Source organism: Streptomyces sp. NPDC043952 (assembly GCF_056435325.1).
Window position 1 is genome coordinate 1 of record NZ_JBWKES010000042.1, and the last position, 56,353, is coordinate 56,353.

51 protein-coding genes, 1 tRNA gene and 4 pseudogenes are annotated in these 56,353 nt (G+C 68.8%); 29 read left to right on the plus strand and 27 right to left on the minus strand.

Going from position 1 to position 56,353, the window contains the following annotated elements; translation table 11 throughout:
* The first annotated feature begins 246 nt into the window (after positions 1-246).
* Both AC069R_RS30160 and AC069R_RS30165 read left to right on the plus strand, forming a co-directional pair.
* On the plus strand, positions 247-1,026 hold the full coding sequence (locus AC069R_RS30160) for a PaeR7I family type II restriction endonuclease (protein ID WP_478769910.1): 780 nt from the start codon (positions 247-249) through the stop codon (positions 1,024-1,026).
* A complete protein-coding gene (locus AC069R_RS30165; protein ID WP_478769911.1) occupies positions 989-2,149 on the plus strand; it encodes a protein kinase domain-containing protein in 1,161 nt (386 codons plus the stop codon). Before AC069R_RS30160 ends, AC069R_RS30165 begins: the two co-directional genes overlap by 38 nt.
* Before the next feature lie 443 nt (positions 2,150-2,592).
* Here the strand turns inward: AC069R_RS30165 and AC069R_RS30170 are convergent, their stop codons facing one another.
* On the minus strand, positions 2,593-3,096 hold the full coding sequence (locus AC069R_RS30170) for a hypothetical protein (RefSeq protein WP_478769912.1): 504 nt from the start codon (positions 3,094-3,096) through the stop codon (positions 2,593-2,595).
* Positions 3,093-4,247, minus strand: coding sequence for a glycosyltransferase (locus tag AC069R_RS30175; RefSeq protein WP_478769913.1), 1,155 nt, complete (start codon positions 4,245-4,247; stop codon positions 3,093-3,095). Before AC069R_RS30175 ends, AC069R_RS30170 begins: the two co-directional genes overlap by 4 nt.
* A gap of 256 nt (positions 4,248-4,503) precedes the next feature.
* Between AC069R_RS30175 and AC069R_RS30180 the strand changes: the two genes are divergently transcribed.
* The 3 genes from AC069R_RS30180 to AC069R_RS30190 are packed head-to-tail and all read left to right on the plus strand — an operon-like array spanning position 4,504 to position 5,926.
* Entirely contained in the window at positions 4,504-4,773 is a 270-nt protein-coding gene (locus tag AC069R_RS30180; protein WP_478769948.1) for a hypothetical protein, read from the plus strand.
* Positions 4,722-5,360, plus strand: a complete 639-nt coding sequence (locus AC069R_RS30185; RefSeq protein ID WP_478769914.1) for a hypothetical protein — start codon at positions 4,722-4,724, stop codon at positions 5,358-5,360. The genes AC069R_RS30180 and AC069R_RS30185 overlap by 52 nt, the downstream gene beginning before the upstream one ends.
* A complete protein-coding gene (locus tag AC069R_RS30190) occupies positions 5,357-5,926 on the plus strand; it encodes a peptide deformylase (RefSeq protein WP_478769915.1) in 570 nt (189 codons plus the stop codon). The genes AC069R_RS30185 and AC069R_RS30190 overlap by 4 nt, the downstream gene beginning before the upstream one ends.
* Positions 5,927-6,015: 89 nt before the next feature.
* Here the strand turns inward: AC069R_RS30190 and AC069R_RS30195 are convergent, their stop codons facing one another.
* The gene (locus tag AC069R_RS30195; RefSeq protein ID WP_478769916.1) at positions 6,016-7,530 is read right to left on the minus strand and encodes a hypothetical protein; all 1,515 of its coding nucleotides are present in this window, start codon (positions 7,528-7,530) and stop codon (positions 6,016-6,018) included.
* Between the two features lie 821 nt (positions 7,531-8,351).
* On the opposite strand from AC069R_RS30195, the gene AC069R_RS30200 reads away from it, so the two are divergent.
* From AC069R_RS30200 to AC069R_RS30210, 3 genes are all read left to right on the plus strand, one after another.
* On the plus strand, positions 8,352-9,023 hold the full coding sequence (locus AC069R_RS30200) for a DUF6009 family protein (RefSeq protein ID WP_478769917.1): 672 nt from the start codon (positions 8,352-8,354) through the stop codon (positions 9,021-9,023).
* Positions 9,024-9,365: 342 nt separating this feature from the next.
* Positions 9,366-9,884 carry a hypothetical protein gene (locus tag AC069R_RS30205; protein WP_478769918.1) on the plus strand — a complete coding sequence of 173 codons (519 nt, stop codon included), beginning with the start codon at positions 9,366-9,368 and terminating at the stop codon, positions 9,882-9,884.
* A gap of 172 nt (positions 9,885-10,056) precedes the next feature.
* The gene (locus AC069R_RS30210; protein ID WP_478769919.1) at positions 10,057-10,782 is read left to right on the plus strand and encodes an HNH endonuclease; all 726 of its coding nucleotides are present in this window, start codon (positions 10,057-10,059) and stop codon (positions 10,780-10,782) included.
* 1,049 nt (positions 10,783-11,831) lie between these two features.
* On the opposite strand, the gene AC069R_RS30215 is transcribed toward AC069R_RS30210, so the two are convergent.
* Positions 11,832-13,151 (minus strand): hypothetical protein, encoded by a 1,320-nt coding sequence (locus AC069R_RS30215; RefSeq protein ID WP_478769920.1) that lies wholly within the window; start codon positions 13,149-13,151, stop codon positions 11,832-11,834.
* A gap of 584 nt (positions 13,152-13,735) precedes the next feature.
* Here AC069R_RS30215 and AC069R_RS30220 point away from each other — a divergent pair.
* Positions 13,736-15,508 carry an SNIPE associated domain-containing protein gene (locus tag AC069R_RS30220; protein ID WP_478769921.1) on the plus strand — a complete coding sequence of 591 codons (1,773 nt, stop codon included), beginning with the start codon at positions 13,736-13,738 and terminating at the stop codon, positions 15,506-15,508.
* A gap of 20 nt (positions 15,509-15,528) precedes the next feature.
* Here the strand turns inward: AC069R_RS30220 and AC069R_RS30225 are convergent, their stop codons facing one another.
* The 5 genes from AC069R_RS30225 to AC069R_RS30245 form a co-directional block, all read right to left on the minus strand.
* Positions 15,529-15,990, minus strand: coding sequence for a GNAT family N-acetyltransferase (locus AC069R_RS30225; protein WP_478769922.1), 462 nt, complete (start codon positions 15,988-15,990; stop codon positions 15,529-15,531).
* 85 nt (positions 15,991-16,075) lie between these two features.
* Complete coding sequence (locus AC069R_RS30230) at positions 16,076-16,837, minus strand: SDR family NAD(P)-dependent oxidoreductase (protein WP_478769923.1); 762 nt, start codon at positions 16,835-16,837, stop codon at positions 16,076-16,078.
* Positions 16,834-17,310, minus strand: coding sequence for a cupin domain-containing protein (locus AC069R_RS30235; protein WP_478769924.1), 477 nt, complete (start codon positions 17,308-17,310; stop codon positions 16,834-16,836). Before AC069R_RS30235 ends, AC069R_RS30230 begins: the two co-directional genes overlap by 4 nt.
* A gap of 21 nt (positions 17,311-17,331) precedes the next feature.
* Complete coding sequence (locus tag AC069R_RS30240; RefSeq protein WP_478769925.1) at positions 17,332-17,937, minus strand: GNAT family N-acetyltransferase; 606 nt, start codon at positions 17,935-17,937, stop codon at positions 17,332-17,334.
* Positions 17,927-20,320 (minus strand): penicillin acylase family protein, encoded by a 2,394-nt coding sequence (locus AC069R_RS30245; RefSeq protein ID WP_478769926.1) that lies wholly within the window; start codon positions 20,318-20,320, stop codon positions 17,927-17,929. Before AC069R_RS30245 ends, AC069R_RS30240 begins: the two co-directional genes overlap by 11 nt.
* 43 nt (positions 20,321-20,363) lie before the next feature.
* On the opposite strand from AC069R_RS30245, the gene AC069R_RS30250 reads away from it, so the two are divergent.
* Both AC069R_RS30250 and AC069R_RS30255 read left to right on the plus strand, forming a co-directional pair.
* On the plus strand, positions 20,364-20,957 hold the full coding sequence (locus AC069R_RS30250) for an HhH-GPD-type base excision DNA repair protein (RefSeq protein ID WP_478769927.1): 594 nt from the start codon (positions 20,364-20,366) through the stop codon (positions 20,955-20,957).
* Positions 20,958-21,048: 91 nt separating this feature from the next.
* Positions 21,049-21,744, plus strand: a complete 696-nt coding sequence (locus tag AC069R_RS30255) for an HdeD family acid-resistance protein (RefSeq protein WP_478769928.1) — start codon at positions 21,049-21,051, stop codon at positions 21,742-21,744.
* A gap of 172 nt (positions 21,745-21,916) precedes the next feature.
* On the opposite strand, the gene AC069R_RS30260 is transcribed toward AC069R_RS30255, so the two are convergent.
* Positions 21,917-23,554, minus strand: a complete 1,638-nt coding sequence (locus AC069R_RS30260; protein WP_478769929.1) for a helicase HerA-like domain-containing protein — start codon at positions 23,552-23,554, stop codon at positions 21,917-21,919.
* 132 nt (positions 23,555-23,686) lie between these two features.
* On the opposite strand from AC069R_RS30260, the gene AC069R_RS30265 reads away from it, so the two are divergent.
* Both AC069R_RS30265 and AC069R_RS30270 read left to right on the plus strand, forming a co-directional pair.
* Entirely contained in the window at positions 23,687-23,983 is a 297-nt protein-coding gene (locus AC069R_RS30265; RefSeq protein ID WP_004943146.1) for a type II toxin-antitoxin system VapB family antitoxin, read from the plus strand.
* A gap of 157 nt (positions 23,984-24,140) precedes the next feature.
* Complete coding sequence (locus tag AC069R_RS30270; protein ID WP_478769930.1) at positions 24,141-24,788, plus strand: LytR C-terminal domain-containing protein; 648 nt, start codon at positions 24,141-24,143, stop codon at positions 24,786-24,788.
* A gap of 94 nt (positions 24,789-24,882) precedes the next feature.
* Here the strand turns inward: AC069R_RS30270 and upp are convergent, their stop codons facing one another.
* Positions 24,883-25,518 (minus strand): uracil phosphoribosyltransferase, encoded by a 636-nt coding sequence (upp, locus tag AC069R_RS30275; RefSeq protein WP_397985160.1) that lies wholly within the window; start codon positions 25,516-25,518, stop codon positions 24,883-24,885.
* A 104-nt stretch (positions 25,519-25,622) separates the two neighbouring features.
* Between upp and AC069R_RS30280 the strand changes: the two genes are divergently transcribed.
* From AC069R_RS30280 to AC069R_RS30315, 8 genes are all read left to right on the plus strand, one after another.
* Entirely contained in the window at positions 25,623-25,817 is a 195-nt protein-coding gene (locus AC069R_RS30280; protein WP_478769949.1) for a hypothetical protein, read from the plus strand.
* A 321-nt stretch (positions 25,818-26,138) separates the two neighbouring features.
* Positions 26,139-26,681, plus strand: a complete 543-nt coding sequence (locus AC069R_RS30285; RefSeq protein ID WP_397987249.1) for a tRNA adenosine deaminase-associated protein — start codon at positions 26,139-26,141, stop codon at positions 26,679-26,681.
* Between the two features lie 68 nt (positions 26,682-26,749).
* Positions 26,750-27,181: a tRNA adenosine(34) deaminase TadA gene (tadA, locus tag AC069R_RS30290; RefSeq protein ID WP_397987248.1), complete on the plus strand. Its 432-nt coding sequence runs from the start codon at positions 26,750-26,752 to the stop codon at positions 27,179-27,181.
* A 45-nt stretch (positions 27,182-27,226) separates the two neighbouring features.
* A tRNA-Ser gene (locus AC069R_RS30295) sits at positions 27,227-27,311 on the plus strand.
* Positions 27,312-27,466: 155 nt separating this feature from the next.
* Entirely contained in the window at positions 27,467-27,646 is a 180-nt protein-coding gene (locus AC069R_RS30300) for a hypothetical protein (RefSeq protein ID WP_397985159.1), read from the plus strand.
* 10 nt (positions 27,647-27,656) lie between these two features.
* On the plus strand, positions 27,657-27,950 hold the full coding sequence (locus AC069R_RS30305) for a Dabb family protein (protein ID WP_478769931.1): 294 nt from the start codon (positions 27,657-27,659) through the stop codon (positions 27,948-27,950).
* A 164-nt stretch (positions 27,951-28,114) separates the two neighbouring features.
* The gene (locus tag AC069R_RS30310) at positions 28,115-28,969 is read left to right on the plus strand and encodes an RNA polymerase sigma factor SigF (protein ID WP_397985157.1); all 855 of its coding nucleotides are present in this window, start codon (positions 28,115-28,117) and stop codon (positions 28,967-28,969) included.
* A 385-nt stretch (positions 28,970-29,354) separates the two neighbouring features.
* On the plus strand, positions 29,355-30,269 hold the full coding sequence (locus tag AC069R_RS30315) for an RNA polymerase sigma factor SigF (RefSeq protein WP_478769932.1): 915 nt from the start codon (positions 29,355-29,357) through the stop codon (positions 30,267-30,269).
* A gap of 370 nt (positions 30,270-30,639) precedes the next feature.
* Here the strand turns inward: AC069R_RS30315 and AC069R_RS30320 are convergent, their stop codons facing one another.
* Positions 30,640-30,840 (minus strand): hypothetical protein, encoded by a 201-nt coding sequence (locus AC069R_RS30320; protein WP_397985155.1) that lies wholly within the window; start codon positions 30,838-30,840, stop codon positions 30,640-30,642.
* A gap of 207 nt (positions 30,841-31,047) precedes the next feature.
* Here AC069R_RS30320 and AC069R_RS30325 point away from each other — a divergent pair, with 207 nt between their 5' ends.
* The 3 genes from AC069R_RS30325 (at position 31,048) to AC069R_RS30335 (ending at position 35,045) form a co-directional block, all read left to right on the plus strand.
* On the plus strand, positions 31,048-31,542 hold the full coding sequence (locus AC069R_RS30325) for a MarR family winged helix-turn-helix transcriptional regulator (RefSeq protein ID WP_478769933.1): 495 nt from the start codon (positions 31,048-31,050) through the stop codon (positions 31,540-31,542).
* Positions 31,543-31,630: 88 nt separating this feature from the next.
* Positions 31,631-34,120, plus strand: a complete 2,490-nt coding sequence (locus AC069R_RS30330) for an MFS transporter (protein ID WP_478769950.1) — start codon at positions 31,631-31,633, stop codon at positions 34,118-34,120.
* A gap of 103 nt (positions 34,121-34,223) precedes the next feature.
* A complete protein-coding gene (locus tag AC069R_RS30335) occupies positions 34,224-35,045 on the plus strand; it encodes a YceI family protein (protein ID WP_478769934.1) in 822 nt (273 codons plus the stop codon).
* Positions 35,046-35,098: 53 nt separating this feature from the next.
* Here AC069R_RS30335 and AC069R_RS30340 read toward each other — a convergent pair whose 3' ends face one another.
* Positions 35,099-35,836, minus strand: a complete 738-nt coding sequence (locus tag AC069R_RS30340; protein ID WP_478769935.1) for a GAF and ANTAR domain-containing protein — start codon at positions 35,834-35,836, stop codon at positions 35,099-35,101.
* Between the two features lie 195 nt (positions 35,837-36,031).
* On the opposite strand from AC069R_RS30340, the pseudogene AC069R_RS30345 reads away from it, so the two are divergent.
* A pseudogene (locus AC069R_RS30345) lies at positions 36,032-36,534 on the plus strand (PPOX class F420-dependent oxidoreductase).
* Positions 36,535-36,664: 130 nt separating this feature from the next.
* Here the strand turns inward: AC069R_RS30345 and AC069R_RS30350 are convergent.
* From AC069R_RS30350 to AC069R_RS30375, 6 genes are all read right to left on the minus strand, one after another.
* Positions 36,665-38,902, minus strand: a complete 2,238-nt coding sequence (locus AC069R_RS30350) for a glycosyltransferase family 39 protein (protein WP_478769936.1) — start codon at positions 38,900-38,902, stop codon at positions 36,665-36,667.
* Positions 38,899-40,188, minus strand: coding sequence for a bifunctional glycosyltransferase family 2/GtrA family protein (locus AC069R_RS30355; RefSeq protein ID WP_478769937.1), 1,290 nt, complete (start codon positions 40,186-40,188; stop codon positions 38,899-38,901). The genes AC069R_RS30350 and AC069R_RS30355 overlap by 4 nt, the downstream gene beginning before the upstream one ends.
* Positions 40,189-40,202: 14 nt before the next feature.
* Positions 40,203-41,858, minus strand: coding sequence for an ATP-binding protein (locus AC069R_RS30360; protein ID WP_478769938.1), 1,656 nt, complete (start codon positions 41,856-41,858; stop codon positions 40,203-40,205).
* Complete coding sequence (locus AC069R_RS30365) at positions 41,858-42,595, minus strand: response regulator transcription factor (protein ID WP_397985146.1); 738 nt, start codon at positions 42,593-42,595, stop codon at positions 41,858-41,860. The genes AC069R_RS30360 and AC069R_RS30365 overlap by 1 nt, the downstream gene beginning before the upstream one ends.
* 101 nt (positions 42,596-42,696) lie before the next feature.
* Complete coding sequence (locus tag AC069R_RS30370) at positions 42,697-43,590, minus strand: DUF2797 domain-containing protein (RefSeq protein WP_478769939.1); 894 nt, start codon at positions 43,588-43,590, stop codon at positions 42,697-42,699.
* 140 nt (positions 43,591-43,730) lie between these two features.
* Positions 43,731-44,642: a BRO-N domain-containing protein gene (locus AC069R_RS30375; RefSeq protein ID WP_478769940.1), complete on the minus strand. Its 912-nt coding sequence runs from the start codon at positions 44,640-44,642 to the stop codon at positions 43,731-43,733.
* 130 nt (positions 44,643-44,772) lie between these two features.
* Between AC069R_RS30375 and AC069R_RS30380 the strand changes: the two genes are divergently transcribed.
* Complete coding sequence (locus AC069R_RS30380) at positions 44,773-45,951, plus strand: MFS transporter (RefSeq protein ID WP_478769941.1); 1,179 nt, start codon at positions 44,773-44,775, stop codon at positions 45,949-45,951.
* A 471-nt stretch (positions 45,952-46,422) separates the two neighbouring features.
* Positions 46,423-46,602, plus strand: coding sequence for a hypothetical protein (locus AC069R_RS30385; protein WP_478769942.1), 180 nt, complete (start codon positions 46,423-46,425; stop codon positions 46,600-46,602).
* 33 nt (positions 46,603-46,635) lie between these two features.
* On the opposite strand, the gene AC069R_RS30390 is transcribed toward AC069R_RS30385, so the two are convergent.
* Positions 46,636-47,052 carry a DUF6234 family protein gene (locus AC069R_RS30390; protein ID WP_478769943.1) on the minus strand — a complete coding sequence of 139 codons (417 nt, stop codon included), beginning with the start codon at positions 47,050-47,052 and terminating at the stop codon, positions 46,636-46,638.
* Positions 47,053-47,977: 925 nt separating this feature from the next.
* On the opposite strand from AC069R_RS30390, the gene AC069R_RS30395 reads away from it, so the two are divergent.
* Together AC069R_RS30395 and AC069R_RS30400 are read left to right on the plus strand one after the other, a co-directional pair.
* The gene (locus AC069R_RS30395; protein ID WP_478769944.1) at positions 47,978-49,762 is read left to right on the plus strand and encodes a GmrSD restriction endonuclease domain-containing protein; all 1,785 of its coding nucleotides are present in this window, start codon (positions 47,978-47,980) and stop codon (positions 49,760-49,762) included.
* A gap of 331 nt (positions 49,763-50,093) precedes the next feature.
* Positions 50,094-50,537 (plus strand): annotated as a pseudogene (locus tag AC069R_RS30400) (protein kinase family protein); the annotation flags it as partial.
* Positions 50,538-52,547: 2,010 nt separating this feature from the next.
* On the opposite strand, the gene AC069R_RS30405 reads toward AC069R_RS30400, so the two are convergent.
* From AC069R_RS30405 to AC069R_RS30435, 7 genes and pseudogenes are all read right to left on the minus strand, one after another.
* On the minus strand, positions 52,548-52,682 hold the full coding sequence (locus tag AC069R_RS30405; RefSeq protein ID WP_267881537.1) for a hypothetical protein: 135 nt from the start codon (positions 52,680-52,682) through the stop codon (positions 52,548-52,550).
* A 330-nt stretch (positions 52,683-53,012) separates the two neighbouring features.
* Positions 53,013-53,864 (minus strand): ImmA/IrrE family metallo-endopeptidase, encoded by an 852-nt coding sequence (locus AC069R_RS30410; protein ID WP_240967745.1) that lies wholly within the window; start codon positions 53,862-53,864, stop codon positions 53,013-53,015.
* A gap of 75 nt (positions 53,865-53,939) precedes the next feature.
* Positions 53,940-54,188 (minus strand): annotated as a pseudogene (locus AC069R_RS30415) (helix-turn-helix domain-containing protein); the annotation flags it as partial.
* Positions 54,145-54,894 carry a hypothetical protein gene (locus AC069R_RS30420; RefSeq protein WP_478769945.1) on the minus strand — a complete coding sequence of 250 codons (750 nt, stop codon included), beginning with the start codon at positions 54,892-54,894 and terminating at the stop codon, positions 54,145-54,147. The gene AC069R_RS30420 and the pseudogene AC069R_RS30415, both read right to left, overlap by 44 nt.
* Before the next feature lie 433 nt (positions 54,895-55,327).
* Complete coding sequence (locus AC069R_RS30425; protein ID WP_478769946.1) at positions 55,328-55,708, minus strand: hypothetical protein; 381 nt, start codon at positions 55,706-55,708, stop codon at positions 55,328-55,330.
* Positions 55,702-56,130: an ATP-binding protein gene (locus tag AC069R_RS30430; RefSeq protein WP_478769947.1), complete on the minus strand. Its 429-nt coding sequence runs from the start codon at positions 56,128-56,130 to the stop codon at positions 55,702-55,704. Before AC069R_RS30430 ends, AC069R_RS30425 begins: the two co-directional genes overlap by 7 nt.
* 46 nt (positions 56,131-56,176) lie before the next feature.
* Positions 56,177-56,353: pseudogene (locus AC069R_RS30435) on the minus strand (NUDIX hydrolase); the annotation flags it as partial.

Here is a 56,353-nt window from a genome sequence, read left to right on the forward strand (position 1 = left end):
CCACCCGCTACGACAAGACCACCCAGTCCTACCAAGCAGCCGTCACCCTCGCAGCACTCCTGATGTGGGCGTGACATTTGACGACAGATCCTAGGGCGACGGCCGTGATCAACACTCAGCGGGGGTAGCCAGGTGGCCGAGGCGCTAAGGGAAGCAGCTCGAACCTTCTGGGCAGATGCGAGTAGGCATCGTGAAGTACGCCACAGCACTACCGGCCCGGATGACGCCCCAGCCAGTGCCGCGACAGTGCGGCACCCCTGGGCCCGTCTTACTGAGTATGTGATCGAAGCCCTCGTCGAGCGTGGCGTCGATCGTTCTTGGATCCAGGTCGGCCGCGACGCCACGCTGCCGGGAGCGTACGGCCTGGGTGGTTCGGCATGGGACCTGGTGGTTCGTAGGGACGGCATTCCACTCGCAGCCGCTACTTTTACGCAACTCGGCGGGCAGCCAGGATCTACGAATAATGTCAATAATCGAATCCAAGATCTGACCTCGATCGCCTTTTCCGTCAGGCAGTACGACGATGATGATTTTCGACCTTACCTCGGACTCTTCTTCATCCTTGAAGAAAGCGACCGCGTAAACGCCCCAACGCGAAGGCCGGGAGAAAGCGGCGCAGCACGCGGCGGACCGTCACACAAGCAGCGGCTAGCCGAGACCTTTGAGCAGTTTTACAGCGACGGACTCTACGACAAAATCGCCTACGTCTCCTCCACCAACGGAGAGATTCCATCGCTCTCCGAACCTCGCGCTGATATGTCCATCGAGGGATTCATTGAGGGTTTCGCAAAGAGAATACTATCGCACTCGTTCAGCCCTCTCCTGAAGTTGTGGGGCGATCTGACACAAGTTCCACCACACCTTGACCGTTACCGAGAGGTGATTCGAGAAGGGCGGGGCATAAAGAAGGACTACAGCCTTGACCGCGTCCCCATCGAGGAAGGCGGCCAAGCGGCGACTGTCCCAACGGGAAAACCCCAGCGCTCGAATGCGCAGAGAAATCGATATAGCCGAGCTACTGAATGACCACCCGAACTATATGCCGATCCTTGATTTTGAGCAGGATCACAGATGGTTCATTATGCCACTGGCTGAAGCGACGGCCGAGGAGAAGCACGAACAACTGCGAGAATCTGATAATCTGCGTGAACTGATCGGCTCCATGGGTTCCATTCTAGATATGGCGCACCAACAAGGCTGGATGCACCGCGACATCAAGCCCTCGAATATGCTTCTCCTCGACGGCCGGTGGACCCTCGCAGACTGGGGAGTGGTGCGGCGGCCACGGGGGCAAACGACCAAAGTCGGCCGGACGGGCCACTTTATCGGCACCGAAAGATTCGCAGCCCCCGAGCTCTTCATAAAGCCTCACGAAGACGCCACGGCTGCCAGCGACATCTACAGCCTCGGGCGAGTGATCGCATGGGCTGCCACCGGCGAGATGCCCCAAACGAATGTTGAACTGCTTCCTCCGCCCGGGCCCTGGAGGAACATCGTCAGAGCCGCGACACAGCAGGAAGCCGAGCGTAGGCCACAAAGCATCGAAGAGCTGCTAGATCTCATCGATCGCGAATTCAGCGAGCCTCATGAGCCAGCCGTAGCACGTGCCGAAACACTGCTTGATGTCGCCAATTCCGGAGAGTCCCATACCACCGACGCGTTCCTTGAACTCATCGCTAGCCACCCGGACGACTACGGTCTGCACCTAGATGTTCTGCCTCGGCTGCAGCCAGAGCTCGCAGTACCATCGATGTCTCGCAACTCCAGGCAAGCCGTCACCCTATTGAGAGCATTGGCCAAACACGTGGATGGCAACGGAACTAATCCGGTGCAATTTGGTGAAGCGGCGCGCGCTGTCACGTGGCTTCACGGAGTAGCCATCAGTGCGGCCAGCAGCAATGAATGGGACCTCCTCGATGAATCCATCCGTGCCATGTGCGAATGGGACGGAAACTGGGATCAGTGGCGCCCACAAGACGCCATCAGGTCTTGGCTGCGCACGTTGAGAGGAGACGTCGCGAGGATCGTGGCCCCTGCACTTCGCGACCATCCGGAATCCGCGCGTCATTTCGCCGAGCTGGCGGACGATCGCGTTGTGGATCTAGGAATACGCCAAGCCATCCGTGTAGCCGCTGAACGGCACAATTAGTTGCAGTCCGACAAGAAAGAGGCGTCGCCGATCCGACCGTGCAAACTCACGGCCGGATCGGCGACGAAAGTTAGCGACCTACCGCATCGCCGTATCTGGCAGGGTTCCTCGACCGATCCACAGCCTGTGCGCACGCCTCGGCATAGGCCGTATAAACGGCACCCTTGTCCGTACCACGAACCTGAGCCTCTACTTCCTGGCCTGCGCGCCGTGTGGTGTGCCACCTGACCGGCAGGTCCGTGTACAGCTCGGTCTCGAACTCCCAGGACAGCACGGACCATTGCTCATCGCGGCCAATGTTGAGACGTTCGCCACCGGGCAGAAACACAGCGTGGGCATGATGAACGAGCCGGCGGTCAGGAATCCGGTCACGGATAGCCCGCACGCCACCAGGGCCCTCGTGCTCCCACTGTGGCCGGTCCCACTCCTCCACGTGCGCAGGCTTACCGGGGTGATCGGCGCCCCACTGGGAGACCACGGCCTGGGCGTGCTCTTGGTGGAGGAACGGAACATACCGTTCGCCGAGACAGGCCACGTACACCACCGGCTTCGCTGGTTCGGGGCTCTGGCGCAAGCCAGGCACGGAACCTCCCGGTGTCGACGGGAATTGGTGAGGTGTTGAGCCCCAGATCAGGGCGCCGACCTTCGCGGCGGTCTGCTGGAGAACGGAACTCGTGAGGTGCTGGTTTGACGGCCCGCCAGACCCGCATCGACACGCCCGCTGCCAGCGGCTCCACTGCGCTGGTGGGGAAGGCGGGGTCGATGGCGAAGTCGCCGTCAGCGAGGAAGAACTGTTCGGTGTCGACGAGTTCGGCCGTGAGCCGGTAAGCGCGGCGCACCCCGTGCAGGCGCTTGACGGTTCCGCCCAGGACGCGGGCCAGGCGGGTGTGCAGGGAGTCGGCCAGCGGTTCGTCGTAGGAGAGCAGGACCGCGTCGAAGCCGGTCACTTGATCGCCTCCAGGTAGCGTGCGGCCACCGCAGCGGGCGTCAGGTCCGTGGTGGAGGCGAGCGCGCGCTTGGCGTGCACGAGGTAGAACTCGGGGTCGGTGGCGAGGCGTTCGGCGATCCGGACGGCCTGGTCGTCGGTGTCGAACACCAGCTCTGGGTCGAGGTGCTCGGCCAGCCAGCCGATGCGAGGGCCGATCACCGGCAGGCCCATCGCCTGGCAGTCGATAACCGACATGGACCAGGGGCAGCCGGGCCGGAACGGCGCGATGCCGAAGTGGGCGCCGGCCAGCAGGTTGCGGTAGCGGACCCGGTCGCCGCGGTCGGAGGCGACGGCGACGCCGGCCACGGCCGCCAGCTCCTCCAGGTTCCGCTCGGGGCTGGGATCCAGGCGGATCCGCTCGGCGCTGCGGGTGCCGAACAGGTCCATCACGGTCAGCCGCACCGGGGCCTCGGTGACGAGGTGGCGGGCGAGCTGGGTGAAGCGGGCGGTGCCGTAGTGGGCGTACAGGCGGTGGTTGTAGATGCCGACCGCCCGGCCCTGCGGCGGGGTGATCTCGGCAGGGTCGCGGACCAGGCGCACGTCCCTGGGGGCGGGGACCACGTGCAACTTGTCGGTGAGCTCGACGCCGGTGCGGGCGGCGGCAGCGGCGGTCCACGAGGCGGCGGTGCCGGAGTGGACCAGGACGCGGTCGCAGGCCGCGAGACCGGCGGCGAAGGCCAGCAGCACGCTGCGGCCCAGCCCGCCGTCGTCCATCGCGGGGTCCAGCTCCAGCTGGCCGGTGTCAGTGAAGGAGAACGGCAGGTAGTGGCAGTAGCCGGCGATCCGCGCGTCCACTCCGGCTTCCAGGAGGGCGGCGCGGATCGCGGGGGCGGCCTCGATCTGGTTGGCCACGACCACTTCGGGCTGCTGGCGGCGGAACAGCCGCACCAGGTCGCCGACACCCGGGTTGAAGCGAGCCCGGTACTTGGTCGAGGGCGACGTGGTCCGCACGAACTGCACGCGGTCGTCGCCGGCCGGGACGGGAGCTGCCACGGTGACCTCGACCCCGGCGTCGGCCAGGGCCGGGGTGAGCATGTCGGCGAAGGTGTATCCGGGGTCGGCAGTCAGCTGGCTGGAGTTGGAGACGTTGAGCAGGTACAGCAGGCGCATCGCTTGGGCCCTCCCTCTCTCGGCCCGGGTGTCGACCCGGGCTGGCAAAAGAAGGAAACCGGCGACCAGGAGCGTGACAGAATGATGAATCGAGATCACTCACGGTTCATTCATCTCATCCAGCAGCCAGGCGGGGGCCTTGATGGACGAGCGCGACGACAGCCCGACCGTTGAGCAAGCCGCCGAGGCGTTCGCAGCGGAGGTCTCGTACTGGCGCGAGGTGCGCGGCCTGTCCAAGCGGGGACTCGCCCTCAAGATGGGCTTCGACCCGTCGTACGTGAGCCACGTGGAATCCGGTCGGCACAAGCCGACCGAGGCTTCGCGCGTCGCTCGGAGGAGACCCTCAACGCGGGCAAGGCCATCTGGAAGCGCTGGCTGGACTATGAGGCCGCCAAGAACCGAGCAGCCCCGGCTGCGGCTCCGCCAGCCCCGCGCCGCCCCGAGCAGCCGTACGCGACGGGCTCGGCGATCATCGTGGCGCACGACGGCGCGCGCCTGGACTTCGACGGCTCCCAGTACCGGCTGACGATGCGCCGGCTGTTGCGGAACACCGGCAGCGAGCCGATCACCCGTTACTTGATCCGCATCAGCGTCGACCGCTACCCCGGTGAGCCCGAGCGCTCCAACGCCCACTACCGCGAACACCCGCTGACCTGGGACGAACTCGCGCTGACCGCGACATGCCGCGGGGAGGCGATGAACTGGCAGACCAAGCACGACCGCGACGCGTTCAAGGAGGTGTGGCTGCTGTTCGAGAACGAGCAAGGCCGCTTCCCGCTCTACCCCGGCGAGGAGGTCTGGATCGAGTACGCCTACTCGGTCGGCGAGGAGAAGTGGGGCCGCTGGTTCCAGCGCGCGGTCCGCCTGCCCACCGAACACCTCGAAGTCGAACTCGTCTTTCCCGCCGCCCTCGACCCCGCCGTGTGGGGCATGGAGACGTCCATGACCGCCGAAGCAGCACCGCTTCGGACCGCCCCAATCCGGCGCGAGGAAGGCGGCATGCGCGTCTTCTCCTGGAGCACGTCCACGCCGGACCTCCACGCCCGGTACCGTCTCGAATGGCGGTTCCGGGCCCGACCCGAACGCAACACGATCCAAGGGGAGTTCAGGTGATCCAGGTGCGGCCCAGCGAGCAGATGCGTGACCTCGGCGTCGTGCAGGAGGGCGAGCCCGTACTCGCCGAGCCCACCCGAGCGTTCGACCTGCCCACCGAGCGCGAGGCCGCCGAGCAGGTCATCGAGAAGCTGTTCACCGCGATGGAGCGCATCGGCCAGGTCCACCCCTTCGCCAAGGGCATGGGCATCGCGGCACCGCAGATCGGCATCGGCCGGGCCGCCGCCATCGTCCAGCCGGCTTCCCCGGACGCTCCGGCGATCGTCCTGCTGAACCCGCGGATCACCGACCGCTCCGACGAGACGGACGAGCAATTCGAGGGCTGCCTGTCGTTCTTCGACGTTCGCGGCTTGGTCCCCCGGCCGCTGCAGATCACCGTGGAGACCACCACCCTGGACGGCCAGGTGACCACCACCACCTACGAACGCGGCCTCGCCCGCCTGATCCACCACGAGATCGACCACCTCGACGGCCTGCTCTACACCGCACGCATGGCCACCGGTGTTGAGCCCATCCCTGTCGAGCAGTACCGGCAGACCGGCCAGACGTGGTCCTATGACAAGTGAGCGCCAGCACAGCTCGTTGGGGCGCATCGTCAACACCGACGCACCAAAGCCCGCGCCGGTGCAGCGCCCGCAAGGGCGATGTGTGGGTGCTACCAACAACAGGCACCGAACTCGTAGTGCGACACCCCGGCATAAACGGTTACCGTGCCGTCATCGCGCACTTCGCCCCATAGGCGATTTGGTAGCGCGATGTCGAAAGCGCTCGCACCGCAACCCTCACAGCAGTCAAAGTGGTCCTGCCAGGCCGTCACGTCCACGTCAGTGCGGGGGTTCCGCATCACGTGGATATCGTGACCGCTGCACTCATCATTCGGACAGGGCTCGCCATGACCGCAGTCTGAGGTGCCGCACGGACAAGGGCCTTCGCAATCCGCCGGCTCCCAATCCTGGGTAGCCATCGCGCGCTCTCGGAGCATCTCCTGATCTGCTGTCAGGACTGTTAGGGACGCCACGACGTCACGTCGGGATTGTCCAGTTGCTGCTTGGACAGCATCGGTCAGCGCAACCACATCCGTCAGATCAGGATCAGCGCCCACTAGCCATACGGTCGGCGAGTCCGAGATATTGTCTCCGTTGCGGTAAAGCCGAGCGAAGAACGAACGAGTACCTGTATCATATCCCCAATCACTGCCCTTGTCCCATCCCGGGAGCGGGAGGGCGAGACTGAAATCGCCGACAATCCGTTGCCCTGGCAGGACATAAAGTGCCGTCCTGCGATGCCAGTCGCAATGCGCAAGGCCACCGCGGACGACAGTCGCGCACTTGTCATCCAGAGCCGGGTTCCCTCGACAACGCCGCTTGGCCCGATGTTCCCGGCAATACGTCTCTGTGGCCGGGATCAGTTGATCACACTGCCTTTCCCTCAGGTCTCCCGGCGCCATACAGCGTTGCCGATGCGCAGCTACTGGATGGCGATTGACTGCGGCACCTTCGGCCCTCTGCTGCTCGATCTCCCGGTGAATACGGGCGACGCTCTCATTGCGGGCCATTCCGTCCAGCCTGTAGACCGTTCCTCTCGTCGTCAGCAGATTCGTGAAGGCAGCTGGCGTGAGCTGCGGCTCCAGCAGCAGCCGCAGCTCCTCCCCACCAAGCACGTATTCGACCGATTCACGCGACTCCCGAACACGGCGAAGACGCTGGCTGGTGACTAGTTTAAGCCATAGCTCCAGCATCAGTTCACAGTCATCAGAAGCGGGCTGGAAAAACCAATTTTCTTCCGCCTCATAGAACGCCTTGATTCCGCGATGAGCCTCTGTTCGGGACTCCTTCTTTTCCCGGTCGCGCAACCCCTGGGCATGCGCCAAGTCGGTGAGCCCAAGATTGGCGGCGCGAGGAATTCCCCCGGTCACCACCTGCCTAGCGGCATACAGCGTGTCAACTGTCTTCGCGACCAGCCGTCCCACGTCCACCCGGTCGGCATAGGTCCGCAGGCATCGATAGTCTCCGTCGAAGAGGTTATGCCCGATGATCAGATCTACTTCATCGGCCGCAGCATTGAGACCTGACAAATTCCGATCCCGAAACGTGTGAAACGCCACTTGTCGCCAGATCTCACGCCCGGGCATGTCAGCGACTCCCTGTCGCTCGACCACCAGAAGTCCCACGACGTCAATATCCCAGCGTTCAGGAAGTCGCTGACCCGCTACCCGCGCATAGTCCACGTCAAGTACGCCAACCTTGCGAGGCCCTCCTGGAGGCAGCTGCTTTACCGGGGGCGTGCTATAACTGGGCGCGCAACCTCCGTAACGGTTTGCGTCCACGATGCTCGGATCTGGTGCCACAATGGGAGTCCAAGTCTCCATGACTTCCGCGCTCGCGTACTCGGTGTCCGCCCTGCCATGTGTACACACCGAGTGCGCCACGCAAAAAGCAAATCCCCTGCGGCGCAGATCCAAACCTCCCTCATCGCCGGCCAGTTGACTCTCAGAGAACACCCAGATGTAGATCGGAACTGCCAGATCAGATCGCAAGTACCACCCTGCTTGGAGCGGCGCACGGGGAGAATCGACCTGCGGACGGAAATCAGACGAATATCCGTCGGGAGCTTGCGCCGTGAACTTCAGAAGCGGCTCACCGGCTTCCAGTGCAGCATCGATCAGCGCTTGGAAGCCCCAACCGCGCGAGGGCACACGCGGGCCCCCGAGCGTGATCGCCGAGGGTCGCTGCTCGTACGGGGGAACCGCGCCTGTGCGCCGAGCGCGCGATTGAGGCGTCTTCTTCCGCTTCTTCGGCATACAGCGGACGCTAGCTGACCACTCTGACAGCGTGGGGCGCATGGCCGAAGAGTCGCCTGGCCCTGCCTCGTTGACTCTCTCGCCGAACCCGTTCCGAGCACAGTGAGTTGGAAACAAGACAGGCAGTCCGGACGGTTCACGCCCGCAGACTGAGGGCAGGCTCTGCCACGATCCACTCGGGAGGAGAGTGCGTGAATAGGGACCCAGATCTCATCCGTCACGAGGACGGCATTGTCTGGACTGAGAGCATCGGCAACTTCGACTACGTGCGCGAATATCTGGAGGTGGCGGCTGGCACCCGTCGCGGCCCTGTCCGTTGGAACGGGCATGGCCGGCGGGTGGGGTACTCGGTGCTCAAGCCGGACACGCCGGCAGGCGAAGCGCCTTTTCGGTTCGCCCGTCGCGTCTTCTGGATCAAGGAGCATGACCGCTCAGAGCAGCCAGTCGGCGTGTACAAGGACTGCGCCCCATCCGAAGGCGTAGATCCCCGCACCGTCGCCGCCGGAGTGTGGGGTGAACTCACCGAGCGCGCTTGGGGAGGACCGCTGCCAACCGCCAGCACGCGATCGGCCGCCACCTCCAAGTCCGGGCCTCAACAGAACTTGATCAAGGTCGGCGAGTCACTGACAAGCGGCACTGCGTTCATCGGGGTGGCACCCACCAAACGAGGTCTCGTCGACATCTACATCGACTGCGCAAGCGGGAGCCAGCTCGGCGACGGCAGCCATGTGATCTCGGAGCTGCTCCCACCCGACCAGGCGCGCGAGCTCCTCACCACGATCATCAAAACGACCCCCTGGCTCCAGGAATCCCTTGCACTCTCAGTGGTGGACGGGTGGCTCGCGGGCGACTTTCCGAAGTAGGCCCCTCGGCCGCCATGGGCTGCCCCAGCCGGTCGCCTGGTCTCAGTTTTGGTCTCATTCACCCCCGTCCGGCCGGGTTCACCCACCGTCCAGCGGTTCTTTCCGCCGCAGGTCAGGACGGGTATGAACCCCGACGGACGGCGTTCGGGAGAATTGGAAAGCGTGTTGGGGGCAACCCCTCACGAGTTCGAATCTCGTATCCTCCGCACCTGCCCACCAGGGCAGACGTCGGCCCGGACAGCACTGCTGTCCGGGCCGACGTCGTTGCAGTTTGGGTTGCAGTCGCCCTTTGGAGAAGGGGAAGCCGCTGCTTCCAGGCGTGAACGCAGCCATGGTCCAGCCATGGAAATCCGCTCAGAGGTACAGCTGGCTCCTGTTGCCGACGAAGTGTCGGCGATCACTGCCGTGGTCCGGCCGATCCTGGAGGGCATCCTCTACTCCCACGCTCTCGTCGAATGCGAGGAGTTGACCGGCGCGGTGTGCGGCGAACACGGTCTCGCCGACAGCGAAGGGCTGCTTGCCGAATGCGCCAGGGCTGCGGTGGGTCCACAGGACCTTTTCGGCTCGGTAGTCGCAGGAGGTGAGTCGATGACGATCCCCGGGGGAACAATGACGGTCCGGCTCGTCGCCAGAGGAGCAGCGCTTATTCTCGCGCCGACCTCGCTACCCGGCCGAGTGGTCTCCTTCATAGCGTCCACGGCGAAGATCCTGCTTTCCCTGCCCAGGAGGGATACCACGGAGCCCGCCTCCTGCTGTGCCACCGCCGCCTGCGCCGTGGCGTGCACCCATCGAGCGGTGCCGTCGGCGAGACTGAGGGCCATTGTCCTGTCGCGGGAGCTGCCGGCGCTCAAGACCATGTAGGCGGAAGTCTGTCCAATCGTCCAGTGCTGGACCGACGGCATATCGCCTGATCGCCAGCGTGCCAACGGTTGCGTCCACTGCCACAAGGCGCGACACCCCCGGCTGGGAAGAGGCGGAGCTGTGCGCAGGTAGTGGGTATGGATCGTCAGTGGTCCGTCCTAACATGAAGGCCATGCCCGCCAACCGTCCCGCCATCCCCAGCGAACTGGTCCGACGAGTCCGCGTCGAAGCTGGCCATCGCTGTGCCATTCCGACCTGCCGAGTTCCCATTATCGAGATTGCACACATCCAGCCTTGGGCAAAGGTGAAGCGGCATGAATTTGAGAACTTGATCGCCCTATGTCCGACCTGTCATACACTTTTCGACAGGGGTAACATCGATCGCGAGTCGATGCTCCGGTACAAGGCAAGACTGAGTCCTTTGTCTCCATACTCCCTTGCCACACACCCTGATCACATTGACTTCCTGACCGCCTACCAAAAATTTCACGTGTTCATCGAGATGCTGATCGACAATTCCCACGCGTTTCGAGAAGCGCAGCAACGAGGCGCCTCGACCGGGGAACTACGCCAGAGATTTCAAGCGGTCGGTCATGCAGCCAAAGAGGCCAGCTATGCAGAGTTCTGCTTTATGGAGATATCACCAACCGCGGTGAGGGGGATTTCTAATCAGATCCTCAGGATGGCGGTGAGGGGTTCTTTCACGGCAGTAGGCAGACCCATACCCTTCGAATTTCTGGACGAGGAGGTGGACGTCGCCGATCTTTCCGTAATGTGGGCAGATCTGCATCACGAAATCCACAAGGCCATCAGCAAACCCGGACGAACGACCGTCAAACTGAGGCCGACGCGCCCGCACTACGTGGACGAACTCGCAGATGGAAACGGGTATACTTGAGTTTTAAATGTAAATCCTGTAGATATTCAGCCCGGCAGGCCCATTTTCGGTGCCTGCGACGAGCGTGAGCGCTTAACAATGACCAACGCATTGCGGTGGGTCACTCCTGTGGCATTGTCTAGTCGGTCGGCGAGTTGAGCGTTGGTCCGGTCGTGGAAGCCTCATTGTGGATCGTGCCGGACGAACTGTTGGACTTGTTTGGACCGTTGTTGCCGGGAGTGAGCGGTCGTTCCGGTATCCGGGCCGCAGGCCGGTTCCGGCACGTGAGGCGCTGTGCAGGATTCATGTTGTCGGCATCTAGTGGAGCACCTGTCGCAGGAGTCCGGGTTCGGCTCAGGAATGACGTGCTGGTGCCGACTGCGGGACCGGAATGAGGCAGGTGTGTGGCAGCGTCTCCGCGGAGTCCTATTTGCTGAGTTCAACGCGGCGGCACGGCAGAGCTCGCCGAGAGCTGGGGTCGAGTCCTCACACGTCAGGGTATTAGAAGGGAGCTGTAAACCGGCCCCTCGCCGGTCGACCTAGGTAGCCAGGATCGAAACGCCGCCTGATCACCACTGGCTACGACACACCGCTTGCCGCTATGCACAACCGTTTACCTCCCGGACCCTGCACACTTCGACGTCCCCAGGGCTCCCTGCGCGTCCGCGCATCGCGCACCAACTCTGCGCACGCCGGCACCGCGACGGAGGGTTGCAGTTCGGGTTGTGTTCCGCCCCGTTCAGGTGTGTCCAAGAACTCCTGGATCAGTCGCGCTGCCGCAGCTCAGGTCGTCGGCAGACCCCCTGAACCCCAAGACGATCAGTTGGAAGGCGTGTCGAGGGCAATCCCACACGAGTTCAAATGCCGTACTCTCCGCACCTGCCCACCAGGACAGACTCAGCCCTGGCGTATCCGCGCCGGGGCTGAAGTCGGCATAGGTGACAGTTGGTTGCCCAGGGCTCGCCGACCAAGGCGCTGACGGCACCCCGGACATCAGCTCTGCCGACCAATAGGACAGCAGGCGAGCGCCGCCCTATCCTCCGGCTGGCCCTCATGCCGCCCGTCGGTGGTCAGGTGCCCTGGCGATCGGCCGACTTGCTCTCGCCGCCCCGCTGCCCGAGGTGGTTCGCAGCCACAGCATGGAGATCTGCTTCGTCGAAACAGATCTGCTCGCCTCGCTTCGCGAGGCGCTCGTGGCTGGGGTCGAGGTCGGCACTCCGAGCTTGTTCTCCGAGGCTGTCCAGTACGTCGGGCAGTTGGCGCACCTTGTGAATTATTTTGGTGCCTATACGCTGCTCGACTTTGGATCTGGACACCAAGTCGGCCATCTCGCCGTCTGGCACGACGACATGACAGTAGGGCACCGCCTCGCTCAGAGCATCAATGTCATGAATGGCGTTGGGAGTCCACGGCCTGCGCGCCCGGAACAGCTCGACCTTCAGGTCCACCGCGATGCGCATCGTCGGAATCCGATCAGAGAATTTGACGATTCCAGCGCGCCCAGAGCCCGGTCGGGTCGGGTCGTAGCCGACCGCTCGAAATAGATCGAAACGGTACTCCCTACACAAGTCGGAGACCAGGGCGAGATACTCATGGCTCATCTCCCGAGCCTGAATCCGCACGCGCAGCTCATTCCGATCGATCGGACCACCGGCCAAGATGTGGTTGTACTCCGCCTCCCAGTCGACCCGACTGGCGATTACCTCGGCCAGCTTCTCGGGCTTGTAGCCGTACCTCCGCAGGTCGGATACCTCAGCGTCCTGAGGACCGGCCAACATCTTGAACTCTGAGAATTGGTTGGCCATGTGCACGAACTGAGCCCCGCCCGGAAGGACATCTGGGTCAACCCGGTGGCCCTCGCCGTTCCGCAACTCAAGCGGGGCCTCCTCGCCCAGGGAGGCCCACAAGGCCCCGGTGCCGAGGACCCGCGGAGCGGTGGGTCGGAAAGTGGGCCTACCGAAGCACTCATGCATCGCATGGAGGAACTGGTGCCGCACTAGTACGCTCCGCGAGCGAAGGGCGGAGAACCGGGACACGGAAAGCATGATCCGCGCCACGTTCTCACGCTGGCGTGGATCAGTAATCTTGCCAACCTCCACGTAATGCGTATGCGAGAGAGGAAATGCAACGCCAGCCCTGCTGGCTTCTTCCACGGCGGCAAGAAGCCGAAGATCGAACGGATCGCGAGGTCTACCAGCGACGGCGCTCGCGAGGCGAATCCACACCCACAGATCCAGGTAGACAGTGGGTCTCGCGTCACGGAGGTTTATCAGTCCGCTGGGCGTATTCATCAGCACTCCGGTCATCGGGTCTGCCAACACGAGCGAGTTGGCCTCTGCCGACCATCCCACCCGCCCCTCGATGGTCCCAACCCCCAGCGCCAGCGACACCCTATTTTCCAAAGGATCGAGGACCGCGCCCAGGGAGCTTGCCGTCTGATTCGCCGCCGGGCGCATGTCTGCCGCATGCCCTCCAAGTACCCATGTACCGCCAGCTGATCGCCCTGGAGGAGTGAGAGGGGCACGGCGGATGAGCACTCCACGACCACGGGGAATTGGTCGGACCGGGCGGGCGACCTGGCCTGCCGGTGGGTGATCCAGCTCGCGCATGGGTGCCGGGTGCCCGGCGCCGACCTTCTCGAGTTGTTGAAGCTGGTGGTCGAGCCCGAAGTCCTGGCCTCGCGCGGAGCTGCGCACGCGGGACTTGCCGAACTCGCCGCGTTCTATGGTGTTTCCCGGCCAAGCCGGGGTCGTCGCAGCCGAGGACCTGCCCGAACGGTCTGCAACTGGGCTGATGACCATCTTCGTCACCGGGCACGACGTCGAAGGGCTCCCTGGAAACAGGGGGCCCTTCGGCGTTGTGCGGTCGCCGGTGCCGTGCGATCACAAGAAGGTCACAAGGCGGGACAGGCGGACGCGCTCGTCGCCGATCGCCCGGAGAATCGCGCTCTGCGCATGTCACTGGGGGGGTGGGAATGAGCGCGTACCGCTTCAAGCCGCCGCCGGGCTGGCCCGTGCCGCCCGCGGGATGGACGCCGCCGCCGGACTGGCGGCCCGATCCGTCGTGGCCGGCCGCTCCGGAGGGCTGGCAGTTGTGGATCCCGGAGACCGGCACCCACACAGCCACCGCCACGACCAACACCGCCACAGCCGGCACCGCCGCGACCGGCACCCTCGCAGCCACCGCCACGCCCGGCGCTCTCCCAGCCGGCGCCACGACCGGCACCGCCATAGCCAGCGCCGCGCCCGGCACCGCCGCGCCCGGCATCCCCACAGCCAGCGCCGCGCCCGGCACCGCCCCGACCCTCGCCGCGCCCGGCGCCCTCCCACCTCCCACCGCCCCCCTCACCCCCGCCATCCCCTCCCCCCGCATAAGCCGGTTGTTCGGGCGGCGGCGGGCGGGGGCCCTGGCCGAGGTGGAGGAGCTGCGGGACTGGATCGCGCGGACGCAGGGGCTGGATGCCGCGCGCGTCGCCGAACTCGTGCGGCAGGTCGAGGCGGAGGCAGCCGCGCTGCGGGAGAGGGCGGTGGCCGAAGCCGCCGAGGAGGCGCGGGGGATCGTCGCGGACGCGCGGGCGACGGCGAAGGAGATCCTCGCCGACGCGCGCGAGGCGGCCAGAGTGACCGAACGGCTGCGCGAGGAGGCCGACCGGCACCGCGCGGACGTGTCCGGCGCCGAACGCCGGCTCGCCGAACTGCGGGCGCTGATCGTCAACGCCGACGAGACCGCCCTGTTGCAGGAGGCCGGGATCTACGCCTACCGGCATGTCCTCCAGGACGCGATCGCCTACCGCAGCCGCCTCGACACACTCCGCGACCAGATCAAGTCACTCGCCCGCACGGGCGGTGCCGTGCACGCCGCCACGGACTGGACGGTCAACGGCTCCAAGCGCCAGGGCCAGAAGATGGTCCGCGACTTCTCCAAGCTCATGCTGCGCGCCTACAACGCCGAGGCCGACTACGCGGTGCGGTCCATGCGGCCGTACCGGCTCGGTTCGCTGGTCGACCGGCTCTGCAAGAGCCGCGAGACGATCGCCAGGCTGGGCGCCACCATGCACATCCGGATCACCGACGAGTACCACGACGCGCGGGTGCGGGAGCTGGAACTCACCGCCGACTACCTCCAGAAGAAGGACGAGGAGAAGGAGGCCCAGCGCGAGGCGCGCGCCCGTGAGCGCGAGGAGGCGGCCGTCCAGCGGGAGCTCGACCGGCAGCGCGAGAAGCTGAACAAGGAATTCGGCCACTACCAGGCGGCGTTGGAGCGTCTGCGCGAGCGCGGGGATGCGGGGGGTGCCGCGGAGCTGGAAGCGAAGCTGGCCGAGATCGAGAGCTCGCTCCAGGACGTCGAGTCCCGTGCGGCCAACGTCCGCACGGGCTATGTGTACGTCATCTCGAACATCGGCGCCTTCGGCGACCGCATCGTGAAGATCGGCATGACCCGCCGGCTCGAACCCCTTGAGCGGGTCTACGAGTTGAGCGGTGCGTCCGTTCCCTTCCGCTTCGATGTGCACGCGCTGATCTTCAGCAAGGACGCGGTCGGCCTGGAGGCGGAACTGCACCGGCACTTCGCGTCCCGGCGGGTCAACCAGGTCAACAGCCGCAAGGAGTTCTTCTACGCGACCCCGGTGGAGGTGCGCGACGCGCTGCACCGGTTCGCCGGACAGCATCTGATCGAGTTCACCGAGGAGCCCCAGGCCCTGGAGTGGCGGGCGAGCAGGGGCGACAAGGCCGCCGCTCCCGTCACCTGATCTCCGTCACCTGATCTCCGTCACCTCATCTCGTCGAGCACCAGCATGATGTGCTCGTCCGTGCCGTGCCGGACCGTCCCGGTGCGCCGGAAGCCGTGCTTCTCCAGCAGCCGTACGGAACCGGTGTTCCCGCCGAACGGATCGGCGTACAGGGGGCGGGTGTTCTCGCGCTCCAGGAACAGCGTCAGTGCCCGCGTGCCGACGCCCCGCCCCCAGTACTGGCTGCCGAGCCAGTACCCGATGAAGCGCCGGTCCCCGTGCCACCACGCCACCACGTTGCCCGCGAGCCGCCCGTCGACGGTGACGGCCTGCACGAAGACGGTGGGGTCGCCGAGGACCCTCGTCCTCCAGTGGGTCATGAAGGCTTCCCGCTCCCGTGGCACGAACTTCGACCGCCGGGCGGCCTCGGGGTCGTGTTCCTGCGCGAGGAACTCCTCCAGATCGGCTTCTTCGACGTCTCTCAGACGCACCTGATCGCTCATGGCCGGAGTCTGTCACCGACCACTGACATTCCGGAGGCCCCGAGGGACGGCGGCGGCACCGTCGTGGTGGTGCTCCCCTCACCGATCACCAACTGGGCCGCGCCGACACGCCCCCGTCCACCACCAGGTCGTGCCCGGTGATCCAGGACGCGAGGGGGGAGGCCAGGAAGACGCAGGCGTCGGCCACGTCCTCGGGGCGGCCCAGCCGGCCGGCGGGGGCGGCGGCGAGCCAGCGGCGGACGCCGTCCGGCCAGGCATCGGACAGGCCGGGGCGGTCGATCAGGCCGGGAGAGACCGTGTTGACCCGGATGCCGTCGGGGCCGTACTCCAGGGCGGCCGCGCGGGCGTGCGCCACGACCGCTGCCTTGGCCGCGCCGTAGTGGGCGTGGCCGGGGGCGGGGCGGCCCGCCTCGATGGAGGCGATGTGGGTGATGGTGCCGCCCCCGTGGCCGCGCAAGTGGGCCGCGGCGGCCTGGGTGCAGGCGAAGACGCCGGTGAGGTCGGTGTCGAGCACCGCGCGCCACTCGGTGGCGGTCATGCCGGGCAGCGGCCGCACCGGCTGTACGGCCGCGTTGTTGACCAGCGCGGTGAGCCGGCCGCCGGACCACTCCAGGGTGTCGTGGACCAGGCGGTGGCAGGCGTCCTCGTCGGTGAGGTCGGCGCGCAGAACGACCGCCGCGCCGCCCTGCGCCCGGATCCGGTCGGCCGTCTTCCGGGCCGCGGTGAGCGCCGTACGGCAGTGCAGGGCGACCGCCGCGCCCTGTTCGGCGAAGCGCAGCGCGATGGCGCGGCCGATGCCGCCGCCCGCGCCGGTCACCAGGGCGGTCTGTCCGTCGAGGAGGCTCATGGGCGGCACAGTTCCCTGATCCGGGCGGCCTCGGCGGGGTAGCGCGCCGTGAGGTCGGCCGCGTCCCCGTGTTCGTAGTCCGGGTAGATGAAGCCGGGGGCGGTCGTGCAGCCGAAGAACGTCCAGGCGCCGCCCGCGGCCACCCGCGCCCCCATCCAGGTGCGGGCCGGCACGGTCAGCTGGAATTGCTGGCCGGCGCTCAGGGCAGGGCCGAGGACGGCGGTGCGGGTGGTGCCGTCGGGGGCGAGGAGCAGCAGGTCCAGCGGGTCGCCGAGGTAGAAGTGCCAGATCTCGGCGTAGGGCAGGCGGTGCAGGGCGGAGTAGTCGCCGACCGTGAGCAGGGCCACGATGGCGGCGCCCTCGGGACGGCCGTCCGCCCGCTCGGGCCCCGCCCAGGTACGCCGGAACAGGCCGCCCTCGCGGGGGATCGGTTCGAGTCCGTAGTGCGCGATCAGCTCCTGCTCAGTCGTCACCCCCGGAAGGCTACCCCCGCGCTACCGGGCGTCCAGGAAGGCGAGTTGGGCGTGCTTCTCGGGCAGGTACACGTCCGGGAGGTCCACCTCGGGCAGGACGACGGCGGGTCCGGGCACGAAGCCCTGGCGGACGAAGCGGGCGATCGCCTTGGTGTTGCGGACGTCCGGGTCGACCACGAGCCGGCGCCCGCCGAGGGTGGTCAGCGCGTACGTCGTCAGGACCGTGAGCAGCGCGGACGTCCAGCCGACGCGGGCTCCGGCGGCGCCGGCAGGGGCGAGCAGGACGTGTACGCCGAGGTCGCCGGGGCGGACGTCGTAGCACTCGCCGACGCGGTCGGCGGCGGGCTGGTACGTCTGGAACAGGGCGGCCGGGGCACCGTCCTTGGTGACCAGGTGGGCGTGGTGGGTGTCCAGGGTGGCCATATGGGCGTAGATCCCGGCCACTTGGTCACGGGTGAGGCCGGTCATGCCCCAGAAGGCGGCGCGTTCCTCGCTCACCCAGGCGTGGATCACGTCCGCGTCGGCGGCGGGGTCCAGGGGGCGGACACGGACGGTGCCGAAGCCGTCGACGTGCTGTTCGTACGGCTCGTACGGCTCGTACGGCGTCTCGTGCGTGTCAGTGGTCATGCGGGTGCTCCAGGGTGCGGTCGGGGGTGAGCCGGTTCCAGTCGGTGACGACGGGGGCGAGTTCTCCCCGCAGCCACAGGGGGAGTTGGTCGTGGTGGTGCGGGCTGCCGGGGACGCCGTCGGCGCCGAAGGGGACCACCCAGCGGCTGGCGTCCCGGTCGGCGAGGTCCCAGACCCAGCGGGCGGCGGGACCGCGGGCGGCGCGGTCGGTGAGGCCGGGCACCGCGGAGGTGCACAGCACGCAGTCGTGGTCCCCGGCCAGACCGGGGGTGGCCGGGCCGTCCGGCAGGGCCTGCCAGGGGGCGAGGCGGTGGGCGTCGGACCAGGTACCGGTGGGAGGTTCGGCGGCCACTGTCTCAAGTGCCGTACGGATCAGGGCCGTCCGGTCGATGCCGTACAACTCCTCGGCGCGCAGCAGGTGTTCGAGGGCGTACCCGATGCGCGGGACGAGCGCCAGCCACGGGCGCAGCGCCTCCGGGTACGCCGGGGGACTGGCGAGCGGCGCGAACACCGGCTCCGCGGCGAGGAGTCGTACGACGGCCGTGCGCAGCGCCGCGTAGGCCGCCGCGTCGGTGCTGTCGGCGTCCATGCGGCGGTTCCACGCGAGCAGGCGGTCGCGCAGGCCGGTCGCGGCCGGGGTGAGGCCGTCGAGCGCGGCGAGGCGGTCGAGGAGGGGGGCGGCGGAGGCGAGGTGGGTGTCGGTGTGGATCGCGGCCATGTCCCCGGCGCTCCAGCGGCGGCCGGTGCCGAGGAGGGCGCGGATGCGGTCGGCGCGGTGCGGCGGGGCGAACTCCACGCCGAGCGGGGCGGCCGGGCCGCGCTGGTTGGCCATCACGGCGATGCCGTCGGGGACGGGGGCGTACGGCATGTCGTGCCAGCCCTGCCAGTCGTGGCCGGGGCGCCAGGCGGGCACGGGGTGGAGGCGGTTGGCGCGGGCGCGCAGCGGGACGCGCCCGGCGACGCGGTGCAGGGTGTCCCCGGCGGTGTCGGCCGCCTGGACCACGTTCACCGGCTCGCACCAGGCGTCCAGGGCCCGGTCGACGTCGGCGACGTTCCGCGCGCGCAGGAGCGGGAGCAGGGCGCTGAAGCCGAGGTCCTCCGTGACGCGCGGCGGGTACCGCAGAGCGAGCGCCCCGGCCGCGCCGGCCGCGGACCGCGAGTCGCACGACACCTCCGGTCCCCCCGCGACAGCCCCGGCCGCGCCGACGGCGGACCGCGAGTCGCACGACACCTCCGGTCCCCCCGCGACCGCCCCGGCCGCGCCGGCCGCGGCCCGCGAGTCGCACGACACCTCCGGTCCCCCCGCGACCGCCCCGGCCGCGCCGGCCGCGGCCCGCGAGTCGCACGACGCCCCCGGTCCCCCCGCGACCGCCCCGGCCGCGCCGGCCGCGGCCCGCGGGTCGTACGACGCCTCCGGTCCTCCCGCGATCACCGGTCCGCGGTCCGTCTCGATCACCTCGATCTCGATCGGCGCCCGACCCGCGACCTCCAGCGTCTCGGTGTGCGCGTGGGCCGGGTGCCACAGGCCGTCCGGGCCCAGCGCCTCGACCGAGGGGCCCGCGCGGCGCAGGCGTTCGCGGTAGAGGTCCTGGTAGTCGGCCATGGCGTTGGTGATGCCCCAGGCGACCGCGCCCGCGTGGCCGAAGTGGGGCAGGCCGGGGATGCCGGGGACGGCGAGGCCGAGGACGTCGAACTCGGGGCAGGCCAGGCGGATCTGCTGGTAGACGCCGGGGTCCTCGATGAAGCGGTGGGGGTCGCCGGCCAGCAGCGGGTGGCCGGTGGCGGTGCGGGCGCCGGAGAGCAGCCAGCCGTTGCTGCCCGCCGTGCCGGGGCCGTCCGCGGCGAACAGGCCCACCGCGTCCGGGCCGAGGTGCCGGATCGCCTGCTCACGCCAGAGCTTGGCCGGGAAGCCCGCGAACAGCAGGTGGGTGGAGAGCCAGACGGCAAGGGGGGTCCAGGGCTCCCAGCGGCCGGGGGTGAGCGCGGTGCGGGCGAACTCCGGGGCGCGGCGGGCACCGGCCGGCAGTGCCTCGTTGACGCCGTCCGTGTACGACCGTACCCAGCGCGCCGTCTCCGGGTCCCGGCGTTCCAGCGCGGCGAAGCAGCGGCGGGCGGTGTCGGCCAGGCGCGCCCGGCGGGCGAGGACGTCCCAGGGGACCTCGCCGGGACCGAGGAAGGACGCCGACGTGCCCTGGGCGCGGTGCCGTTCGACCTCCAGCTGCCAGGCCCGGTCGAGCGCGGTGACCCGGCCCTGGGCGCGGGCCAGCGCGTGGACGTCCGGCGCGCGCAGGTGGGGGATGCCGAAGGCATCGCGGTAGGTCTCGCTGGTCACCCCGAGCCCTCCAAATCTTAGGTTAGCCTTGCCTAATTCCAACGGGGGCATCGTACGCGACGCGCGATCACCCGCGGCGCGGGATCATCGACCCATGGACGTCACCCTGCACCTCGCCCAGGACCCGGCGGCCGACGCGCTGCTCGGCCGCTCACCCCTCGCCGCGCTCATCGGGATGCTGCTGGACCAGCAGGTGCCGATGGAGTGGGCGTTCAAGGGCCCCCGGACCATCGCCGACCGGCTCGGCACCGAGGACCTGGACGCACACGAGATCGCCGCGCGGGACCCGGAGGCGTTCGCCGCGCTGCTCTCCCAGAAACCGGCCGTGCACCGCTATCCAGGGTCCATGGCCAAGCGCATCCAGCAGTTGTGCCAGTACCTGGTCGAGCACTACGACGGGGACGCCGAGGCCGTCTGGCGCGGTGTGGACAGCGGGGCCGAGCTGCTGGAACGTCTGGAGGACCTGCCGGGGTTCGGGCGGCAGAAGGCGCAGATCTTCCTCGCGCTGCTGGGCAAGCAGCTCCACGTGGCACCGGCGGGCTGGCGCGAGGCCGCCGGCGCCTACGGCGAGCCGGACTCCTACCGGTCCGTCGCCGACATCACCGGACCGGACTCGCTCACCAGGGTGCGCGCCCACAAGCAGGAGATGAAGGCCGCGGCCAAGGCGGCGAAGGCGGCCCGGAAGTAGACCCGGAGAGGGGGCAAGAGAGGGGCCCCGGAGGTACGCCTGGTGGCCCACTCGGGTGGCGGAACGCGCGGAACCGTTCCGAGCATGGAACATGACCGAGGCATCGCAGCACGGCCCGGAATGGGGCCGTGAGTACGACGACCAGCGCGTCCACGGCGGCCACCCGCCGGGCGCCCCGCACGATCCGCAGGCGCGCCGCGGGCGCCATGAGGCCGAACCGCCGGTCGAGGGCCCGCTGCACGCCCTGGCCAAGGCCGCCTGGCAGGTGGTCCTGGTCACCGGGATCGCCTCGCTGATCCTGGGCGTCCTGGTCCTGGTGTGGCCGGGCCACTCCCTGGTCGTGGCCGGCGTCCTCTTCGGGCTCTACCTGCTGGTCAGCGGCGTCTTCCAGCTGACCGCCGCGTTCGGCACCCACCAGGCGACCTCGCTGCGGGTGCTGGCGTTCATCAGCGGCGCGCTGTCGATCCTGCTCGGCCTGCTCTGCTTCCGCGGGCCCATGCAGTCGATCCTGCTGCTCGCGCTGTGGATCGGCATCGGCTGGCTGATCCGCGGGATCACCCACACCATGGCCGCGATCTCCGACCCCCGGATGCCCGCGCGCGGCTGGCAGATCGTGCTCGGCGTCCTGACCTTCGTCGCCGGGATCGTGCTGATCGACTCGCCCTTCCGGTCGGTGGCCGTGCTGACCCTCGTCGGCGGCATCTGGCTGGTCGTGGTGGGCGTCGCCGAGATCGTCACGGCGTTCCGCATCCGGCACCGGGCGAAACAGGTCCCGCAGACCGTCTGACCCGGCCCGGCCGGTCCCGGCCGCCCCGCACCGGCTCACCGGCTCACCGGCTCCGGCCCGCTTCCCGGACCTCCGACCCCCTCCCGTACCTCCGGCACGCCGTCCCGCACCTCACCGCCTCCAGCCGGCGCGCCTCCCGGACCTCCGGCGAGCCTCCCGCCCCTCCCGGACCTCACCGCCTCCGGCGCGCCGTCCCGAACAGGGAGCGGGTGATCTCGCGGCCCAGCTGGGTGCCGACCGAGCGGGCCAGGGACTTGAACATCCCGCTGCCCACGACCTGTTCGACCAGCGAGGGCTCCTCCTTCGCCGGGCGCTCGCGCGGGGCGGCGGGCGCCGGTGCCGCCGCCGGAGCGGCGCTCAGCTTCTCGTACGCCGACTCGCGGTCCACAGCCTGTGCATAACGGCCGTAGAGCGGCGAGCTCCGCACCGCGTCGTCCAGTGCGGCCGGCTCCAGCGGGCCCATCAGGGACTCGGGGGCGCGCAGCCGGGCGGCGGCGACCGGGGTGGGCGCGCCCCTCTCGCCGAGCACGGTCACCACCGCCTCGCCGGTGCCGAGCCCGGTGAGCAGCTCCTCCAGGTCGTACGGCGATCTCGGGAAGGTCCGCACGGTCGCCCGCAGCGCCTTCTGGTCGTCCGGCGTGAAGGCCCGCAGCGCGTGCTGGACGCGGTTGCCGAGCTGGCCGAGGACGTCGGCGGGCACGTCCTTCGGGGTCTGGGTGACGAAGAAGACGCCGACGCCCTTGGAGCGGATCAGCCGCACGGTCTGCGTGATCGCCTCCAGGAACGCCTTGGAGGCGCCGTCGAACAGCAGATGCGCCTCGTCGAAGAAGAACACCAGCTTCGGCCGGTCGGCGTCACCGATCTCGGGCAGGTCGTGGAACAGGTCGGCCAGCAGCCACATCAGGAAGGTGGAGAACAGCTGGGGCCTGTCCTGTACGGCGGCCAGTTCGAGGACGGAGACGACGCCCCGGCCGTCGTCCGCCGTGCGCAGGAAGTCGGCCGTGTCGAACTCCGGCTCCCCGAAGAAGTCCGCCATGCCCTGCGCCTCGAAGGCGGTGAGCGAGCGCAGGATCACCCCGGCGGTGGCCGTGGAGAGCCCGCCGATGTCCTTCAGCTCCGGTCTGCCCTCGTCGGAGGTGAGGAAGGCGGCGACCGCCCTGAGGTCCTTGAGGTCGATCAGCTCCAGGCCCTTGGTGTCGGCGTAGTGGAAGATCAGGCCGAGGGACTGTTCCTGGGTCTGGTTGAGCCCGAGCACCTTGGACAGCAGCACCGGGCCGAAACTCGTGACGGTGGCGCGCACCGGGATGCCGTGGCCGATGCCGCCGAGCGCGTAGAACTCCGCCGGGAAGCCGGCCGGGGTCCAGCTCTGGCCGACCTCGCCGGACCGCTGCCGTACCCGGTCGTTCTCCTGGCCGGGGCGCGCGATGCCGGACAAGTCGCCCTTGATGTCCGCGAGGAACACGGGCACGCCCCGCGCCGACAGCTGTTCGGCGATCAGCTGGAGCGTCTTGGTCTTGCCGGTGCCGGTGGCGCCCGCGACCAGGCCGTGCCGGTTGAGCATGGCCAGCGGGACGCGGACCGGGGCGTTGGGGCGGCAGGCGCCGTCCCACAGGAGGGCGCCGAGGTCGAGGGCGGGGCCGGAGAAGGCGTACCCGGCGGCGATCTTCCGGGCGGGGCCGGGGGCGGCCTCCGGAACCGCGCGGGCGCCCGCACCTGGGTCTGCGCCGGTGCCCGCGTCGGAGCTTGCGCCGGTGCCCGCGTCAGGGCCTGCGGCGTTGCCCGCGTCAGGGCCCGCGTCGCGGTCGCTCATCTGGTCCCCCTGCTCCTTCGTACGGCCCCTGCCGCCGAAAAGCGGCATTTGTTCTGTTTACGGAACCTTTTCAAGGGTCGCACTCGGGCGCCATGGCTGCGCCCGGAACGTCTGGGCCGGTAGGCTTTCCGTGTGATCTTCAAGCGCATCGGAAACGGCCGGCCGTACCCCGATCACGGCCGGGAAAGCACCCGGCAGTGGGCGGACGTCGCGCCGCGCCCGGTCCGCCTCGATCAGCTCGTGACGACCAAGCAGCAGCTCGACCTGGAGACCCTGCTCGCGGAGGACTCGACGTTCTACGGCGACCTCTTCGCGCACGTCGTGAAGTGGCAGGGCGATCTCTACCTGGAGGACGGCCTGCACCGCGCGGTGCGCGCCGCGCTCCAGCAGCGCCAGGTGCTGCACGCACGGGTGCTCGAACTCGACTGACCGCACCGGCCGGCCCGGCCGCGCCGCGCCCGCCAGCCCCAGGGCGCCCACCGGTCCAGCCCCGCGGCACCCGCCGATTGACCCTTTCGGGTTCCGCTGAGCGCCCTCGACTGATCATCCGATAGGCATCACCGCCCCGGCGCACTACGCTGCGTTCATGAGCATGCTGACTCCCCCCGGCATGGGCGGCAAATACCGGATCACGGGGACGAAGTACCCCCGGATGCGCCGTCCCCGGCGGCGAGGCCGGATGGTCGCGGCCGTACTGGCCTCCGTGTGCACGCTCGGCCTGATCGGCTGGGGCACGCTGGAGCTCATCGACGTCTTCAGCGGGGGCGGGTCGACCGCCGAGGCCGCGAAGCGGTGCCCGGCCAAGGGCAAGACCGACACGGCGCGGACCGCGACCGCGCACGGCGGGAAGGTGCTGCCCCCGCCCGGCCGGATCACCGTGAACGTCTACAACGCCACGGCGCGCACCGGGCTCGCCAAGGACACCGCGGACCAGCTGAAGAAGCGCGGGTTCAAGATCGGTGACGTCGGCAATGCCAGTGCGCAGTACGACAAGAAGGTGAAGGGCACGGGCGTGGTCCTCGGGCCGACGTCCGCGGTCGACACGTCCCTGCCGGTGCTCGGCGCGCAGGTCGCGGGCGCGCAGCAGCGCCCCGACGGGCGCAAGGATGCCACGCTCGACCTCATCCTCGGGGACGGGTTCAAGGGGCTGGTGAAGGCGGCGGACGCGGACAAGGCAGTGACCGCCCTGACCGCGCCGGCGACTGCCGTCGGCCCGGCGAAGAAGGGGTGCTGAGGTTTCGTCGCCGGGTGCGGGTCCCCTATGGCTGAGCGCGCGGTTCCCCGCGCCCCTTCGGGGGCGCGGGAACCCACGGTACTGACTGGCTCTGTTACTCCGCCGCCCCGTACAGCCTGTCCCCCGCGTCGCCCAGGCCCGGAATGATGTAGCCGTGCTCGTTGAGGTGGTCGTCGACCGCGGCCGTCACCACCGTCACCGGCGTGCCCGCCAGTTCGCGCTCCATCAGCTCGACGCCCTCGGGCGCGGCCAGCAGGACCACGGCCGTGACGTCGTCCGCGCCGCGCCGGATCAGCTCGCGGATGGCGGCGACCAGCGTGCCGCCCGTGGCCAGCATAGGGTCGAGGACGTAGACCTGGCGGCCCGAGAGGTCCTCCGGCATCCGGGTGGCGTACGTGGAGGCCTCCAGGGTCTCCTCGTTGCGGATCATGCCCAGGAAGCCCACCTCGGCGGTCGGCAGCAGCCGGACCATGCCGTCGAGCATGCCGAGACCGGCGCGCAGGATCGGCACGACCAGCGGGCGGGGGCGGGCGAGCTTGACGCCGGTGGTGCGGGCGACCGGCGTGTCGATGTCGACGATCTCGGTGCGCACGTCCCGCGTGGCCTCGTAGGCGAGCAGGGTGACCAGTTCGTCGGCGAGCCGCCGGAAGGTCGCGGAGTCGGTGCGCCGGTCGCGCAGCGTGGTGAGCTTGTGAGCGACCAGGGGGTGGTCGACGACGTGGAGACGCATGCCCATAACGGTACCTGCGCCCCCGCACCGGTCGGCGCTGGCGTCAAACCGCTCGTCCGGGGCAGGGTGACAGGGACGGACTGAGGTGGTGTGACGTGTCTGACCTGCCTGACGAGCCCGACGACGCGGACGTGACCGGGGCGAGGGGCCCCGAGGCCGAGGCCGAGCGGCGCCGCCGCCGGGCCAGGTTCCTGCGCGAGCTGGCCGAGGCCCGTGCCCTGCGCGCGCGGGTCCAACCGCGACGCGCCAAGGCGGCCCGGCTGCGCCACGCGATGCGGATGCGCACCTTCCGCTGGTGAGGCCGGGGCCATGAGCTGGGACCCCTGGGCAAGAAGCGGGTGAGGAAGATCGCCGGCCGCGCCGACGTTTCCGCGGTGGGCGTGCGTGAGCCCTGGGCAAAGCCGCGTACGATCCGCAGGTGGCCGCAATGAGAGCGCTGGTGACTCTGTGACGATTCACGCTCGAAACCGCCAGACACAGGGAGCCGAAGACGTCCCCTGAACGCCTTGTTTCTGCCACGATTCCGAGTGGGTGGGGCTCGGAGCCCAGCTCTCTCCGCCCAAGAACCTCCGCCGGGGGGACCCCCAACCGGCACGCCTATGACCAGTGGGAGAGTCACGGTGTACTTCGCCGCACTGCTCGCGCGCACCGAAGACGGGTGGGAAGCGAGCGACACAGAGCTCGACGATGTGGAGACCCTGTCGGATCTGGCCGACCTGGCCCGTGAATCCTCTCCCGAGGAGGACACGGTGCTCGTCCTGATCGAGCAGGAGGACGCCTGGTTCGGCGTCGTCCGCGTGGACGGGGAGGAAGACCCCCGGATCTACGTCTCCGACGCGGCCGCCGCCGCCCGCAGCGCCTACGGCGAGCTGCTGCTCACCGATGAGCTGCTGGGCCGGGAACCCGGTACGACCGACGGGCCCGACCTGGACGAACTCGATCTCGACGGCACCGAGGACGGCGAGTCCGAGGCCGCCGACGAGGACGTGGACGAGCCGGTCGGCACGGGTGAGGCGGTGCCGCACAGCCCGGTCGGCGACAGCGGGATCCTCGACGACCTGGGCATCAGCGAGAAGGAACTGCGCTCCCTGGACGCCGACGACGCGCTCGGTTCCATCGCCGAGGCCCTGGGCGCCTCGGAGGTGCTGGAGACCGTCCGCTGACCGCGGGACGACCGGTGACCGGCATCCGCGAGGCACCGGACCCGGTGCGCGACCCCTGGCGGGACGCGATGCGGCTCGCCCTGGCCGAGGCCGGGGCCGCCGTCCGGGGCGGCGACGTCCCGGTCGGCGCCGTCGTGCTGTCCCCGGACGGTACGACGGTGCTCGCCACCGGGCACAACGAGCGCGAGGCCACCGGCGACCCCACGGCCCACGCGGAGGTCCTCGCGATCCGGCGGGCCGCCGCGCGGCTCGGCGAGTGGCGGCTGACCGGCTGCACGCTCGTGGTCACCCTGGAGCCGTGCACCATGTGCGCGGGCGCCCTGGTGCAGTCCCGCGTGGACCGGGTGGTCTACGGCGCCCGCGACGACAAGGCGGGGGCCGCCGGCTCGCTGTGGGACGTGCTGCGCGACCGGCGGCTCAACCACCGCCCGGAGGTCGTCGAAGGCGTCCTCGCAAACGAGTGCGCCGCGCTCCTCACGGAGTTTTTCCGGGATCGCTGAATACCGATTTCGAACCACGCCCCACCGTGCTGTAAGGTCTCCCTCGGTAGCGTGTCCGAGCGGCCGAAGGAGCTCGCCTCGAAAGCGAGTGTGGCGCAAGTCACCGAGGGTTCAAATCCCTCCGCTACCGCTTCCGAAAGGGCCTCGCCATATGGCGGGGCCCTTTCCGCATGTGCCCAAATCGCCTTGCGCGGCGGGCCGTTGGTCCCCGATAAAGGGGTGAACGTTACACTCGCCGCCGACAAGCAGGGGCCCATCGGGTCATGGACACAGGGGAGGGCCGCGGTGGCGGTGAACGCCAAGAAGATCGTTCTGTACGCGCTCGTGGTCTTCGTGCTGTACGTGATCATCACGGACCCGGCCAAGGCGGCCAGCTATGTCCAGATAGGCTTCGAGGGCATATCGGACGCGGCCAGGGCCATCGGGGACTTCATGACCTGGGCCGCCAACGGAGGAAAGAGCTGAGGTACTCCGCATGATCCGCCACCTGGTCCTGTTCAAGCTCAACGAGGGCGTCGAGCGCGACGATCCGCGGGTCGAGGCGGGCGTGGCGGCCTTCCGGGCGCTGCCCGGCCAGATCGAGGAGCTGCGCTCCTGGGAGTGCGCCTGGAACATCACCGACCGGCCGATCGCCTACGACTTCGCGATCAACTCCGCGGTCGAGGACACCGCCGCCCTCCAGCGCTACCTGGACCATCCGGCCCATCAGGCGGGCGTCGCCCTGTGGCGCGAGTTCGCCACGTGGGTGATCGCGGACTACGAGTTCTAGGACCGGCTCCCCCCGAGCTTCCCCGAAGCCTCCCGCCGCACAGGCGGGGGGCTTTCGCGCGTTTCACGCCCCAACTTGTCAATGATTGAACACAACACGGCGTTATCCGGTGCTTGCACACAGTGCACATGTCTTGTGATGCTATGACCGCTTTTGACGGATGATTGACCGAAGAGGTGGCGTTGACCGTGCCGGCCAGTACTGCGCCGCCCCAGGAGGAGGCCCCCGTCCCCGCCTCTGTGCCCCCAGGGAAACGCCGCGGCGCGGACACCCGGGCCCTGACCCAGGTCCTCTTCGCCGAACTGAAGGAGCTGGCCCCCGGCACTCCGGAGCACAACCGCGTGCGCGGGGCGCTGATCGAGGCGAACCTCCCGCTCGTGCGCTACGCCGCCGCCCGCTTCCGCTCCCGCAACGAACCCATGGAGGACGTGATCCAGGTCGGCACCATCGGCCTGATCAACGCCATCGACCGCTTCGACCCGGACCGGGGCGTGCAGTTCCCGACCTTCGCCATGCCGACCGTCGTCGGCGAGATCAAGCGGTACTTCCGGGACAACGTCCGCACCGTGCACGTGCCACGCCGGCTGCACGAGCTGTGGGTGCAGGTCAACAGCGCCACCGAGGACCTGACCACGCTGCACGGCCGCTCCCCCTCCACCGCCGAGATCGCCGAGCGGCTGCGGATCAGCGAGGAGGAGGTGCTCAGCTGCATCGAGGCGGGCCGCTCGTACCACGCCACCTCCCTGGAGGCCGCGCAGGAGGGCGACGGGATGCCCGGACTGCTGGACCGCATCGGCTACGAGGACCCGGCCCTGGACGGCGTGGAACACCGCGACCTGATCCGCCACCTCCTGGTCCAACTCCCCGAGCGCGAACAGCGGATCCTGCTGCTGCGCTACTACAGCAACCTCACCCAGTCGCAGATCAGCGCCGAACTCGGCGTCTCCCAGATGCACGTCTCCCGGCTGCTCGCCCGCAGCTTCCAGCGGCTGCGCTCGGCCAACCGCATCGACGCGTGACCGGCGGTCACGGGCGCCCCACGAGAGGCCCGCCGTATCACAGGGCGCCAGGTGCATACCGGACGAGTCGGTGGTCGCACGGTGGGCGCACCGAAGCACACACCCGAACAGCTCTGCATCGCAAACCCGATCGAGCGCTCACCGCCGCGAGCGATTCGCTCACCAGGGCTGTTGCCGGTGGCGACGACCGGAAAGACCGTCAGACCCCTTTTATCCAGCGGTGATTCGCATCTCTCGTGTCGACATGTCACTACAGCGCGTTGCCGACATGTGACATTCTGCGGGAGATGCGTTTGCCGGGGCTCCGGCACCGGTATTCAGGTGAAGGCTGCGTTGCTCGTCCGACGGCGCGGCCGCGACCGTCCCGCGACCCGAAGGGGGTGGCATGTCCGCAGAACAGGGCAGCTCGAAAGTGCTGACGCCCGCGAAAAGCGAGGCGGCGCCCAAGGAGCTCGACGCACTCGATGTCCTCGACGGCATCGAAGGCGTCACGTCCCTCGACGCCGTGCCTGCCCCGGCCATCCCCGCCACGGGCGAGGCCATCGACACCCGCACCCTGTCCCGCTCCCTGTTCCTGCGCCTGGCCGCGCTGGACGAGAACAGCCCGGAGCGCGCCTACGTCCGGGACACCCTGATCGAGCTGAACCTGCCGCTGGTCCGCTACGCGGCGGCGCGCTTCCGCTCGCGCAACGAGCCGATGGAGGACATCGTCCAGGTCGGCACCATCGGCCTGATCAAGGCGATCGACCGCTTCGACTGCGAACGGGGCGTGGAGTTCCCGACGTTCGCGATGCCGACGGTGGTCGGCGAGATCAAGCGCTTCTTCCGCGACACCTCCTGGTCGGTGCGCGTCCCGCGCCGCCTCCAGGAGCTGCGCCTGGCCCTCACCAAGGCCAGCGACGAGCTGTCGCAGAAGCTGGACCGCTCCCCGACCGTCACCGAACTGGCCGCCGTCCTCGGCGTCTCCGAGGAGGACGTGGTCGACGGCCTCGCGGTGGGCAACGCGTACACCGCCTCCTCGCTGGACTCCCCGGCACCGGAGGACGACGGCGGCGAGGGTTCCCTGGCCGACCGGCTGGGCTACGAGGACACGGCCCTGGAGGGCGTGGAGTACCGCGAGTCCCTCAAGCCGCTGCTGGCCAAACTCCCGCCTCGGGAGCGGCGGATCATCATGCTGCGCTTCTTCGCCAACATGACCCAGTCGCAGATCGGCGAGGAGGTCGGCATCTCCCAGATGCACGTCTCCCGGCTGCTCACCCGGACCCTGTCCCAGCTGCGCGAGGGCCTGATCTCGGACTGAGGCCCCCCGCTGACGGAGCGTCGGCCGACACGGCCGGACGACAACACCGTCACGGGACGCTCCGTACGACGCCATGGCCACCCGGCCGCCGACGCGCCCGCACGGGAACCTCGGCGGCCGTCGTGTGTCCTGGCCCGGCCGCGGGGGCATGCGTCGGCTCGGGCGGCGGGACGACTCCCCCGGACGCCACCAGCTCCAGGGCACCGTTTCCGCGCACGCCGAGGTCAGCCCCGTACAGAGACACACCCGGCCCGCCCTCCCCGGCAGGGACGGGCGGCGCGGGTGTGTACAAGGGGGCGGGTGACGGTCGTACGACCCCCGCCCCACCGGTCCTGTTCCGGAGAAGGGGTTACCCCTCCGGGCGCGCGGGTTACTTCAGCGCGAGCCAGGCGACACCGGCCACGACCACGAGGGCCACGATGACGCCGATGATCACGCCGACGCGCGGACCGGAGGAGGCGGCGGCCGCCTGCTGCTGACGCCCCTGCGGAGCCTCGTCGACGAACGCGCGGAACATCTGAGTGCTGCCGGCAGGGTCGTAATTGCCCTGGGGGCCCTGGGTGTTAGCCATGGCCCGAGACCTTAGCGAAGACGGGCCGGGGCACCCAAGTGGGGGGCCACCGGGACAGACGGGGACACCCTTCGCGGACCCACCTGCATATTCACATCCGCAACGCTACGCCTTTGCCAAGGTTTTACACAGGTTCCCGGCCGCTTATTTGCCTGTAGCAACCAATGGACCTTATGGTTGCCCCAAGCAACGAATACGGGAGGTGTGATGGCCGAGCATGCGCAGTTTGACGAGCTTGCGCGTCAGCTCAGCGCCGTCGGCGCCGTTAAACGGGATCTCGTACGGGTACTGCCCCCCGAGTGCCCCGGAGGCTCGGCCGCCGTGCTGACGCTGCTCGGCCGGCACGGCGACATGCGCATGAGCAAGCTCGCGGAGCTGCTGGCCGTCGATCTGTCGGTGACCAGCCGGCATGTCGCGCACGTCGCCGCACGGGGCTGGATCGAGCGGCTCCCGGACCCGGCGGACAAGCGCTCGCGCATCCTGCACCTGACCGCCGCGGGCCAGGAGCAGCTGGACGAGCTGTCCCGGCGGACCTCGCGGCTGCTCGCGGAGCGGCTCGGTGACTGGACCGACGACGAGATCGCCCAGCTCACCCGGCTGATGACCCGCCTGCGCTCGTCGTTCGGCGACTGCCGGCCCCCCTCGGCCCGGCCGTCCGCTCCCGTAGTCGAAGAGACCACCCGTACACCCGCAAGCACGTAAGAAAAGGAAGCCCATGGCAACGACCACACCAGCCGGTGTGCGGGCTCACGCCAAGCACGGGGGAGGCTCCTCGGCGGGCGACGCCCCGATGACCCACCGGCAGATCATGGAGGCGCTCTCCGGTCTGCTGCTCGGCCTGTTCGCCGCCATCCTGTCGTCCACGATCGTCACCAACGCACTGCCGACGATCATCAAGGACCTCGGCGGCGGCCAGTCCGCGTACACCTGGGTCGTCACCGCGGCCCTGCTGGCGATGACCGCCTCCGTGCCCCTGTGGGGCAAGCTGTCCGACCTGATGAGCAAGAAGGCGCTCGTCCAGATATCCCTGGTCATCTACGTGGCCGGCTCGGTCATCGCCGGTCTCGCGCCGAACCCGGCGATGCTGATCACCGCCCGCGCGATCCAGGGCCTGGGCGCCGGCGGTCTGTCCGCCCTGGTGCAGGTCATCCTGGCCGCGATGATCGCCCCGCGCGAGCGCGGCCGGTACTCCGGCTACACCGGCGCCACCTTCGCCGTGGCCACCGTCGGCGGCCCGCTGCTCGGCGGTGTCATCACCGACACCAGCTGGCTCGGCTGGCGCTACTGCCTGTTCGTCGGCATCCCCTTCGCGCTGATCGCGCTGGTCGTGCTCCAGAAGACCCTGCACCTGCCGGTCACCAAGCGCCAGGTGAAGGTCGACTGGCTCGGCGCCTTCTTCATCACCGCGGCCGCCTCGCTGCTGCTGATCTGGGTGACCTTCGCCAACGACAAGTACGACTGGCTGTCCTGGCAGACGTACGTGATGGTGGGCGGCACGATCCTGCTCGCGCTGGCCTTCGTCTTCACCGAGACCAAGGCGTCCGAGCCGATCATCCCGCTGCGCCTGTTCCGCAACCGCACGATCTCGCTGGCCTCGGTGGCCTCGCTGTTCGTCGGTGTCGGCATGTACGCGGGCACCGTCTTCTTCTCGCAGTACTTCCAGTTGGCGCGGGACAAGTCCCCGACCATGTCCGGTGTGATGACCATCCCGATGATCGGCGGTCTGTTCGTCGCCTCCATGGTCTCCGGGCGGATCATCTCCAGCACCGGACGCTGGAAGAACTGGCTGGTCGCCGGCGGTCTGTTCCTCACGGCGGGCCTGTCCCTGCTGAGCCTGATGCGCTACGACACCCCCTACTGGCAGCTCTCCATCTACATGGCGCTGCTTGGTATCGGCGTCGGCATGATGATGCAGAACCTGGTGCTCTCCACGCAGAACCAGGTCGCCCCGAAGGACCTGGGCGCCGCCTCCTCCACGGTGAGCTTCTTCCGCTCCCTCGGCGGTGCGGTCGGCGTCGGCGTGCTCGGCTCGGTCATGTCGGACCGGATCAGCCACTACGCCAAGAACAGCATCGGCGAGCTGGGCCTCAAGGAGCGGATGGCCGCGGCCAAGGCCGTGGGCGGCGGCGACCTGCCCGACATGAACAGCCTGCCGCTGCCGATCCGTCATTGGCTGGAAAGCGCCTACGGACACGGCATCGCCGACGTCTTCCTCTACGCGGCACCCTGCGCCCTGGTCGCCTTCGTCGTGGTGATGTTCATCAAGGAGGTCCCGCTGCGGACGACCGGCGCGCTGACCCAGGCCGCGCAGGAGAAGGCGGGGACCGTCGAGAACACGCTGGAGAGCACTGTGGAGAACACCATGCGGAACGTGCCGGGTGAGCCCGTCCAGGAGAAGGTGCCCAGCCTGACCGCACCCGCCCCCGTGGTGGGCGCCTCCGAGGCGCTGGCCACCGCGACCGCCTCCGCCGCGCCGATGACGGCCGTGGCCACCATCGCCGAGCCCGGCTCGGGCGGCGACGGCACCCCGGTGCACGGCTTCGTCCGCGGCGCCGAGAGCGCCCCGGTGCCGGGGGCCGCGGTCACCCTGATCTCGCTGGCCGGCCGCCAGCTCGGCCGCTCCGTCGCCCGATCCGACGGCTCCTACGCGCTGGCCGCCCCCGGCACCGGCAGCTACGTCCTGATCGCCTCCTCCGACAGCTACCAGCCGCAGGCCTCCACCATCGTGGTGGGCGAGGAACCGCTGTCGTACGACATCCTGCTCAGCGGCACCAGCGGGCTGACCGGTGTGGTGCGGGCGAGCGGGAGCGCGCTGCCGGTCAAGGACGCCATGGTGATCGTCACCGACGTGCGCGGTGACCTGCTGGCCACCGCCACCACCGGGGAGCAGGGCGAGTTCGCCTTCACCGACCTGGTGCCCGGACCGGTGACCGTCGCCGTCAACGCGGGCGGTTTCCGGCCGCGCGCCCTGCCCGTCGAGGTGGCCGTCACCGGTATCACCCGGATCGACGTCGACCTGGACGCCGGCGCCCGGCTCCAGGGTGTCGTCAGGGCCCCGCACGGCCCGCTGGCCGACGCGCGGGTGACCCTGGTCGACCAGGCCGGCAACGTGGTCGGCAGCGCCACCACCGGCGCGGACGGCGCGTACGCCTTCACCGACCTGGACAGCGGCGAGTACACCGTCATCGCGACCGGCTACCCGCCGGTGGCGACCGCGCTGACCGTCACCGGCACCGGCGCCGACGGTCACGACATCCAACTCGCCCACCCCGGCGAGTAGTTCGGCCCGGCCCGTGGCAGGGCACGCTCCGAGCGGAGGTGCCCGGCGCCACGGGCCGGTTCTCTTACGACCGATTTGCAAGTCCTTGCAGGGAGAAAACGGGATGGGACTGACCGCGAAGATCCGTACGCGGGACGGGTGGGCCGTGTCGCACGCGGTCGTCACGGTGACCGACATGACCGGTACGCAGGTGCTGCGGGCCGAGGCGGACGCCGAGGGGGCCGTACGCGATGCCACCGAGCTGGCTCCGGGCGCGTACACGGTGATCGTGACCGCCGTCGGGTACGCGCCGGCCGCGTCCAGCGCGATCGTCACCGCCAGCGGCCGGGCCGAGATCGGCACGGTGACCCTGGCCCGGCAGGGCGGCACCGAGCTGCCGCCGCCCGGCCCCTGGACCATCGACCCGGCGCACTCCTCCGTCGCCGCGGTCGCCCAGCACCTGGGGATCTCCAGCGTGCACGGCCGGTTCACGGAGTTCGGCGGCACCATCGAGATCGCCCCGGACGACGTCGCCAAGTCGCGGGTGGAGGCGGTGATCAAGGCCGGGTCCATCGACACCGGCAACGGGATGCGCGACACGCACCTGCGCTCGGGTGACTTCCTCGACATCGAGAACCACCCGGAGATCACCTACCGCTCCACCGGGCTGACCCAGGCGGGCTCCGACCGCTGGACCGTGCACGGCGAACTGGCCCTGCACGGAGTGGTCCGCCCGGTCGACCTGGACCTCGCCTACCTCGGCACCGGCGCCGACCCGTGGGGCGGCACCCGCGCCGCCTTCCGGGCCACGGCGGAACTGCACCGCGAGGACTTCGCGATGAACTACAACCAGGTCCTCCAGGCCGGCATCGCGGCCATCGGCACCACGCTGCGGGTGCAGCTGGACATCCAGGCGGTGCAGGGCGAGGGCCTGCCGTCCGCTTGATCCGCCGCCGAAGGGCCCGCCGACCGGCATCCGGTCGGCGGGCCCTTCGCGGTTCAGTTGTCCGTCGCGCCCACGATGCGGCGGGCCAGATCGCGCAGCTTGACGTTCTCCCGCTGGGAGGCGCGCACCAGGCTCTCGAAGGCGGCCTGGGCGTCGATGTCCAGGCGTTCCATCAGGATGCCGGTGGCCTGTCCGATCAGGTCGCGGGTGTGCATGGCCGCGGTCAACTGCTCGCGCACGGTCACGGAGTTCAGGGCGAGGCTCACATGCGCCGTGAACAGCCGGCCGAGCCGGGCCGTCGTCTCGTCGAAGGCGCCGGGCTCGCGGGAGTAGGCCGTCAGCACGGTCAGCCGGCGCCGGTCGGCGCGCAACCGCATGGACAGCACCGAGCGCAGCTCCTGCGGTTCGCCGTCCGCGCCGCCGCTGTCCGCCCGCACCACCGGCGCCTCCCACAGCCGCTCCCAGTGCGGCAGGTCGGAGGTGCCGGCGGCGCGCACGATGTCGTCGCTCCAGGCGACCGTGCGCAGGCTCTCCCCGCGCTCGATCTCGCAGACCCCGGCGTGCTCGGCGCCGGGCAGCAGATGCACCGCGAGCCGGACCGCGGTGTCGAGCGTGGCGCCGGGGGAGGCGCTCTCGTGCAGCTCACGGGCCGCCGCGGTCAGGGCCTCGGCCAGGTCGAGGCCGCCCGGAGCATGGGTCGCCTCGGAAACGTCGTACGAGGAGAAGTCGTACGCGGAAGAGTCGGGCACAGGAAAGTCGGATGCGGCCACCACGAACCTCTCGGATGACATGACCGTGCGGCCATGCGCAGGAGAGCTCCGCAGCACATTCCCGACTGCGAGCACAGGACAGAAGAACTCTAGCTGCTCCATTGCGGTGAAGTGACCTTGGACCGGCGCCTGGACGAAGCCCCGGCCCCCGACGCGCGGTGCCTGTCCCCAGCAGGGTCAGGCGGGGGGCGGGGTGCCGCGCCCTAGGCTGCCGGTATGGCACCGAACATCGCGACGAACACCCGCGTCGGCCTGGACGAGCTGCTGGACTTCGTACGGCCCCGCCACCGCGCGCTGCTGATCACCCGCCGCGCCGACGGCTCCCCGCAGGCCTCGCCGCTGACCTGCGGGGTGGACGACTCGGGCCGGATCGTGGTCTCGACGTACCCGGAGCGGGCCAATACCCGCAACGCCTGGGGGCACCGCCCAGGCCCTCAGGGCACTGGGGGAGGGACCCGCGGGTGAGCCTGCTCGTGCTCAGCGACGACTGGAACGGCCCCTGGGTGCAGATCGACGGCACCGCCGAGGTCGTCGACAGCCCCGACTCGGTGGAGCCGCTGGTCGAGTACTACCGCAACATCGCCGGTGAGCACCCGGACTGGGACGAGTACCGGGCGGCCATGCGCAAGCAGGGCAAATCGATCATCCGGGTGACGCCCGAGCGGTGGGGCCCGGTGGCGACGGGAGGCTTCCCGGCACGGCTGGTCGGCGGGGAGTGAGTCCCGGCCGTGTCGTCCGCTCCGGGCGGGCGCGGTTCGCCGCGGGCCCCGTCCGGAGCGGGTTCGAGCGGGTCGTCCCTGGTACCGGCGTACCGGTACCAGGGACGTCACTGCGCTCCGCCGTCCCCGCTCAGTTCCCCGCGCGCCGGGTGAGGTCGTAGAAGGTGGCCGAGCCCACGGTCACCTTCTTGAAGGTGCTCTGCACCCAGGAGCTGATCTGCGAGCCGGTGCCACTGGTGCCGCCGCGCCCGGTGCCCTCTGCGCCCTGGCCGGTGCCGCCGCCCATGCCGCCGCCGGCGATGAAGTAGTGGATCTTGCCCTCGGCCACGTACTTCTCGAACTGCGCGAGCGTCGGTGACGGGTCGGTGCCGTTGAAGCCGCCGATCGCCATGACCGGGTCGCCGGTGGCGAGTTGGTAGCTGGCCGCGTTCTGCGAGCCGATGGACGCGGCGACCCAGGTGTACCGGGAGGCGTCCTTCTCCAGCAGCGCCTTGGCGGCCGAGCCGACCTCCGCGCCGTTCAGCAGACCGCCGAAGCCGCCGGTGCCGGCGCCGCGTTCGCCGTTCGGGGCACCGCCCGGCAGGCCGCCGCCGACGTCGCCGCCGGTGCCGGGGAGTCCGTTGCCGGTCCGGCCGCCCGGCATGCCCTGGCCGCCGCCCGGCATGCCCTGGCCGCCGCCCGGCATGCCCTGGCCGCCGCCCGGCATCCCCTGCTGCCCCGGCGTGCGTCCGCCGCCGAAGCCGCCCGGAGCGCCCCCGGTCCGGCCGCCGCCGGGACCCCGCCCGCCGCCGAAGCCCATCATGCTCGCGCCCGCCGGGCCCGCCGTCGGGATGGAACCCTCATGTGCGGAGTCCACCGTGCTCAGGGTGTAGGCGGTCGGACCGGCCAGCGCGGCGATGAGCGCGAGGGCCGCCGCGCCCAGGGCGAGGGGCCGGGTGAGGCGCCCGGCAAAGATCAGGCCGAGGGCCGCCACCAGAGCACCGATCAGAACCAGCCACTTCAGCCACGGCAGGTACGTCGGGGTGCGGTCGAGCAGCACATAGCCCCAGGCACCGGCCGCCACCACGGACGCGGCGAGCGCGAGCGCCACCCACACCGCACGGCGCCGCTCCCACAGCAGCCCGGCGCCCATGCCGACGACGGCGGCCAGATAGGGGGCGAGGGCCACGGTGTAGTACTGGTGGAAGATGCCCGCCATGTAGCTGAACACCGCCGTGGTGGTCAGCAGGGAACCGCCCCAGACCAGGAGCGCGCCGCGGGTGACCGACGTACGCCGGTACCGCCGGGTCGCCACCAGGGCCGCGACCAGCAGGACCAGCGCGGCGGGCAGCAGCCAGGAGATCTGGCCGCCCACCTCGGAGCCGAACATGCGGTCCCAGCCGGTCGACCCCCACATCCCGCCGCCGGTACCCCCACCGGGGCCGCCGCCCCCGCCGACGCTGCCGGTCTCCTCGCCGTTCAGCCGCCCGAACCCGTTGTAGCCGAAGGTCAGTTCCAGGAAGCTGTTGTGCTGCGAGCCGCCGATGTACGGGCGGGACGAGGCCGGCCACAGCTCGACGATCGCGACCCACCAGCCCCCGGCGACCACCAGCGCGAGGGTGGCGGCGGCCAGCTGGCCGAGGCGCTTCTTCAGCGGCACCGGCGCGCAGACCGCGTACACCACGGCGAGCGGCGGCAGGATCAGGAACGCCTGGAGGGTCTTGGCGAGGAACGCGAGACCGATCGCGGCCCCGGCCCACACCAGCCACCTGGTCCGGCCGTCCTCCAGCGCGCGGACGACGAGGTAGCAGGCCGCCGACATCAGCAGGGCCAGCATGGCGTCCGGGTTGTCGAACCGGAACATCAGCGCCGCGACCGGGGTGAGCGCGAGCACCGCGCCCGCGATCAGACCGGCCGCCGGGCCGCTCCGGCGGCGCACCGCGGCGTACACGACGGCCACCGTCGCCACGCCCATCAGCACCTCGGGCACGAGGATCGCCCAGGAGTTCAGGCCGAAGATCCGCACCGATAGCTCCATCGGCCACAGCGAGGCCGGGGGCTTGTCGACGGTGATGGCGTTGCCCGCGTCCAGCGACCCGAAGAACAGCGCCTTCCAGGACGTACTGCCCGCCTGGACGGCCGCCGCGTAGAAGGAGTTGGCGTAGCCGGAGGCGCTCAGGTCGTACAGGTAGAGCAGCAGGGTGGCGGCGAGCAGCCCGAGGAGGGCGGGGCGCGCCCAGCGGGGGTCCTCGGGGCGGCCGCGCCACAGGCGGTGCGGGAGGGAGCGCCGGGGCGCGTCCCCGTCTGCGGCGGCCGGGGGCGCAGGCGCCGCGGCCGTGCCGCCCCGCCCCTCGGACGCGTCGAGCGGGCGGTCGTAGGAGGTGCTCATCGGGACCCTTCGGGGGTGTGGGTGGCGGGCGGCTGCCGCTGGTCCGGGAAGACCCAGGCGCGGAACAGCAGGAACCGCAGTACGGTCGCGGCGAGGTTGGCGGTGACGAGGACCGCCAGTTCGGTGGAGTGCGCGGGGTGGCCGCCGGCCGCGTCGAGGGCGGCCAGGGAACCGCTGGTCAGGGCGAGTCCGATGGCGAAGACCAGCAAGCCCTGCGCCTGATGGCGGACCGCGCCGCCCCGGCCGCGCACCCCGAAGGTGAGCCGGCGGTTGGCGGCCGTGTTGGCGACGGCCGAGACCAGCAGCGCGAGGCCGTTGGCGGGCTGCGGCCCGCACAGTTGCCGGAAGCCGCTGTAGAGCAGCAGGTAGAAGAGGGTCGACAGGACGCCGACCAGGCAGAATCCGGCCAGCTGGCGGGCCAGCCCCTTCGGCACGCCGGTCGGCTCGCGGTCGCGCGGGTCGTCGCCGAAGGGCCGGGCGAGCAGGTCCAGCGGCAGCGAACCGGTGGCGAGCGCCCGGCCGATCCGCCACACGCCCTTGAGGTCCTCGGTCGCGGTGCGCACGATGTGCACGGTGGAGTCGGGGTCGTCCACCCAGTCGACCGGCACCTCGTGGATCCGCAGCCCGGCCCGCTCGGCGAGCACCAGCATCTCGGTGTCGAAGAACCATCCGGTGTCCTCCACCAGCGGCAGCAGCACCCGCGCCACATCGCCCCTGATGGCCTTGAAGCCGCACTGCGCGTCCGAGAAGCGGGCCTTGAGCGAGCCGCGCAGGATCAGGTTGTACGCCCGGCTGATCAGCTCGCGCTTGGGCCCGCGCACGACGCGGGAGGACCGGGCGAGCCGGGAGCCGATCGCGAGGTCCGAGTGGCCGGAGATCAGGGGCGCGACCAGCGGCAGCAGGGCGTTGAGGTCGGTGGACAGATCGACGTCCATATAGGCGAGGACCGGCGCGCGGGACGCGGACCACACGGTGCGCAGCGCGCGCCCCCGGCCCTTCTGCTCCAGGCGTACGACGCCCACGCCGGGCAGCTCGGCCGCCAGCCGCGCGGCGACCAGCGGGGTGGTGTCGGTGGAGGCGTTGTCCGCGATCGTGATGCGGAAGGCGTAGGGGAAGGTGCGCGTCAGATGCTCGTGCAGCCGGCGGACGCAGGGCTGGAGGTCCTGCTCCTCGTTGTAGACGGGGATCACCACGTCCAGGACGGCCGTACCGGCGGCCGAGGCCGGCAGGTGCTCCCGGACCGGCAGGGCGCCGGGGGGCGAGTCGGGAGAAGAGTCGGTTCGCATGGAACCGACTCTCGTCAGCCGTCCTGTCGCACCGGTGTGGTGGCGCTGTGGTACGGCTGTGAGTGCGAACTTCCTTTGTATACAAGGGAGTTGGAGTCGACGGACCGGGTGTCGAGCGCGGGCAGGCGCAGGGTGAACACGGTCCGGCCGGGTGCGCTCTCCACGCTCACCGCGCCGTCGTGCGCCGCCGCGACGGCCTGCACGATGGCCAGCCCGAGCCCGGTGGAACCGGTGGCCCGCGACCGGGCCGAGTCCCCGCGGGCGAACCGTTCGAAGACGTGCGGCAGCAGAGCGGCCGGAATTCCCGGCCCGTCGTCCTCGACGTCCACGCACACCCACGGCCCCTGCCGGCGCACCCGCGCGGTGACGGTCGTACCGGGCGGGGTGTGGCGCTGGGCGTTGGCCAGCAGGTTGACCAGGACCTGCTGGAGCCGGGGGGAGTCCGCGCGGACCGGCGCGGGCTCGTCGGGCAGGGCGAGCCGCCAGGTATGGTCCCGGCCGGCCGCGCGGGCGTCGCTGACGGTGTCCACGACGAGCGGGACCAGATCGGTCCGCCCGAACTCCAGCGGCCGGCCCGCGTCCAGGCGGGCGAGCAGCAGCAGGTCCTCCACCAGCAGGGTCATCCGCCCGGCCTCGGACTCGATCCGGCCGAGGGCGTGCCGGGTGTCGGGGCCGACCTGCTCGTGACCGCGCCGGGTCAGTTCGGCGTAGCCGCGGATGGAGGAGAGGGGGGTGCGCAGTTCATGGCTGGCGTCGGCGACGAACTGCCGTACCCGCGTCTCGCTCTGCTGCCGGGCCTGAAGCGCGCCGTGCACATGGTCGAGCATCCGGTTCAGCGCGGCGCCGACCTGTCCGACCTCGGTGTGCGGATCGCACTCGGCGTCCGGGACGCGTTCGCTGAGGTTCACCTCGCCGCTGTGCAGCGGCAGTTCGGAGACGCGGGTGGCGGTGGCGGCGACCCTGCGCAGCGGGCGGGTGGCCACACCCACGATGACGGTCCCGGCGAGGCAGGCGGCGAGCAGCCCGGCGGCGGTCACACAGACCTCCACCAGGATCAGGGTGTTGATGATGCCGTCGGTGTCGTCGGTCGGAATGGCCACGTAGAAGGAGCCGTTGGGCCCGGTGGCGTACTCGGCGCGGTAGCTGCCGAGGCCGGGCAGGTCGAGGGTGTGCGCATGGCGGTCCCGGCGCACGGTGCCGAGGGCCGCGAGCTGGGCGGCGTCGAGATCGTGGGCGCTGGTGTACGGCGCCGACTTCGACTTGCGGCCCACCTTGCCCTCGGTCGCGGTGCCGCCGGCCGCCACGGCGACGACCGTGTACGGCGGCTGCGGGCCCAGGGCGACGAACTGGTCCAGCTTGATGCCGGTGGGCGCCTGTCCGGCGCCGGGTCCGCCGGGCCCCCCGCCCTGCCCCGGCGGGGCGAAGGCACCGGAGGCCCGCTTGCCGACCTCGCCCAGCCGGCCGTCCAGCTGGGTGTACAGATGGGAGCGCAGGGCCAGCGTGGTCACGGTGCCGATCACCGCGCAGACGACGGCGATCAGGACGACGGAGGCGACGACGAGGCGGGTGCGCAGGGTGCGGGGGGAGCGGGGGGTGCGGGACGGCCGCCCCGTGGACCGTCGTACCGGAGTCGGCCGGGGGGCGGGCCCGGGCCGGCCAGGTCCGCTCATCACACGGCGGGCTTGATCAGGTAACCGGCGCCGCGCCGGGTGTGGATCATGGGCTCGCGGCCGGCGTCGATCTTCCGGCGCAGGTACGAGATGTACAGCTCGACCACATTGGCCTGGCCGCCGAAGTCGTACGACCAGACGCGGTCCAGGATCTGCGCCTTGCTGAGCACGCGCCGCGGGTTGCGCATCAGGAAGCGCAGCAGCTCGAACTCGGTGGCGGTGAGGTGGATGTTGTCACCGCCCCGCGTCACCTCGTGGCTGTCCTCGTCCAGGGTGAGGTCGCCGACCACGAGCACGGACTCGGAGCGCCGGTCGGCCGCGCCGGACCTGCGGATCAGCCCGCGCAGCCGGGCGACGACCTCCTCCAGGCTGAACGGCTTGGTCACATAGTCGTCGCCGCCGGCGGTGAGCCCCGCGATCCGGTCCTCCACCGCGTCCTTGGCGGTCAGGAACAGCACGGGCACGTCCGGCAGTTCACGGCGCAGCCGGCCGAGGACGGCCAGCCCGTCCATGTCCGGCAGCATCATGTCGAGGACGACGGCGTCGGGCCGGAACTCGCGGGCCGTCTGGAGGGCTCCCTGACCGTCCGTCGCGCTTCTGATCTGCCAGCCCTCGTAGCGAAGGGCCATGCTCAGCAGTTCGGTGATCGACGTCTCGTCGTCGACCACCAGCACGCGGACGGGGCTCCCGTCCGGCCTCAGCAGTTCGGTGCGCCCCTGGGGCGAGGTCGTGGTCATGGCGGCCACACTGTCGGGGCCCTCTGAGAGGAGTGTTGCACCAGTCTTGGTTTTTCCTGAGAAACACACAGCCACCACTCAGACAACGCCTGGGTGGCCCCTCAGAACAGCCCGTCCTGCTCCCGGACGAACTCGCGCACCGGCAGGGTGAGTTCATCGCCCCCGCGCGTTGCGGGCGTCAGCCCCCAGCCCCGTATCAGCCGGGTGTCGAGCACGACGACCCCGCGTCCGCGCACCGCCAGATGAAGGTCGGGCCCGGCGGCGGCGACCAGCTCCCCGCTGATGGCACCACCGGGGACGAGCTCGGTGACCTCGCCGAAGGCGGCCGGTACGCCGTCGAGCCCGAAGGCCCGCACATGATCGGTCACTTCGCAGGGCTCGGCCCGCAGGGACTTTGGCCACTGGGCGAGCGCGACGGCCCGCCGGTGCAGCTCCCGCACCTCGGCCGCCCGCTCCCCCGCCGTCCGCGGCAGCCGCGCCCGCACCGCCCGCTTCTCGGCGTACGCGATCCGGTCCGGGACCCTCAGCGCGGCCCGCAGCATCTCCTCGGTGCGCCGGGCCGCCATCAGGGGCCCGGTGCCGAGCCAGCTGAAGCAGACCGCCCCCTGCTCCAGCAACCGCGCCGGGCCGCGCTCGACGGCGGTGATGCCGGCCTTGACCATGCCGGGTCCGAACCAGGCGAGGTACACCCGGTACGGCCGGGGGTCGGCGGCGATCGTGTCGGCGGCCACGGAGTGCGCCCGGTCGAGCCGCGCGCACTGCTCGCAGCGGGCGCCCGTGCTCCGCCCCGGCACGGTCGCCCGCACCGGACAGGTGTGCCCCCGCGCCCCCACACAACGGCGCGCGCCGCCCTCCGTCTCTTCCCCTCCGGCCTCCTCTACGGCGAACCCGACCCGCTTCCCCCACGCCAGCGCGTTGCTCCGCCCGCCCTCCCAGGCGAGCACGGGTCCCTCGCCGGTCCAGCGGAGCCCGGAACATCTCCACATCTGTGCCATCACTCGTGAGGGTAGAGGGTGGGTCTGACAGTGCTGTGGGGCGGCGGGAACGGGATACGGTGTGCGAAGGCCCGAAGCCGCGACTTCGCTTCGCGACTTCGGGCCCTGTCGTGCCGTCCGGTGCTTCCGCCGGGCCTCGGTCACGGCAGCACGTACACCGGCGCCCCGCCCCCGCTCACCCCCGCCTGCCGGACACAGCCCCGCTTGATCAGCATGCGCAGACAGTCGTGCACCCGCGCGACGGTGAGCCCCGTACGCTCCGCGACGTCCTCCAGCCGACAGTCCACGGGGCCGCGCACCAGCGCCGGGGCGAGATAAGCGGCGACGGCGTGCACATCGTCGGTGACGACGAGATTCCCTGCCCGCCAGGTGGCCAGCAGCCGCTGGGGCGTCATCGCCTCCGGCCCGGCACCGACGGTCGGCCGAAGCCGGCCGGCAACGAGATCGAGCGAGTCGGCGATCCGCCCGAGCAGGTCGTTGGTGCGGCGCATCTCTTCGATCCGCTCGACCTGCGCGACCGCCAGCGCCTCGTCCGCCCGGATGCTGCGCTCCTCCAGACGGACGATCACGTCGGCGACCTGCTGGGGCAGGAGGTAGGCGGTGCGGCCGTCGGGGGCGGGGTCGAGGGTGTAGGAGCCGTTCAGCTGGACGGTTTCGATGACCTCGCTCACCCAGTGTTTGAAGGGGGCGCACCCGGGCTTGGAGCATCCGTTGACGAGCTGGATGAGGCCGCGGAGATTCACCATACGCATCGACTTCTTGAGCCCGTGACCTGCAATGTTGCTTGAACCCTCACTCCCGTAGACGGTTCGTACAAGATTGCCGAGGGTCTGCTCGCAATCCGGTGCAACATGCCATTGCACAGCCTGCCTGGTGTTGGCGTAGCCGAGATGCACCCCCACATCCACCGCCGGGAACCAGTGCTCCCCATTGGGCAGCGTGAGCCTCCGGATCCGCGCCCCAGTGGCCGCGAACACGAAGTCGTTGACGTCGATCGCATCCTGCTCCCGCCCTGCCGGCCACTCCGACGGGACCTCGTTCTGCTCGTACATCGAGCCGCCGGCGTGGTGGCCGGTTCGGGCCGGTGGCCCGGTGAAAAGAACGGGCGTCGCCGTCGGTGCGGGGGTTAGCCTCCCCTGTCATCTCTCCGGGTGTCGGCTTTCGCGAGCGTGGGAGGCACGAGTGTCGTCAGGTCGTTCCGCCGGTCGGCCGGCCGGGCTCGGTGGGCTTCTCCTCGCCCTGGCGGCCTCGGAATTCGGGGACCGGCTGGTGCAGGTGGCGTACGCCCTGATCGCGGTGCGGGCGGGTTCGACGACATTCCTCGCCGCCGTACTGGCCGCCCAGACCGTCCCGGTCCTGGCGCTGACCCCGCTCGTCAGCTCACGCGGCTGGATCCGCTCGCGGATCGCGTGGCGGGCCGGGCTGAGCGGACAGGTGGTGGCATTCGCCGTCGCCGCCACCGTGGCCGACCACCGGATCGCCATCCTGGCCTGCATCCTCGTCGCCGCGTCCTGCGAGGCCCTGACGATGCCGTTCTCCCGCTCCCTGCTGCACGCCCTCAGCGACGGGCGGCAGGCCGACCTGGCCAAGTGGTGGAGCGTCTCGAAGGCGGGGGCCGGTGCCGCGGGCATGGTGCTGGCCGGTGTGGTGGTCTCCGTGTCCGGCACGGAGTCGGCCTTCGCGCTGAACGCCCTCACCTTCCTGCTGGTGCTGGCCGTGGCCTGGTCACCGCGGGTCCCGCAGGACGGTACGCCGGGGCGCCGTAGCGCCACCGCGGGATTCGGCCGACTGATCGCACCCGGCGCGTTCGGCGTCCTCGGCCTCCTCTGTGTGACCGTCATGCTGATCACCACCGGCCTGGAAGGCGTGTCGGGCCCCTTCATGCTGGCCCGGACGCCGGGTTACGACGCCCACGGGCTCGGCGTGGTGCTGGCCTGCTGGGCCGTGGCATCCATGATCGCGGCGGCGGTGACCCCGCGCCGCTTCACCGGGATCCGCGCGCTCCTGCCCCTGTCCAACGTGCTGGTGGCCCTCGCGATCGGCCTGCCCAGCCTCGGCCTCCCCTTCTGGTCCGCCGCGGTCACCTTCGCGCTGGGCGGTATCGGGAACGGCGTCTTCAATCTGCTCCTCACCCGCGTCATCTGGTCGGGCGTCCCGGCCGAGGGCCAGCCCCACGCGTGGGCCGCCTTCAACTGGCTCCTGAACGCCTCCCTGTTCCTGAGCTTCTCGGTGGGCCTCTTCCTCCACCCCCGGCGCGCCCCGCCCCTCCTGGCGACCACCGCGGCCGGCTGCCTCCTGGCGGGCTGCGCCTACCTGTTGACGCTGGCACGCGCACCCAAGGCCACCCGCGCCCTCGCCTGAACCGCCCGTTCCACGAAGAGCACAGCCTCCCGGCATGCCCCGGCAACCGGCCGGCCGCGCATGCCGTCCCCACCGGGGAAGCGACCCAGCGCAACCGGACCATCGCGCACCGCCGACCCCTTTCACGACGGCGCACAACAACACAGGGAGCCGAACCTCGATGGTGATCACCCCCAGATCCGCCCGCCTGGCAGTCGCAGCTCCGGGAGCGACCGGCTGCGGCTCCCACGGCACCACTTCGGCACGACCCTCCCCCCGAGGCACCGCGTCGTCGCCGGCTGATGCGGGTCCCGCCTCCAGCGGCGCCTCCGTCCACGAGGTCCCGATCACCGACGCGGACGGCATCACGGTCCTGGCCAGCGGCACCGCGGTCAAGGGCGACGCCGTCTATCCGATTCCGGGCGGGACCAGGCAGGCAGGACCCTGGCGATCGCGGTCGACTGCCAGGGACCGGGCCGACTCACCGTCCAGGTGCCGTCCACCGGCGTCTCCTTCATGCTGCGGTGCGAAAAGGACAAGGTCCTGCCCGCGATGAACGAGATCCAGCTGCCCGTGAACCGGTCCAGCGGTTCGCTGCGCTTCCTGTCGGACCCCGGCGTGACGTGGTCGTTCGCGGCCGGCTGGGACCCGCACCCGCCCGCGCGACGGTAAGGCCCGTCGCGTGAACGGTGTCCTCGTGGCCGTCTAGTCACCGCTCCCGCAGCCCGTGGCTGACGGGATGTCATGGCAGAGCCGGTCCTGGTGTGACTGCGCCATGGCCCCGCCGAAGGCGATGACGCAGATCAGAGCGGCCATGAGGGACTGGGTGACGACCGTGACGACGGCGCCGGCCCGCGCGGCGATCGCGGTCGCCGCGATGGCGACGACTCCGACCCCTCCGGCGGCGGCCAGATAGTTCCACAGCGAGTCGGTCGTGACGGTCTTGCCGGGATCGAGGTTGAACCCGGACAGGAACCAGAGACCGAAGATCACCGCCAAGGCGATCAGCTCCAGGAACACCAGCCCGCACCCTGCCCCGATGTCGGCGCCCCGGTCGGCACGGAAGCGCTGTCGCGGGCCGGTGGTCGCATCGAAGGCCGGAGGAGCGACGGGTAAGTTCATACCCGCCACCTTGCTCGCGCGGGCGAGGCGGACACATGAGTAGGAGTACTCAGCCCCGCCCGGCCGATTCCCATGCCCCGAACCAAAAGCCAGAGGCCCCGTGGATCACTCCACAGGGCCTCTAGTCGATGTGCACTCGGCAGGATTCGAACCTGCAACCTTCTGATCCTTAGCTCTACAGCAGTCGGTCACGGCAGTCATACAGTCGCCCCTCGGCCGCACGGGGACGGTACGGGACGGGGCCGGTTGCTGTGGTTGCTGTATCCGGCTTCGGTACAGCAGGGTCCTGGTGGGGGCGGCGGCGCGGAACGGAAGCTACTCGAACAACTGCTGGTTGGCGACGACGAGGCGTCCGTGGCCGCTCTAGCTGCGTTCCGCTGTGGCGGTTCCCACGTGGTCTGGGATGGGACCACGTCCGCTGAGGCGCTCGCCCTTGTCTATGGACGTCGACTGCGGCACACAAGCAGCCAGGGCATCGAGACCACGAACCTCGCACACACCGTGGATCTGCTCGGCCGGCATCAGCACCCAGTCCGCCTGGGGCAGAGCAGGCCGCCGATGGCACGTGGACGTTCATGCTGCTCCCACCGAAGGCGGCAGCAGGCTGATCGCGTGCACCGGCGTTCGGCGGGCCCATGTCCGAACCGCAGCCGATGAAGGTCAGCCACGACGGCGGGTGCGCAGATCACTCAGGCGCGCGTATGTCTCGCCGCCCCCCACCCGGATCTGCCACGCTGCTGATGTCATCGGCCAGAGGAAGCCGCGACAACCGATGCGTGAACACGGCGCCGGGGCCCTCAGCTTGGGGAGCTGGAGTTCTCTGGGGGTGTTGCTCGGTGCGCAGGCACGCACTGACGCGTTTTCACCTTGATCACTTCCGTAAAACGCGGGACTAACCGCAACCACGTCAACTACGGTGACACACATGCAGACTTCAGAGCTATCCGTCCAAGGACAGAACCTCCACCAGCTCTACAATCAATACTACAGAAATAAGCTTCTCGTCGATCGCCGCTATCAGCGAAAGCTCGTCTGGACACGCGATGAGAAGGAGAAGCTCATCGACTCCGCCGTCAACAAGCTGCCGATCCCGCTAATCCTTCTCGCACAGAGAAGGAAAGGAGGGGCGGAAATTTTCGAGCTAATCGACGGTCTTCAGCGCCTCGAAGCATTCTTCTCATTCATGGAGAATAAGTACCCCTACAAAGGACAATATTTCGATTTGGCGACAACAGGCGACACCTTGGCTAAGCTTCACTCAGGAGAGCTTACTCAAAAGAAACCCGTAATGTTGCGCGAAACATCCTTGGAGATCGCCAATTATCAAATCCCCGTCTCTACTTATCGAGATGCGGCAACCTCGTCGATTGACGAGGTGTTCCGCCGAATCAATAGCGGTGGAAGGCGCTTGAGTCTGCACGAGATTCGACAGGCAGGTGTAATGGGGCCACTGTCGGATGTAGTGCGACGCACTAGCGCCACCATTCGAGGTGACGGAACTTTCGCCGAGGCTTTGACGCTCAGCGAAATGGAAAAACTTTCCATTTCGCGAAAGGATCTCGATTACGGCCTAGACCTCGACCGCATTTTCTGGACACGACATGATATTATTGGGGCAGACGACATTCGCTCATCCGGTGACGAGGAAATGGTCCTGGACTTGGTCCTCGACGCTGTGCTCACTCCTTGGCCTACGAGCGGGTGGCAGAATCGAGACGTGGCATACGGCTTGCCACGGAGAATCAAGTCAGCTTCTGCGGACCAAGTCAACGCGGCCATTACGGCAGTTGGCGTTGAGAATCTACAGCAGCGCATCGTGTCAGTGGTCGAAATGCTGGATGAAGCTATGCGGGACCATGGCCCCCTCGGCCGCCATATGGTCCACCTGGAGACCTACGAAAAGGGAACACGGCGGCAGTTTCAGGCGATTTTCTCCGCCCTCTACGAACTTACCTTTATCGACGAGATGCAGCCTCTGTCGATGGAGGCAATTCGCAACGTCTTGAACAACTTCTGGGGACGGGAACTCGCCATTCCAACCGGCGGAAGCGCATGGGGCAAGGACGAGAAGGCCAAGCTCTACCCGCAAGTCAAGCGTCGCATTAAAAAAGCTTTCTTCAAGCCTGAACCGAAAAGCGTCGCCAAGAAGCTCAATGCACGCCTGTTGATCGAAAGCTACTTGCAGGGCCCGGTTAACGAAGATCCTCTCGTCGAGCTTAAGCAAGGATTCTGTGTACTTTCGAACCCGCCCGCTGAGAATGTTGATCTTTTTGACGAAATAATGCAGACTGCAGTAGGCATGGCGAACTGGAGTCGCGATGCAACCGGCCTAATTCTCATTGGAGTTGCAGACAAGCCATCGGCGGCTCGCCGAGCAAAAGAACTCTTCGGAGTGACTCCGGTTGAGATTCACGGGCAGCATGTAGTGGGCACCGAAGAGCAGATCGCACATTTGGGTCACGACATCGACTCCTGGTGGCTCAAATGGCAATCGAAAATTAAGTCTGCACCAGTAGATTCCAATTTCTCGGCCGACCTCGTACACAGTTTCAGTCCGCTCGTCTGTGACGGAAAAGTGCTTTGGATCATGAAGCCACGATCACTTGGCAAACCCATCTCGTACGACAACAGATTCTTCGTGAGAGTTGGCGCATCAACGCACGAGATGGAGACTGACGACTTTCTCTCGCACATTTCTCGCAACTTTTAATCATAGGCCCGTAAGCTTGCGACGCGTCGAGCAGGTGGTGAACCTGCCGGTAAAGCACGACGTTGGGCCGTGATCGTCGAGGATCGGGCCAAAGTGACTGCCCAAACCGTGGAGTCAGCTGTCCCACCCACGACGTACCCCTTATCTGACGTCATGCGGCCGACTGCGCAGCGCGGGCGTCGGCCGGGTCGGAGCGGGGCGGAGACAGGAGCGGGGGGGGGGGGGGGGGGGGGGGGGGGGGGGTGGGGGGGGGCCCCCCCCCCCCCCCCCCCGGCGCCCCCCCCCCCCCGCGGTGAGCGGAGCGAGCCGCCTGAACCAGTAGAGAAAGCTGGAAGTGCGCGCCCAGGGCTGGGCCCACGGCGACGTCCAGCCCGCGCACTTCATCATCGGCTCGGATCGCACGCACCTCCTCGACCTGGCCTTGGCGCGGGGCGGCCACGTGCCCGAGGGGTATGACTTCCCGTTCCGCGGCTGCCTCGTCCACTACGAAGCGCCGGAGATCGCGCGCAGTGTGCTCGCGACCGGAGAAGCTGAGCCCAGGCAGGCAGCCGACATCTACGCTATGGGCGCGTCACTGCTCATCTCCGCCACGGGCTGGCGGGCGGTCGAGTACCCGGACGACGCACCGTGCCCTGTGCAGCGTAAGGCCGTGGCAGATGGCAAGCGTCGGCCCGTCAAGGCGCCTGGAGAACTGGGCGAGCTGATCGAGGCCATGCTCAGCCACACTCCCGAAGACAGGCCCACGATCTACGAAGTCGGCAAGGCCCTGAGCTGAGCCAGAAGCGCCGGCGTCCCTGCGACGGCGAAGACCAACCAAACAAAGACCGGACCACCCCTCAGCCTGGACAACGTTCCGACGTCGGGGGCTTGGTCGTGCCGGTGCTGGCCGTTCTGCGGCTTGGAGCAGAGGGCGGTTGGGTGGCAGGGCCGTGCTTGGTGGGCATCGGCCTGGTCCTGGTGCTCGGAGCGGTCGGGTTGTTTCCTGGTCTGGCTGTCCGCCCTGGCGGTGCTGCGCGCTGATCAAGCAGGGCCGCTAGAGCTACTGCGATCCGCATTCGCGTCGGCGGCGCTCTGAGGGGTGACGGCAGCGGGCCGGACGATGACGACGGCGCGGCCGGCTTCCCGTACCGTCTGATCGTCCCCGCTCCCGCCCTCTGAGGCGGTTGCCGTCAAACACTGCCTTCAACGCAAAAGCCAGAGGCCCCGTGGATCACTCCACAGGGCCTCTAGTCGATGTGCACTCGGCAGGATTCGAACCTGCAACCTTCTGATCCGTAGCTCTAGAGAGATCGGTCAGCGAGGGTCATAGAGGCCACCGATCGGCCCCGGGGAGTGGCTGTCAATCATGGGCGGTTGCTGGCGTTGCTGTACTTCGTTGCTGTACCGCTGACCGCGAGGAACAGTGCGAGGAAGGCCCTAGCGTCTGCGTAAGCGCCCACCATCCTTGCGCAGGTCGGCGACACGAGCAGGACCAATACGAGGATCGTGACTACGCACAGATGTCGTCCTGGGTTTGACACGCAGTGCTCTACAAGGGACAAACTCATGGCTGAGCCTCCGGGTTCAGTCGCCCACCTGCCGCTCGGCCTGCCAGCATGCGCGGCCGGGTGGGCTCCTCCATCTACGGGCAGGAGGCTAGCGAGGATCGGCCACGACACCGACTTGGCCCGATTACTCTCGGAAGTGTCGCGCAGCGGGATAAGCACGCCAGGTTACGGCGACTGCGCCGTGAGGTCGCATTGGGGGGACCAGGATGACTCCCATGTCATGTACCGAGAGGTAACGTAGCGCCCCGTATTGGCTTGATCTAATCGATACAAGCCTGTCTGTGCCCCAGCCAACGACAGCCAGCCACGACGGCGGGTGCGCCGACCAGTCAGGCACGTGTGTGCCTCGCTGCACCCCACTGGCTTCAGCCGCGCTGTCGGGTCTGTCGACGACCAGAGCGAGCCGGGGCGGCCGACCCGTGACGGGGCAGAGCCCTCAGCTTGGGAAGCTTGGGTCTTTTACGGCCGATTACTGGGCTGACCTGCGGCGAAGCGGCCACCGATCTTGGCTGACTGGCGGCCGGGTCACCGCTATTCCCCGTGGTTTCCCGCCTGACCTGGCACGGTTCTGGCACACCGGGGCGGGTGATCTCCTGTTGCTCGGCTTGGTCGCCTGGACCCTACGAGTCAACTTAGCTGTCTGTGCTGCCCGTTTCCGACCCGCTGTTGTCAGTGGCCCCTCATACAATCGGAGTTGACCGTCATGGGCCTGATGTGAAGGAGGTGAATGATGGCCAAGAAGGGAAGCGGTGGCAGCTCCGGGAGTAAGGCCCGGAGCGCCGTAACCGGCCGGTACGTGACCAAGAGCTATGCGAAAGCTCACCCGCGTACCACGGTGGTAGAGACTCCGAAGAGGCGTTCCGGCAAGAAGTGACCTCTTGAAGTCCAAACAGGGAGGGGTGTCGCTCAAGCGGCGCCCCTCCGCTTCTCCCACCATATCGCCCCGTACGCGGACGGCTAGCCGCGGGGACATCCGATCAGGACAGTCTCGAAAGCCGTTGCGGTGGCAACGTCGTCGTGGGTTCGAACCCCACCGCCTCCGCCGGCTCAACAGAGAACGGCCCCTGACCTTGGCATCTGGTCAGGGGCCGTTCTCACATCGGGCTACCGGCCTTGCCCGTGAATCCCTGCGGTTAACCGCACGATCGGGCACGGGTAGCGCACGGGCCAGTCTGATTAATTCGTAGCTCCAGGAGCCCCGCTAGAGGCTCATGAACGGCGCATCCGGCCGTCGTTGTTCAGCTCCGCAAGTGGTTAGCCCACGCGGCCTTGATCTGGTCTCCTTGGTCGGCCGTGATGACGCCGGCCTCCAACGCCACCGACACGACGTCCGATGCGACGCCAAGTTGCATGGCGTTGACGGCTTCTTTCATACGGTCTGAGCTACGGGGCGTCCCGACGTGTCCCGGCTCTAGGTCACCAGGGAGGAAGTTCGCAACCTCCCCGTCGTGCCCCTCGAACGCGGCTACGTCCATCCTTACGTGCACCCGCTTGGTGCCTATCGAGACAACGGTCCCGTGTGAGCCCTGGTGGTATATGGGCCTGTCGCTCGGCAGTGAGACTGTCACTTTGTCTCCGACCTTGAAGCTATTCAAGCTCCGTTGACTACCGAACACGTATGTCCCCCTCGGCCTCGATCTCATGATTCAACAGACAGTGATAACTACTGGATGGTTTGCGGTTGTGTCGCCCATCCCTATTCGCTACCCCCCGCTAACGAGTTTCAGCTTCGGTCGTGCCGGTGCTGATGGTTCTCCACCGCTCTGGATTCCGATAGGTGCCAACCCGAAGACGTACTCGTTTAGCTCGTCAGGATAGATATTGAGCTCCTCTGCAAGCTCCGAGAACGTCATATTTAGCGGCTTCCGGAGGGCGCCAAATACCTTCACCAATAGTTGGCTGCTCTCGCGAACCAGTGAGGAATCAGGTTCTGCACGGCGATACCCTCGACGCGCCAGTTCCTTTACGGTTTGGTTGTAGCGCCATTCAGAAAGTAGGCCCAATTTGCGCAACCTGTAGGTGAGTGCCATGGCCGACACTCCCCACTTGCGCTTCGCGCTCAGTATCCGGTCGATAGACGCATTGTGTAGCCGTTGCGCAACGACGCCCGCACGGGGCATAAGGAAGGCCGACGCGAAGTCATTCGCTTCGCCCTCCGAGTCGCGGCCGTGGGGGATGCGGTGCTCACAGTGCAACACAAGGTGGCCGAGCTCGTGGGCGACATCGAATCGCCCCCGCTCGCCTGTCTTCCGCGTGTTCAAGAAAACGTACGGCGTGCCGTATTTGATGGTAGAAAAGGCGTCGATGTCGAGGCAGTCGGATGGCAGCGAGAATACGCGGACCCCATTTGATTCAATCAAATGTAGGGCGTTTGGTACCGGTGCTTCTCCGAGTCCCCATGCGGCACGGACCTGCTCTGCTGCAGCCTCGGGCGTCAAGTGCGGGTATGTTGGCACGTTAACGGATGGAAGCTTGAACAAGCCCTCCATCCACTCATTCAGAGCAACGGCTACTGTTCCCGAACTCAGGGCGCTATCACGTTCTGCGGCAGTCATCTTTGAAGGGGCACGGAAGCTAACGGCGTCCAGCTGCAACTGTGCCGGCGAGGGTGCCCCAAAGAAGCTGACAGGATAATTGAGTGCGGACGCAAGAGAGGAAATCGTCTCCGGTGAGGGCACCTTACGGTGATTCTCAAACGCAGTGATGCTCTGCGCCGATACTCCAGACCGTTGAGCCAACTCTGCTAGAGTCATTCGCCGTCGTTTGCGGGCAACGACCAGTCGTTCTGGGGTGAACACTTTCCTCAGCTCCCACGTCCGCACTCCTACATACCGTTTAGCCCCCCAGCAGCTCCACGACAACTTCCGGGCCGCTGCCATCGCCCGGGTCGTCCAGAAGCGCGATGTCCGCGCCGGGGTCACCCAGGTCGGGCAACCGCAGCGGGATGCGCTCCTGCCACTCATCGACGAATTTCCCGTTCATCTTGATCGGCAGGGACAGCTCGGCAGAGATCACTCCCTTGTCCCACTCGTACAGCAGGCACCAGGTCGGGATCTGGTCGAGTTCGCGACCGTAGAGAACCTCGTCGTGGCTGAGAAGAGCGAACTGCCCGTTCTTCTCAACCATGCGGGCCATTGCTGCACCCTTCGGGTTCTTAGACCGAACCTTGGCGTTGAGGTCCCCCACGCCCCCCTTGGCGCTGATAGCCGTCACAGCGTGACTCATGCTGGGGTGGATCATCCGGAGGATGCTATCCCTGGAGGTGCGCTGCCAGCCTTCCGGGTCGAGACCTTCAGCGATGTACCGGTTGGTGCGGCTCCAGAACATGAAGCCACGCATGGCCGGCGCATCAAAATCAGTGCAAGTACGGACATCTGCGGCGGCCAGGTCAAGCGCGCCGTAGAAGAGATCAACCGAGAAGTCGAGCTGCGTCAGCCGCTCTTCGTACCACTCAGGATCCAGGTTCTGCACAGCCCCTCCAGACAACCTTGGTTTCAAAAACCATACCTCATCCGAGGCGCCATTTTTGAAACCTAGGTCATCATCGCATGTCAGTTCGATTCTGTCACTGCCGAAGACCTCCACCCATCAACCTCCCCAGCTCCCATCCCGTACGCCGTCGACCCACACACCGTGGAGCGGGCGTGGTTCCTGGCGTCCAGGTGGAGCGCGCCACTGTACGAACGACCTGGACGCCAGGGGCCGCGTCGGCTCGGCTCTGCCTGGGTCGACGGCGTACGGGATGGGAGCTCCCCACGCACGCCACAACGGACCCGCAGTCGGCGACGGCGCCCCCTCCATCCCGGTGCCGGCCGATCCCCCGCCGGAGGCATCGTTCTGACCGTGGGGGCCTCTCCTGCGGCACACGAAGCGTGATCTTCGGCTCGCTGCTGGGTCCGCGGCACGGACACCGGCCGGGCTGGAGCGGGACGGAGGCAGGAGCGCAGGCCCGGCCGGGGGCCGTGCCGCGCGCGGCGCGCGAAGCGGGCCGCCTTGAACCAGTAGGGAAAGTTGTAACTCAGTCTGTCGGGCGGGGCTTGAAGTCGTACGCACATGCGGGAAGTTCGGCTGCCTGGCGGTGCGCGAGTGGCAGGAAGAGCACGGGTCGGATCGTCCAGGTGATGCGGGTCTTGCCGTGGGTCACTGACACCGTGCACGGCTCGGCGCGCAACAGGGCTCGGCGGGTCTCGATGCGGCCCTCGTACAGCCACTCCCACGCTTCGTCTGAGGCGTCCGCGTCCAGGGCCGGTGAGATCGTGCGGAGCGCGACCGCTACCCAACGGTCGGCCTGGGGTGCCGAGTAGGCGTCGAACGATGCCAGCAGTGCCGACCCCCGCTGCTCGGTCAGGTCCTCGGTCCAGCACTCGCACCAGTAGCCCCACTGAGGCGGCTTCAGCATGGGTGGCCTCCCAGTCGATGGTCCGCGTACAGCTCCGCGGTGACCGTGTAGCCCTGGTCGCTGCTGTGGACGACCACTCGATGGGCGATCGCGCTGACCATGCCCAGTCCCCGGCCGTGTTCGGCGTCCTGGTCCTGGTGCTCGACCTTCGGAGCCGTGGCCGTGCCGCCGTCGTCCGTTACCGAGACGGCGACCACTTGAGCGGAGACCGCGACGGCCAGGTGGAAGCTGCCGTGCTCCCGTCCGCCCGCCGTGTGAAGGATCGCGTTTGCGCTCAGCTCGCTCACGATCAGCTCGGCGTCGTCCGCCAGAGGGGAGTCGCGCAGGATGTCCCGGGTCCAGCGGCGGGCCCGGCTCACTTCTTCCGGGAATCCTGGGCAACTTAGCCCCCACACCCGGGTCGTACTCGTATACTCGTGCATACAAGTTCCTTCATGCTGGTAGGCCGCCATGTGCAGCGGGTTCGGGCTAGACGAGTTTCACGCCGTCGTGGGCGCGGACGGCCGGCGGGGTCGTAGCGTCGAGTGCGTCGAGCACGCGGATCGCGTAGGCCTCGTCGGCAAGCTCGGTGACCTCTTCGCGGGTGGCCCAGCGCAGTGCGCGGGTCTCGTCACCGGTGGTGGGCACACCGTCGGCGGCTTCGCA

What these genes read in the sequence shown, in the direction of transcription:
- AC069R_RS30165 (WP_478769911.1), top strand. Translation starts at nt 989, where the DNA reads ATGCGCAGAGAAATCGATATAGCCGAGCTACTGAATGACCACCCGAAC.
- AC069R_RS30175 (WP_478769913.1), bottom strand. Translation starts at nt 4,247, where the DNA reads ATGCGCCTGCTGTACCTGCTCAACGTCTCCAACTCCAGCCAGCTGACT.
- AC069R_RS30180 (WP_478769948.1), top strand. Translation starts at nt 4,504, where the DNA reads ATGGGCTTCGACCCGTCGTACGTGAGCCACGTGGAATCCGGTCGGCAC.
- AC069R_RS30205 (WP_478769918.1), top strand. Translation starts at nt 9,366, where the DNA reads ATGGAAATCCGCTCAGAGGTACAGCTGGCTCCTGTTGCCGACGAAGTG.
- AC069R_RS30210 (WP_478769919.1), top strand. Translation starts at nt 10,057, where the DNA reads ATGCCCGCCAACCGTCCCGCCATCCCCAGCGAACTGGTCCGACGAGTC.
- AC069R_RS30220 (WP_478769921.1), top strand. Translation starts at nt 13,736, where the DNA reads ATGAGCGCGTACCGCTTCAAGCCGCCGCCGGGCTGGCCCGTGCCGCCC.
- AC069R_RS30225 (WP_478769922.1), bottom strand. Translation starts at nt 15,990, where the DNA reads ATGAGCGATCAGGTGCGTCTGAGAGACGTCGAAGAAGCCGATCTGGAG.
- AC069R_RS30230 (WP_478769923.1), bottom strand. Translation starts at nt 16,837, where the DNA reads ATGAGCCTCCTCGACGGACAGACCGCCCTGGTGACCGGCGCGGGCGGC.
- AC069R_RS30240 (WP_478769925.1), bottom strand. Translation starts at nt 17,937, where the DNA reads ATGACCACTGACACGCACGAGACGCCGTACGAGCCGTACGAGCCGTAC.
- AC069R_RS30245 (WP_478769926.1), bottom strand. Translation starts at nt 20,320, where the DNA reads ATGCCCCCGTTGGAATTAGGCAAGGCTAACCTAAGATTTGGAGGGCTC.
- AC069R_RS30250 (WP_478769927.1), top strand. Translation starts at nt 20,364, where the DNA reads ATGGACGTCACCCTGCACCTCGCCCAGGACCCGGCGGCCGACGCGCTG.
- AC069R_RS30255 (WP_478769928.1), top strand. Translation starts at nt 21,049, where the DNA reads ATGACCGAGGCATCGCAGCACGGCCCGGAATGGGGCCGTGAGTACGAC.
- AC069R_RS30260 (WP_478769929.1), bottom strand. Translation starts at nt 23,554, where the DNA reads ATGAGCGACCGCGACGCGGGCCCTGACGCGGGCAACGCCGCAGGCCCT.
- AC069R_RS30270 (WP_478769930.1), top strand. Translation starts at nt 24,141, where the DNA reads ATGAGCATGCTGACTCCCCCCGGCATGGGCGGCAAATACCGGATCACG.
- upp (WP_397985160.1), bottom strand. Translation starts at nt 25,518, where the DNA reads ATGCGTCTCCACGTCGTCGACCACCCCCTGGTCGCTCACAAGCTCACC.
- tadA (WP_397987248.1), top strand. Translation starts at nt 26,750, where the DNA reads ATGCGGCTCGCCCTGGCCGAGGCCGGGGCCGCCGTCCGGGGCGGCGAC.
- AC069R_RS30305 (WP_478769931.1), top strand. Translation starts at nt 27,657, where the DNA reads ATGATCCGCCACCTGGTCCTGTTCAAGCTCAACGAGGGCGTCGAGCGC.
- AC069R_RS30315 (WP_478769932.1), top strand. Translation starts at nt 29,355, where the DNA reads ATGTCCGCAGAACAGGGCAGCTCGAAAGTGCTGACGCCCGCGAAAAGC.
- AC069R_RS30320 (WP_397985155.1), bottom strand. Translation starts at nt 30,840, where the DNA reads ATGGCTAACACCCAGGGCCCCCAGGGCAATTACGACCCTGCCGGCAGC.
- AC069R_RS30325 (WP_478769933.1), top strand. Translation starts at nt 31,048, where the DNA reads ATGGCCGAGCATGCGCAGTTTGACGAGCTTGCGCGTCAGCTCAGCGCC.
- AC069R_RS30330 (WP_478769950.1), top strand. Translation starts at nt 31,631, where the DNA reads ATGACCCACCGGCAGATCATGGAGGCGCTCTCCGGTCTGCTGCTCGGC.
- AC069R_RS30335 (WP_478769934.1), top strand. Translation starts at nt 34,224, where the DNA reads ATGGGACTGACCGCGAAGATCCGTACGCGGGACGGGTGGGCCGTGTCG.
- AC069R_RS30340 (WP_478769935.1), bottom strand. Translation starts at nt 35,836, where the DNA reads ATGTCATCCGAGAGGTTCGTGGTGGCCGCATCCGACTTTCCTGTGCCC.
- AC069R_RS30350 (WP_478769936.1), bottom strand. Translation starts at nt 38,902, where the DNA reads ATGAGCACCTCCTACGACCGCCCGCTCGACGCGTCCGAGGGGCGGGGC.
- AC069R_RS30355 (WP_478769937.1), bottom strand. Translation starts at nt 40,188, where the DNA reads ATGCGAACCGACTCTTCTCCCGACTCGCCCCCCGGCGCCCTGCCGGTC.
- AC069R_RS30360 (WP_478769938.1), bottom strand. Translation starts at nt 41,858, where the DNA reads ATGAGCGGACCTGGCCGGCCCGGGCCCGCCCCCCGGCCGACTCCGGTA.
- AC069R_RS30365 (WP_397985146.1), bottom strand. Translation starts at nt 42,595, where the DNA reads ATGACCACGACCTCGCCCCAGGGGCGCACCGAACTGCTGAGGCCGGAC.
- AC069R_RS30370 (WP_478769939.1), bottom strand. Translation starts at nt 43,590, where the DNA reads ATGGCACAGATGTGGAGATGTTCCGGGCTCCGCTGGACCGGCGAGGGA.
- AC069R_RS30375 (WP_478769940.1), bottom strand. Translation starts at nt 44,642, where the DNA reads ATGTACGAGCAGAACGAGGTCCCGTCGGAGTGGCCGGCAGGGCGGGAG.
- AC069R_RS30390 (WP_478769943.1), bottom strand. Translation starts at nt 47,052, where the DNA reads ATGAACTTACCCGTCGCTCCTCCGGCCTTCGATGCGACCACCGGCCCG.
- AC069R_RS30395 (WP_478769944.1), top strand. Translation starts at nt 47,978, where the DNA reads ATGCAGACTTCAGAGCTATCCGTCCAAGGACAGAACCTCCACCAGCTC.
- AC069R_RS30405 (WP_267881537.1), bottom strand. Translation starts at nt 52,682, where the DNA reads ATGAAAGAAGCCGTCAACGCCATGCAACTTGGCGTCGCATCGGACGTC.
- AC069R_RS30410 (WP_240967745.1), bottom strand. Translation starts at nt 53,864, where the DNA reads ATGACTGCCGCAGAACGTGATAGCGCCCTGAGTTCGGGAACAGTAGCC.
- AC069R_RS30425 (WP_478769946.1), bottom strand. Translation starts at nt 55,708, where the DNA reads ATGCTGAAGCCGCCTCAGTGGGGCTACTGGTGCGAGTGCTGGACCGAG.
- AC069R_RS30430 (WP_478769947.1), bottom strand. Translation starts at nt 56,130, where the DNA reads ATGCACGAGTATACGAGTACGACCCGGGTGTGGGGGCTAAGTTGCCCA.